Origin of the sequence: Robbsia andropogonis (assembly GCF_000970345.1) — a bacterium.
Classification (GTDB): Bacteria; Pseudomonadota; Gammaproteobacteria; order Burkholderiales; family Burkholderiaceae; genus Robbsia; species Robbsia andropogonis.
The window spans coordinates 1-57,671 of sequence record NZ_LAQU01000016.1; the positions used below are offsets into that span (position 1 = coordinate 1).

51 protein-coding genes and 1 riboswitch (1 of these 52 running past the window's edge) are annotated in these 57,671 nt (G+C 56.4%); of the genes, 30 read left to right on the top strand and 21 right to left on the bottom strand.

Annotated elements, in window-relative coordinates; all coding sequences use genetic code 11:
* On the top strand, window positions 1-718 hold a 718-nt coding region (locus WM40_RS15305; protein WP_046153296.1), incomplete at its 5' end, for a nucleoside hydrolase.
* 26 nt (window positions 719-744) lie between these two features.
* On the opposite strand, the gene aptA is transcribed toward WM40_RS15305, so the two are convergent.
* Window positions 745-2,103 (bottom strand): omega-aminotransferase AptA, encoded by a 1,359-nt coding sequence (gene aptA, locus WM40_RS15310; protein ID WP_046153297.1) that lies wholly within the window; start codon window positions 2,101-2,103, stop codon window positions 745-747.
* Between the two features lie 161 nt (window positions 2,104-2,264).
* Window positions 2,265-2,345, top strand: a riboswitch (cyclic di-GMP riboswitch).
* Between the two features lie 91 nt (window positions 2,346-2,436).
* Between aptA and WM40_RS15315 the strand changes: the two genes are divergently transcribed.
* Window positions 2,437-3,294, top strand: coding sequence for a spherulation-specific family 4 protein (locus WM40_RS15315; protein ID WP_236693542.1), 858 nt, complete (start codon window positions 2,437-2,439; stop codon window positions 3,292-3,294).
* A 219-nt stretch (window positions 3,295-3,513) separates the two neighbouring features.
* Here the strand turns inward: WM40_RS15315 and WM40_RS15320 are convergent, their stop codons facing one another.
* The 3 genes from WM40_RS15320 to WM40_RS15330 form a co-directional block, all read right to left on the bottom strand.
* Window positions 3,514-3,942 carry an organic hydroperoxide resistance protein gene (locus tag WM40_RS15320; protein WP_024905363.1) on the bottom strand — a complete coding sequence of 143 codons (429 nt, stop codon included), beginning with the start codon at window positions 3,940-3,942 and terminating at the stop codon, window positions 3,514-3,516.
* A 184-nt stretch (window positions 3,943-4,126) separates the two neighbouring features.
* Window positions 4,127-4,621, bottom strand: coding sequence for a MarR family winged helix-turn-helix transcriptional regulator (locus tag WM40_RS15325; protein ID WP_046153298.1), 495 nt, complete (start codon window positions 4,619-4,621; stop codon window positions 4,127-4,129).
* A 96-nt stretch (window positions 4,622-4,717) separates the two neighbouring features.
* Window positions 4,718-4,948, bottom strand: coding sequence for a hypothetical protein (locus tag WM40_RS15330; protein ID WP_024905365.1), 231 nt, complete (start codon window positions 4,946-4,948; stop codon window positions 4,718-4,720).
* 210 nt (window positions 4,949-5,158) lie between these two features.
* Between WM40_RS15330 and WM40_RS15335 the strand changes: the two genes are divergently transcribed.
* A complete protein-coding gene (locus WM40_RS15335; protein ID WP_046153299.1) occupies window positions 5,159-5,989 on the top strand; it encodes a phage tail protein in 831 nt (276 codons plus the stop codon).
* Between the two features lie 138 nt (window positions 5,990-6,127).
* Here WM40_RS15335 and hydA read toward each other — a convergent pair whose 3' ends face one another.
* From hydA to WM40_RS15365, 6 genes are all read right to left on the bottom strand, one after another.
* On the bottom strand, window positions 6,128-7,591 hold the full coding sequence (gene hydA, locus WM40_RS15340) for a dihydropyrimidinase (RefSeq protein ID WP_046153300.1): 1,464 nt from the start codon (window positions 7,589-7,591) through the stop codon (window positions 6,128-6,130).
* A gap of 238 nt (window positions 7,592-7,829) precedes the next feature.
* A complete protein-coding gene (locus WM40_RS15345) occupies window positions 7,830-8,498 on the bottom strand; it encodes an amino acid ABC transporter permease (RefSeq protein ID WP_024905368.1) in 669 nt (222 codons plus the stop codon).
* A gap of 4 nt (window positions 8,499-8,502) precedes the next feature.
* Entirely contained in the window at window positions 8,503-9,186 is a 684-nt protein-coding gene (locus WM40_RS15350) for an amino acid ABC transporter permease (RefSeq protein WP_236693543.1), read from the bottom strand.
* The gene (locus tag WM40_RS15355; RefSeq protein WP_024905370.1) at window positions 9,186-10,031 is read right to left on the bottom strand and encodes an amino acid ABC transporter ATP-binding protein; all 846 of its coding nucleotides are present in this window, start codon (window positions 10,029-10,031) and stop codon (window positions 9,186-9,188) included. Before WM40_RS15355 ends, WM40_RS15350 begins: the two co-directional genes overlap by 1 nt.
* Window positions 10,032-10,054: 23 nt before the next feature.
* Window positions 10,055-10,903, bottom strand: a complete 849-nt coding sequence (locus WM40_RS15360; protein WP_046153301.1) for a transporter substrate-binding domain-containing protein — start codon at window positions 10,901-10,903, stop codon at window positions 10,055-10,057.
* Between the two features lie 216 nt (window positions 10,904-11,119).
* On the bottom strand, window positions 11,120-12,067 hold the full coding sequence (locus tag WM40_RS15365; protein ID WP_024905372.1) for an N-carbamoyl-D-amino-acid hydrolase: 948 nt from the start codon (window positions 12,065-12,067) through the stop codon (window positions 11,120-11,122).
* Window positions 12,068-12,619: 552 nt separating this feature from the next.
* On the opposite strand from WM40_RS15365, the gene WM40_RS30670 reads away from it, so the two are divergent.
* The 10 genes from WM40_RS30670 (at window position 12,620) to WM40_RS15415 (ending at window position 22,736) form a co-directional block, all read left to right on the top strand.
* A complete protein-coding gene (locus WM40_RS30670; protein ID WP_046153302.1) occupies window positions 12,620-13,489 on the top strand; it encodes a hypothetical protein in 870 nt (289 codons plus the stop codon).
* Window positions 13,474-13,782 (top strand): hypothetical protein, encoded by a 309-nt coding sequence (locus tag WM40_RS30675; RefSeq protein WP_046153303.1) that lies wholly within the window; start codon window positions 13,474-13,476, stop codon window positions 13,780-13,782. The genes WM40_RS30670 and WM40_RS30675 overlap by 16 nt, the downstream gene beginning before the upstream one ends.
* Window positions 13,779-14,288 carry a phage tail protein gene (locus WM40_RS15380; protein ID WP_081765160.1) on the top strand — a complete coding sequence of 170 codons (510 nt, stop codon included), beginning with the start codon at window positions 13,779-13,781 and terminating at the stop codon, window positions 14,286-14,288. Before WM40_RS30675 ends, WM40_RS15380 begins: the two co-directional genes overlap by 4 nt.
* Window positions 14,285-14,479 (top strand): DUF5908 family protein, encoded by a 195-nt coding sequence (locus WM40_RS15385; protein WP_024905375.1) that lies wholly within the window; start codon window positions 14,285-14,287, stop codon window positions 14,477-14,479. Before WM40_RS15380 ends, WM40_RS15385 begins: the two co-directional genes overlap by 4 nt.
* The gene (locus tag WM40_RS15390; protein WP_157685813.1) at window positions 14,476-15,195 is read left to right on the top strand and encodes a CIS tube protein; all 720 of its coding nucleotides are present in this window, start codon (window positions 14,476-14,478) and stop codon (window positions 15,193-15,195) included. Before WM40_RS15385 ends, WM40_RS15390 begins: the two co-directional genes overlap by 4 nt.
* Window positions 15,196-15,197: 2 nt before the next feature.
* A complete protein-coding gene (locus WM40_RS15395) occupies window positions 15,198-16,871 on the top strand; it encodes a phage baseplate assembly protein V (protein WP_046153304.1) in 1,674 nt (557 codons plus the stop codon).
* Between the two features lie 67 nt (window positions 16,872-16,938).
* Complete coding sequence (locus tag WM40_RS15400; RefSeq protein WP_024905378.1) at window positions 16,939-17,337, top strand: GPW/gp25 family protein; 399 nt, start codon at window positions 16,939-16,941, stop codon at window positions 17,335-17,337.
* A 77-nt stretch (window positions 17,338-17,414) separates the two neighbouring features.
* On the top strand, window positions 17,415-18,371 hold the full coding sequence (locus tag WM40_RS15405; protein WP_157685814.1) for a hypothetical protein: 957 nt from the start codon (window positions 17,415-17,417) through the stop codon (window positions 18,369-18,371).
* A 9-nt stretch (window positions 18,372-18,380) separates the two neighbouring features.
* Entirely contained in the window at window positions 18,381-21,059 is a 2,679-nt protein-coding gene (locus WM40_RS15410; protein WP_046153306.1) for a hypothetical protein, read from the top strand.
* Between the two features lie 54 nt (window positions 21,060-21,113).
* The gene (locus WM40_RS15415; protein WP_157685815.1) at window positions 21,114-22,736 is read left to right on the top strand and encodes a contractile injection system tape measure protein; all 1,623 of its coding nucleotides are present in this window, start codon (window positions 21,114-21,116) and stop codon (window positions 22,734-22,736) included.
* 121 nt (window positions 22,737-22,857) lie between these two features.
* Here the strand turns inward: WM40_RS15415 and WM40_RS15420 are convergent, their stop codons facing one another.
* A complete protein-coding gene (locus WM40_RS15420) occupies window positions 22,858-23,886 on the bottom strand; it encodes an Ldh family oxidoreductase (RefSeq protein ID WP_046153336.1) in 1,029 nt (342 codons plus the stop codon).
* A 521-nt stretch (window positions 23,887-24,407) separates the two neighbouring features.
* Here WM40_RS15420 and WM40_RS15430 point away from each other — a divergent pair.
* A complete protein-coding gene (locus WM40_RS15430; protein ID WP_236693545.1) occupies window positions 24,408-24,959 on the top strand; it encodes a DUF2878 domain-containing protein in 552 nt (183 codons plus the stop codon).
* A gap of 12 nt (window positions 24,960-24,971) precedes the next feature.
* Here WM40_RS15430 and WM40_RS15435 read toward each other — a convergent pair whose 3' ends face one another.
* The 3 genes from WM40_RS15435 to WM40_RS15445 form a co-directional block, all read right to left on the bottom strand.
* Window positions 24,972-26,027, bottom strand: coding sequence for a LacI family DNA-binding transcriptional regulator (locus tag WM40_RS15435; RefSeq protein ID WP_046153308.1), 1,056 nt, complete (start codon window positions 26,025-26,027; stop codon window positions 24,972-24,974).
* 42 nt (window positions 26,028-26,069) lie between these two features.
* A complete protein-coding gene (locus WM40_RS15440; protein WP_024905025.1) occupies window positions 26,070-27,179 on the bottom strand; it encodes an S-(hydroxymethyl)glutathione dehydrogenase/class III alcohol dehydrogenase in 1,110 nt (369 codons plus the stop codon).
* A gap of 280 nt (window positions 27,180-27,459) precedes the next feature.
* On the bottom strand, window positions 27,460-28,026 hold the full coding sequence (locus WM40_RS15445) for a TIGR00645 family protein (protein ID WP_036012185.1): 567 nt from the start codon (window positions 28,024-28,026) through the stop codon (window positions 27,460-27,462).
* A 201-nt stretch (window positions 28,027-28,227) separates the two neighbouring features.
* Here WM40_RS15445 and WM40_RS15450 point away from each other — a divergent pair, with 201 nt between their 5' ends.
* Window positions 28,228-29,337 carry a CHAD domain-containing protein gene (locus WM40_RS15450; RefSeq protein WP_046153309.1) on the top strand — a complete coding sequence of 370 codons (1,110 nt, stop codon included), beginning with the start codon at window positions 28,228-28,230 and terminating at the stop codon, window positions 29,335-29,337.
* A gap of 13 nt (window positions 29,338-29,350) precedes the next feature.
* Here WM40_RS15450 and WM40_RS15455 read toward each other — a convergent pair whose 3' ends face one another.
* The 3 genes from WM40_RS15455 to WM40_RS15465 form a co-directional block, all read right to left on the bottom strand.
* Window positions 29,351-29,974 carry a GNAT family N-acetyltransferase gene (locus WM40_RS15455; protein ID WP_024905028.1) on the bottom strand — a complete coding sequence of 208 codons (624 nt, stop codon included), beginning with the start codon at window positions 29,972-29,974 and terminating at the stop codon, window positions 29,351-29,353.
* A 50-nt stretch (window positions 29,975-30,024) separates the two neighbouring features.
* Window positions 30,025-31,455, bottom strand: coding sequence for a helix-turn-helix transcriptional regulator (locus WM40_RS15460; RefSeq protein ID WP_024905029.1), 1,431 nt, complete (start codon window positions 31,453-31,455; stop codon window positions 30,025-30,027).
* Window positions 31,456-31,739: 284 nt separating this feature from the next.
* Complete coding sequence (locus WM40_RS15465) at window positions 31,740-32,771, bottom strand: hypothetical protein (RefSeq protein ID WP_157685154.1); 1,032 nt, start codon at window positions 32,769-32,771, stop codon at window positions 31,740-31,742.
* A gap of 352 nt (window positions 32,772-33,123) precedes the next feature.
* Here WM40_RS15465 and WM40_RS15470 point away from each other — a divergent pair, with 352 nt between their 5' ends.
* From WM40_RS15470 to WM40_RS15490, 5 genes are all read left to right on the top strand, one after another.
* Window positions 33,124-33,648 (top strand): lytic transglycosylase domain-containing protein, encoded by a 525-nt coding sequence (locus WM40_RS15470; RefSeq protein WP_096335620.1) that lies wholly within the window; start codon window positions 33,124-33,126, stop codon window positions 33,646-33,648.
* A gap of 151 nt (window positions 33,649-33,799) precedes the next feature.
* Window positions 33,800-34,468 (top strand): adenylyl-sulfate kinase, encoded by a 669-nt coding sequence (locus tag WM40_RS15475; RefSeq protein WP_052738353.1) that lies wholly within the window; start codon window positions 33,800-33,802, stop codon window positions 34,466-34,468.
* 47 nt (window positions 34,469-34,515) lie between these two features.
* Window positions 34,516-35,697, top strand: a complete 1,182-nt coding sequence (locus tag WM40_RS15480) for an aromatic ring-hydroxylating dioxygenase subunit alpha (RefSeq protein WP_024905033.1) — start codon at window positions 34,516-34,518, stop codon at window positions 35,695-35,697.
* A complete protein-coding gene (locus WM40_RS15485) occupies window positions 35,694-37,796 on the top strand; it encodes a thiamine pyrophosphate-binding protein (RefSeq protein WP_046153310.1) in 2,103 nt (700 codons plus the stop codon). Before WM40_RS15480 ends, WM40_RS15485 begins: the two co-directional genes overlap by 4 nt.
* A gap of 35 nt (window positions 37,797-37,831) precedes the next feature.
* Window positions 37,832-39,421 (top strand): polysaccharide pyruvyl transferase family protein, encoded by a 1,590-nt coding sequence (locus WM40_RS15490; protein WP_157685816.1) that lies wholly within the window; start codon window positions 37,832-37,834, stop codon window positions 39,419-39,421.
* Between the two features lie 271 nt (window positions 39,422-39,692).
* Here WM40_RS15490 and WM40_RS15495 read toward each other — a convergent pair whose 3' ends face one another.
* Window positions 39,693-40,793 (bottom strand): type IV pilus twitching motility protein PilT, encoded by a 1,101-nt coding sequence (locus tag WM40_RS15495; protein ID WP_024905036.1) that lies wholly within the window; start codon window positions 40,791-40,793, stop codon window positions 39,693-39,695.
* Between the two features lie 994 nt (window positions 40,794-41,787).
* On the opposite strand from WM40_RS15495, the gene WM40_RS32525 reads away from it, so the two are divergent.
* From WM40_RS32525 to sctC, 9 genes are all read left to right on the top strand, one after another.
* Window positions 41,788-42,042: a toxin co-regulated pilus biosynthesis Q family protein gene (locus WM40_RS32525; RefSeq protein WP_390174024.1), complete on the top strand. Its 255-nt coding sequence runs from the start codon at window positions 41,788-41,790 to the stop codon at window positions 42,040-42,042.
* A gap of 74 nt (window positions 42,043-42,116) precedes the next feature.
* The gene (gene pilN, locus WM40_RS15505; RefSeq protein ID WP_046153340.1) at window positions 42,117-43,841 is read left to right on the top strand and encodes a PilN family type IVB pilus formation outer membrane protein; all 1,725 of its coding nucleotides are present in this window, start codon (window positions 42,117-42,119) and stop codon (window positions 43,839-43,841) included.
* Window positions 43,842-43,844: 3 nt separating this feature from the next.
* Window positions 43,845-45,158, top strand: coding sequence for a type 4b pilus protein PilO2 (gene pilO2 / locus WM40_RS15510; RefSeq protein ID WP_024905039.1), 1,314 nt, complete (start codon window positions 43,845-43,847; stop codon window positions 45,156-45,158).
* Window positions 45,148-45,978: a type IV pilus biogenesis protein PilP gene (gene pilP, locus WM40_RS15515; protein WP_081765117.1), complete on the top strand. Its 831-nt coding sequence runs from the start codon at window positions 45,148-45,150 to the stop codon at window positions 45,976-45,978. The genes pilO2 and pilP overlap by 11 nt, the downstream gene beginning before the upstream one ends.
* Window positions 45,979-46,094: 116 nt before the next feature.
* A complete protein-coding gene (locus WM40_RS15520) occupies window positions 46,095-47,825 on the top strand; it encodes a GspE/PulE family protein (protein ID WP_236693546.1) in 1,731 nt (576 codons plus the stop codon).
* Window positions 47,815-48,891 carry a type II secretion system F family protein gene (locus WM40_RS15525; protein WP_046153312.1) on the top strand — a complete coding sequence of 359 codons (1,077 nt, stop codon included), beginning with the start codon at window positions 47,815-47,817 and terminating at the stop codon, window positions 48,889-48,891. Before WM40_RS15520 ends, WM40_RS15525 begins: the two co-directional genes overlap by 11 nt.
* Window positions 48,892-48,957: 66 nt before the next feature.
* Entirely contained in the window at window positions 48,958-49,536 is a 579-nt protein-coding gene (locus tag WM40_RS15530; protein ID WP_024905043.1) for a type 4 pilus major pilin, read from the top strand.
* 21 nt (window positions 49,537-49,557) lie between these two features.
* The gene (gene pilM, locus WM40_RS15535) at window positions 49,558-51,657 is read left to right on the top strand and encodes a type IV pilus biogenesis protein PilM (protein ID WP_024905044.1); all 2,100 of its coding nucleotides are present in this window, start codon (window positions 49,558-49,560) and stop codon (window positions 51,655-51,657) included.
* A gap of 206 nt (window positions 51,658-51,863) precedes the next feature.
* On the top strand, window positions 51,864-53,657 hold the full coding sequence (gene sctC / locus WM40_RS15540; RefSeq protein WP_046153344.1) for a type III secretion system outer membrane ring subunit SctC: 1,794 nt from the start codon (window positions 51,864-51,866) through the stop codon (window positions 53,655-53,657).
* A gap of 162 nt (window positions 53,658-53,819) precedes the next feature.
* On the opposite strand, the gene WM40_RS15545 is transcribed toward sctC, so the two are convergent.
* The 3 genes from WM40_RS15545 to WM40_RS27975 form a co-directional block, all read right to left on the bottom strand.
* Entirely contained in the window at window positions 53,820-54,146 is a 327-nt protein-coding gene (locus tag WM40_RS15545) for a hypothetical protein (protein ID WP_024905047.1), read from the bottom strand.
* Window positions 54,147-54,750: 604 nt separating this feature from the next.
* Window positions 54,751-55,062 carry an H-NS histone family protein gene (locus tag WM40_RS15550; protein WP_024905048.1) on the bottom strand — a complete coding sequence of 104 codons (312 nt, stop codon included), beginning with the start codon at window positions 55,060-55,062 and terminating at the stop codon, window positions 54,751-54,753.
* A gap of 609 nt (window positions 55,063-55,671) precedes the next feature.
* On the bottom strand, window positions 55,672-56,727 hold the full coding sequence (locus tag WM40_RS27975; protein WP_024905049.1) for an LLM class flavin-dependent oxidoreductase: 1,056 nt from the start codon (window positions 56,725-56,727) through the stop codon (window positions 55,672-55,674).
* Window positions 56,728-57,351: 624 nt separating this feature from the next.
* On the opposite strand from WM40_RS27975, the gene WM40_RS15565 reads away from it, so the two are divergent.
* Window positions 57,352-57,671, top strand: partial view of a sensor histidine kinase gene (locus tag WM40_RS15565; protein WP_052738355.1) — the beginning only. 1,018 nt of this gene lie beyond the right edge of the window; the window shows 320 of its 1,338 coding nt (coding positions 1-320); it begins with the start codon at window positions 57,352-57,354; its stop codon lies beyond the right edge, outside the window.

Sequence of the window (57,671 nt, forward strand, 5' to 3'; positions counted from 1 at the left end):
TGCGCTAGATGTGCATGGCCGCACGGGGTTGGGCGACGAAGACTGGCCAGATCCGCAACGGACGGTGGCATCCGACGACGCGGCCGGCTTTATTATCGAGACTGTCCGTCGCTTCCCCGGAGAAGTCGTGCTCTTGGCGGTGGGTCCGCTGACCAATCTTGCGCAGGCGTTACATCGGGCACCCGATCTCGCGGTATTGGTAAAAGCGGTCGTTGCCATGGGCGGTGCATTTGGCACCGGAGGCGTGACGGGCAACATCACGCCAGCGGCAGAAGCGAACTTCTACCAGGACGCGATCGCTGCAGATCGGGTATGCGCGGCCCGATGGCCATTGACCGTCGTGGGGCTGGACGTTACCGCGAAGTCGGTGCTGTCGTCGCAAACCCTACAGGAGATGCGTGATCATGGAGGCCCGTATGGGGCCTTTATCTGGCGCGTATCCCGCGCCTATGAGCGCTTTTATCAAGGCAAGGGGATCCCCGGCATCTGCCTGCACGATCCAGCTGCCCTGGCCTATATCGTGCAGCCATCGCTTTTCACGGGCCGCATGGGGCCGGTGCGCGTCATCACCGATGGCGAGGCAATGGGCCACAGCATTCAGAAACCGGCCGGCCAGGGTTTCGGTCCAAGCGTCTGGGATGACCGTCCCGACCAGCAGGTTCTGATCGATGTCGATGTTGCGGCATTTGTCGCCTTGTTCCGGCGCCTGTGCGGTTGATGGCGATGGAACAAGTAGAGGACAATCTAGGCAACGTCGCGCAGGATCCTGGCGATGGTTGAAAACACCTGGTCGATCTGTGCTTCGCTGATGATCAGCGGAGGCGAGATTGCCAGGATGTCACCGGTACAGCGGATCAGCAGGCCGTGCTCCAAGCATTTGACAAATACCTCATAGCCGCGTGCACCCGGCGCGCCTTCACGAGGTGTGAGATCAATGCCGGCCACCAGACCGAGGTTGCGAATGTCGCGCACGTGCGGTGCATCGCGCAGTGCATGGGCGGCGGCTTCGAAAGGCGCTTCGAGTGTGGCGGCGCGTTGGAACAAGCCATCTCTCGCATACAGGTCGAGCGTGGCAACCGCGGCGGCGGCGGCCAGCGGGTGGCCGGAATACGTGTAGCCGTGGAAAAGTTCGATCGCGTTCTCTGCCGCGCCCTGGACGATGGCATCGTGTATAGAACGGCCAACGGCAACGGCGCCCATCGGCACGGCGGCATTGTTGATGGCCTTTGCCATTGTCAACAGGTCCGGCGTCACGCCAAAGCGATCGCTGGCGGTGGCGGCACCCAGGCGTCCGAACGCGGTGATGACTTCATCGAAGATCAGGAGGATGCCGTGCTTGGTGCATAGTGCGCGCAACCGCTCCAGATAGCCCCGCGGCGGAATCAGGACACCGGTTGACCCCGCCATTGGCTCGACGATCACCGCCGCGATCGTCGAGGCGTCATGCAACGCGACGAGTCGTTCGAGATCGTCGGCAAGGTGCATACCCTCCACCGGCTGGCCTTTTGTAAAGGCGGCAGCCGGATCGTACGTATGCGGTAGATGGTCGACATGTGGTAGCAGGCTGTTCGCGAACATCTTGCGGTTACCGGCAATGCCACCCACGGACAGGCCGCCGAAGTTGACGCCGTGATAGCCGCGCTCCCGCCCGATAAGGCGGGTACGTTGTGGCTCGCCGCGCGCACGATGATAGGCCAGCGCGATCTTCAACGCCGTATCCATGGATTCGGACCCGGAATTGGTGAAAAAAATCCGGTCCATCCCATCCGGCATGAACGCGGCCAGCTTCGTGGCGGCTTCGAAGGCAATCGGATGGCCCATCTGGAAGGGCGGTGCGTAATCCATTTCCGCCGCTTGGCGCGTGATCGCGTCGACGATCTCCTGGCGTCCGTGGCCGGCGTTGACGCACCACAAACCCGCCGTTGCATCTAATACCTGTCGATCATCGATTGTCGTGTAGTACATGCCTTTTGCCGCCTTGAACAGGCGCGGCGCTGCCTTGAACTGGCGGTTGGCGGTGAATGGCATCCACAAATGCGACATGTCGGGCGCGACGGACGACACGGAAGAGGATGGCAACGATGATTCAGCGGTGGTGCGCATGGTGTGTTCCTTTTTGCATATCGATCATCGTAATAAACCAATTTGCGTAAGGCCCGATACGGTGTGCTTTCTTTGGGCACGCCGTACTGTGTTAATTCTCAGGACTGTACTGCATATATTTCGTGTTAACCACCTAAAGATTTCTTTCATAGCTGACGATAACCTGTCATTGGCAAACCCGGAGCGATCCGGCGACGCAAAGCTATAGGGACTCCACGTGCTGGAGTTAGCCAGTTGCCTGCCGCCCTAACCGGCAGGCCAATCGATGTCGCGCAGCCCACTCCATGCGGAAGACCGCGAGGGCGCGTGCATCAGGAGGCAGAGAGGGACATCGTGCGTCATTCCGTTCGTATCACGGCCGGCACCGGCCGGTTTTTCAAGATGACCCGTGCTGCTTGGAGAGGCGTGCTGGCTGCCTTGACCATGATTGTCGTGGCGGGACAAAACCCGGTCCATGCGGCAAGCACGACGACGGCCACGTCGTCACAAACCATGTCACTGACGGTGCCTGCCTATTTCGATCCGGTGGGCAAGGGCCTCGGTCTTTGGAACGATCTGGCGACGACAGCGTCGAAGGTTTCCACCACCGTTATCTTGAATCCGAATAGCGGTCCGGGCAAAACGATCGACATCAGCTATACGGTCGCGATTGCCAAAGTGCATGCCGCGGGCGGCAAGGTAATCGGGTATGTCTCGACGCAATATGGCAAGCGATCGTTGTCGAATGTCGCTACCGACATCAACACATATCTATCGTTCTATAAGGTGGATGGCATCTTCGTGGATGAGATGACGTCGGATGGTACGACGGCCCACATCCAGTATTACCAATCGGTCTACAACTACATCAAGGGAATGTCGCCATCACTGTCGGTGATGGCTAATCCGGGTACCGATATGGCGGAACAATACGTCACGTTGCCGACGGCGGACCAGTTCGTCACGTTCGAGGACACCGCGAAGAAGTATGCGAAATATACGCAGCCAAAGTGGCAGGCCAACTATCCGGCCAGCCGCTTCGTACATATGGTGATCAGTGCCGCAGCGGCGGATATGCCTGCCATTGTCTCGTCTGCCGCGACGCATCACGCTGGCAGTGTATTTGTTACTTCCGCCGGCATGCCCAATCCGTACAAGAATCTAGGTACGTATTGGAGCGACCTGGTGGTAAAAGTGTCTGGAATGAAATAGCGCGGCGGCATGATCGAGTGCACGGGTGCCTCGATCAGATGGCGGTGGGTATGCTACGCCAGTTACTTTCGGAGCCTGCCACGCGTTTCAGGCGGCATCAGGAAGACGAGCAATGGGCACGTGTTCCCTTCCGCTAGCCGTGAACCGGAGCGCCTGATTGCGCCTGGCGGGTTCGCGCCGTTGCGGCCGGATGACGGCGGCAACGCACGCGCAGACCTTTTAAGCGAGCGTCAACGTAACGTCGATGTTGCCGCGCGTTGCGTTCGAGTACGGGCATACTTGGTGCGCCTTCTCGACGATGTCTTGCAGCGTTTCGCGTGCCAGGCCCGGTGCGCTGATCTTCAACTCGACCGTGATGCCGAATCCGCCTGGGATCTGGCCAATGCCCACGCTGCCGTCAATCGACGTGTCCGCTGGCAGGGCAACCTTATCCTGGCCGGCGACGAATTTCATAGCGCCAATGAAACATGCCGAATAGCCGGCAGCGAACAATTGTTCCGGGTTCGCGCCTTCGCCACCGGCACCGCCAAGCTCACGCGGTGTGGTGAGTTTGACGTCGACGAACTTGTCGGACGTTGTCGCGCGGCCGTCACGGCCACCGGTTGCTGTGGCGTGACCGGTATAAAGGACTTTTTCGGGAGAGGCCATGGTGTTGCTCCTTTGCTGTTGAAAACGACGATCGTGAACCACCATCTTATTTAGTGAGAGGCAGAATCACGTCCTGGAAGACGAGAGGATAGTTCAAGCGTATTGCACGCAAATTAAATCGATTACTATTAAAACGTACACTATATGAATCTAAGACAACACTGGCAAGCCGCTGCTTAGCAGCCTACTTCTCAGCTGTTGCGCGTCCCAATTCCGATCGGAGCGCTTCCAACTGTTGTTTCAACCCTGCGAGTTCGTCGATCGAGCAGGCCGTTGCACAGAGGACATGCTCAGGAACTTGCTCCGCCTGAACGCGCAATGCCGTGCCTTCAGACGTTAAACCAATCAACACCTGACGCTCGTCATGCAACGCTCGAGTACGGGTCAGCAGACCGGCGTTTTCAAGACGTTTCAACAATGGTGTCAAGGTTGCAGAATCCAGGGATAGCCGATCGCCGATAAACGATACGGTGACGCCGTCGCGTTCCCATAACACCAGCATGACCAAATACTGCAGATACGTCAGATTCAGACGCTTCAGCAATCCTCGATACAACTTGTTCATCGCCAAATTGGTTGAATAGAGCGAAAAGCACAGTTGGTTTTCCAGGGCGAGGACGTTCACCCGTTGCTTATCGGTGGAGGTCTTCACTCCGGCGGTGACGTGGTCTGCGTTCATGAAACCAATTATACATAGCGTGCGATCTAATCGCAAGCGATTTTTAGTGGCCGCTTTACGTGGCGTCTCGTCAAACAATTGGTTATTTGGATAAGCTTACCGGCAATGAAAGTAATCGCTGAAGTTCGCATGGTCTGTTCTTTTTTCATGTCGACCATCGTAATAAACCGATTTGCGTAAAACCCGATACAGCTCTGGCAGCAAGGTTATCAGGTATATCTCGACGCAATACGACAAGCGATCGTTGTCGAACGTCGTTACGCGGCCGTTGCGACCGCCGGTCGCTGTTGCGTAACCGGTATAAAGCACTTGTTCGGGAGGGGCCATTGGGTTTGCTCCTTGTTGGCACGCCGGTCTTTAACGCTAAACGACTTGCTATTAGGTAGCGAACGATTTAAGCCTCCAATTTACATCGAATGGTTGGCCAATTGGCTGACCTTACACAAGGTTTCGTGAGTTGCTACATTGCGTGTAGCGCTGCCGCGCTTTCAAAGCGTACGCTTGGCGATTTATAAAACGACGTAAAAGGGTATCAAAATGACTAGGATGTTGGACCAACAGTTGGACGCCGCCCGTGCAGCATTTCAGGCGGGAAATATTCCAACTGAGCAGGATTTCCACAAATTGATTGAGGCAATTGACGGGTTGAGCCGTCCCTTTGCCACTGGCATGATCGTTATGTTTTCCGGATCAAAATCCGATATTCCGATGGGGTGGCAGTTGTGCGATGGCAGTATCATAGGGACAACTAAAAAATGTACCCCTGACCTGACAAATCGGTTCGTTGTTGGTTGGAGCGGTGATGGCAGGCGGCCCAGTGGTGCTGCGCGCTTCGACACTACCGTAGGGGCATTGCGCCTTCCCCAACAAACCGTCAATGTAAAGGCAAAATTTCAGACAAGCGCCGTTGCGTTGACGAAGGAGCAAATGCCCGAGCACCAACACATCGATGGCATTCGTTGGGGTCAAACGCATTACAAATATACCAGACGGGGGGGCGAGAATATCGATTCAACAGATTCAATAGAATACTACACGATGTTTGGGTTTGAAAAGAGGACGGTAGGTAAGCCCGAGCCAAGAAGCATATGGACGCAGGGGTCGGATATCGTGGGCTCCTCATGGTGGCGTGATTACCGATACGGAGTGCTTGAGCCGCAATCACATCTGCCTGATGACTTCCAGGGTTTCGGATCCAAAAAGAACATTCTCGCTACGCAGGTGTGTCATGTTAAAACAGAGCCGGTCGGGAACGGGGCCGAACATCATCACGAATATAACGGTGCACTCGATCTAGAACTAGCGGAGCCATTGAATGTGCCAATGCCTTTTTACGCGCTTTGCTTCATTATGAAAATCGATGAATGAGAAACGGAGCAAGGGCAGTGACCAATCACCACTTCCTGTGACGTCCGGATTCGTCAAAGGATCTTGCTATGGTCCGGTTTTAAGCCAGCCTGTCGCGTCATCTGTTGCGGCAAGGGCTGCTCGCATCCGCACGATCAGTCATTTGTGTTGTGAAAACAGTTTTCGCAAAAACGATGCGCGCTCACTTGGTTCCTTTGCATTTACCACGGGCTCGGGCGTGCCGCGCGCTATCTTCCACCCGCGACCGGCCTCGGCATGCAGCATGCCGTTATCGATGATTACGTCGCCGCGGCTGATGACGGTCTCTGGCCAGCCTGTGATGTGATGCCCTTCGTAAGGTGTATAGCCGACGTTGTCATGCAGCATGTCCGCTGTCACAGTGACGTGTTTGTCCGCATCCCAAATTGCGATGTCGGCATCGGCACCCGGCGCGATGGTGCCTTTGCGCGGGTAGAGGCCATACATCTTTGCGTGGTTGGTCGAAGTCAACGCCACAAATTGGTTCAATGTGATGCGGCCCTTCTTCACGCCTTCGGAGAACAAAATGGGCATCCGTGTTTCAAGACCTGGCAGGCCATTCGAAATCTGCTTGAACGTGGTGTCGTCGCCATGCGGCAGCTTGCCTGTTACGTCATAGCGGTATGGCGCGTGATCGGACGAAAACAGTGCGATATTGCCCGATGCGAGACTTTCCCACATTGCCTGTTGAGAAGCCGGATCACGTGGCGGCGGGCTGCAGCAGAACTTCGCGCCTTCGGTGCCAGGTAAATCGATATCGTCCGCGGTCAGAACCAAATATTGCGGACAGGTCTCGCCATGCACGGAAGCGCCCATCGTTTTCGCACCATGAATGACTCGCGCGCCCCCCGCGCTGGACACGTGCACGATCAGCACCGGGACTTCCAGTACGCGTGACAATTGCGCCGCCCGATTCGTTGCTTCATCCTCGGCAAAGACATCATGGGCAACCGCATGATATTTCGGTGCGGTATATCCGGCATCGATCAGCTTTCGAGCAATCCAGGAGATCACATCGTCGTTCTCGGCATGCACCATGGGCAGCGCGCCTTCGCGTGCCGCCACCGCGAAAACATCGAGTAATTGCTTGTCGTTCAACTTCATCTTCTCATAAGTCATGAAGACCTTGAAAGACGTGATGCCTTCGCGGACCAAGACGGGAAAATGCTCGTTCAACGCTTCGGGCGTCGGGTCCGTCATGATCAGGTGATAGCTGTAGTCGATGACCGCTTGCGGCGCAGCCCGTTTTTCGTAGTCGCGCGCGATCTGCATCAGCGATTGCCCGCGATGCTGAGCGGCAAACGGGATGATTGTGGTGTTGCCGCCGTACGCTGCGGACACGGTCGCGGAATACCAAGTGTCGGCGCACATAATGCCCATGCTTGATAACTGTTCCACGTGGGCGTGGCTGTCGATTCCACCTGGCATCACCAGCTTGCCTGCCGCCTGAATGTCACGCGTTCCAGCGGGTAGCGCCGACGCGACAGCGACGATACGGCCGTCCTTGATACCGACGTCGCCCACAAAGTCTTCAGAGGCCGTGACAATGCGGCCACCGCGGATGGTCAAATCGAAATCGTTCATGCGTTTTCCCGTTCTCGTGCGATTCGCTGATACCCCGGCAGCCATGGCGCACGCTACCGAAGAAAAGCCCGCGATTTACGAAAAATAATGAATAGCTTATAAGCCATACCAGAGTCGGATGGCTTTCAAAAAATATCGACGGTGTGGCGTCGATACATGTTTGGCAAGCGCCGCAAACTTTTTACAGCGGCTGCTAATGCGTCAGGTAAGGTGCGGAGCGAAAGGCACTGTGCGTCATTCACCTCATATGCTTTTGCTCAAAGCGACGGAGCAGCCTGACCAGCGGCCAAAGCATCGCAAGGTAAACCAGGGCAGCCAACATGATCGGCGAGGGGTTATACAGCAGTGATTGCGCATCACGCGCCACGCGTAGCAATTCCGGCAGGGCAACAACACTGGCGATCGTGGTCAGCTTCACCACTTCGATCGTGTTGCTGATCAATTCGGGCATGACTGTTCGGACGGCTTGCGGTATCACAATTAGCACCGTCGTTTGCGCCGCAGTCATGCCAGTTGATCGCGCGGCCTCCAGTTGGCCTTTGGGAATACTTTCGAAACCGGCACGCAACACCTCGCCGTAATAACTGGAATTGTTCAGCATGAAGCCGATGGCGACGGCCAGCAATTTCGGCATATTCCATCCCAGGAACGGCGCGCCAAAATAGATGAAGATCAGTAATACCAGCGGAGGTACGGCACGGAACAAGTCAATATAGGCGGCCAATAACAAACGGGCAATTCGTGAGCGCAGATGATGGGACAGTATGGCAACAACCATTCCGGCGGCGAAACCGCAGGGAATGACCAGCAGTGAAAGGCCAATGGTCATTGTCAATCCACGCAGCAGAAAAGGCGCTACCTGAACGTAAATGTCCCAGTTGAAGAAGTTGTCGAGTATGGCTTGCATGATGTCAAACCTGCCAGGTAAAGCGTTTTTCCAACCATCGTCCAAACAGCACGAGCGGAATGAAGATGATGAGGTAACCAAGCGCACCCATTGTCAAAGGCGTGGCGCTGCCCAGGTTACTACTGGCGGATTGCGCGTTATTCAAGATTTCATTCAGCGCGACGACGGACCCAAGGGCCGTGTTTTTCGTGGTCGAGATCGCGCGGTTCGTCAACGGAGCCATCACTAGCCGGATGGCCTGTGGCAGGATCACCAACTGCATCGTCTTGATCCAACTCATGCCGGTCGATCGTGCTGCTTCGGCTTGCCCTTTTGGCACCGAGATAATACCGGCCCAAAATAACTCCTCGGCAAAGGCCGCAAGTACCAAGGCGAGTGCGAACCACGTGGACTGAAAGGCGGAGAAGGACAGCCCGATCGACGGAAATGCATAGAACAGCATCATGATCACGATCAGCGGTGGAAGTGCGCGCAGAATATCGGCATAACCGATGATCAGAACATCAAGCCAACGCAACCGTAGCGAACGGATCAATGCCAGCACGAGGCCGCCCGACAAGCCGGTCACGATGACCGCGATACCCAATTCCAATGTCACGATCATGCCCTTGAAAATATCGGGCAAGACCGTCTTCGCGATGGCGCCATTGAAAAACGCATGCTGCATAGCGGCGAGATCCATAGCCATCAGTTCGCCATGGATGTAGTGGGTAACATCGTGGTTGTCGACGGCGCGGCGACGTGTGTCAATAACGAGTCAGGTGGCGCATGGGCGGGATGGACATCATGCGATTGATTCAGAAAAGAAGACAGGAAGGCGCGGGTACGGTCGTGCTGGGGCCGTGTAAAAATGTGTTCTGGTGTCCCTTCCTCGACGATCACGCCGCCATCCATGAAGATAACCCGGTCGGCTGCTTCACGGGCAAATGCCATTTCGTGGGTGACTACGACCATTGTCATGCCGCTCTTGCTCAACTCGCGCATGACGTTCAGCACGCTACCGACGAGCTCCGGATCGAGTGCGCTGGTGGGTTCATCAAACAATACCAACGCCGGCTCAAGCGCAATTGCACGGGCAATGCCCACGCGCTGTTGCTGACCGCCCGACAACTCGCCCGGCTTCGCAGTCGCCTTGTGCGCCATTCCCACACGTTCGAGTGCGGCCATGCCACGCTTTTGGGCGTCTGTTCTCGACAATTTCTGAACGTGACGCAACGCCAGCGTCACGTTATGCAAAACGTTCAGATGCGGATACAGATTGAAGTGCTGGAACACCATGCACACCTTCTGTCGCATCTTGTTCAAGTCGACGCCGGGGCGGTTGATATCGGTGCCGTCAACGACTATCTGGCCGTCTGTAGCGGCTTCAAGCCGGTTGCAGCATCGCAGCATGCTGCTCTTGCCGGAACCGGATGGGCCGATCACGGCAACCACTTCACCTGGTCGTACTCGAAGGTTGACCCCCTTGAGCACCGCGTGATCGCCGTACGACTTATGCAGGTTGACGAGTTCGAGGATAGGGGTGTTCTTCATGACGCGTATCTCTATTAGACCGATCAGTTGCAGACGACCTTGACCGGCGTGGCATCGTAGCCCGGCATGTCGGGTACACCTTGACCCGGCACGACCTTCACGGCAGCTGAATCGGGCCCTGGCGTCTCGCCAAACCACTTTTGCGCCAGCTTGGCGACCGTGCCGTTCTGCTTCAAGCATTTCAACGCCATTGAAATGCGATCCCGACCGGCTTTGTCGTCTGGGCGGAAAGCGAGCGACCAGACCAGGCCCGTGCCGACGGTGAAGGTCGTCTTGAGTAGCGAGTTTTGCTTTGCCGCCCAGGCCGATACGGTATTGCCCGACATGTTGGCGTCCGCGCGACCCGCTAACAGCGCCTGGATGGCGTCGGCGTTGCTGCCGTACACGTCGTATTTGAAGCCATATTTCCCTGCGTTTTGACTTGCCCATACGTCATAAGCCGATCCCTTGTTCACGGCGATCGTCATGCCCTTCAGGTCTTCGAGCTTCGTAATCGGCTTAGCGGCTTTCTTTTGTACAAACGTGTAGTCCGTATTCAAGTAGCCTTCGCTGAACAACAACGATTTGGCCTTTTCCGGGGTGACGGTCACGGGCGCAAGGATGAAATCGTACTTTTTCGACAACAGGCCCGGAATCAATGCGGAGAACTCCGTTCCGTCGATGTCGATCTTCTCGTGCAATTGGGCCGCAAGCGCATTGCCCAAATCGATATTGAAGCCTTGCAGACCGCCGCTCAACGTCCGCATCGCGTGTGGTGCATAGTTCGCATCCACACCCGTCTTCAATGTGCCTGCCGCGTTGGCACCTAGCGCCGACAGCGACAATAGGACAGCCATGCCCGTGGTTACGAGATTCTTACGGAAAAACGTCATTGAACTACACCCCGTCGTTATAGGAGAACAAGCAGTTTCGAGCCGGCTTTATGTATGAAGCAGGAGGCTGCGCACGCTTCCCCGGCACTACCGGGTCGACGTCGAATCGAGGGGTGACGCTCATGTAACCCGGCATGCCCAGAGGATGGTGTCATCATATCCGCACCAAATTAATGCACTGTTATGCTTTTTTATGCCCCAGGTATAACGTCGGCGTTATAGTTTGGGAGGCAACGTAACGCCTGTTTGATCGACGATGCGACGGTAGTGATGTGGCTGGCGGTGCATCTCGAAATTAAACATCTTGGTCTTGCCCTGAAGACAGGCGTTTAGATCGATATCGGCGATCAACACTTCGTCGTCGTGGCTTTCGGCCTGGGCCACCACCACACCGTTCGGGTCGACGATACAAGACCCGCCGATCAGGCCGAATCCGTCTTCCACGCCCGCCTTGGCAACGCTAATGGCCCACGTGGCGTTCATATAGGCGTTTGCTTGCGTCGCTATTGTTGAATGGAACGTCCGCAGCGGTTCATCCTCGGCGGTCCCGCCGTTCGGATCATATGCCGCCGAGTTATAGCCCATGACCATCAGCTCAACGCCCTGAAGTCCATATTCCCGCCAGGCTTCCGGCCAGCGACGATCATTACAGATGAGCATCCCCATGACCGGCGCGTGCCAGTCCTCCGCACCGTAAAAAGCCTGAAAGCCCAGGTCGCCATATTTGAAATAGCGCTTTTCCAATTGTTGTACCGGTTCGTCGATGCGGGGCTCGACGGTTCCGGGTAGGTGGACCTTGCGATAATGTCCGAGTATGGTGCCGTCCGGCCCAACGGTGATCGCGCTGTTATAGTGATGACCCTCCGCGGTCAGTTCCGCGTATCCAACATAAAAGCCTACCTTTAGTGCTTTCGCGCGCTCGAAAAGGCCGGCAACCTGCGAGTTGGGCATGGCATTTTCAAAATAGCGGTCTACTTCGTCCGGGTCCAGCAGCCACCGCGGGAAAAAGGTCGTGAAGGCCAGTTCAGGGAATACGACCAGCTTTGCGCCTTGCGCGGCGGCCCGTTCAAGCAGGGTGACCATTCGGTCGAGCGTGTGTTGCCGGCTGTCCTGTAATTGGGTCGCGCCCATCTGGGCAGCGGCAACGCGTAAGAGTCTGGGCATCGTTTATCGTCCATCATGTCGCGATAGAATCGTGACGGCTAAATTGTTCGCTTGGTGCCTGCCAATCATCCGCTGGCACTGTGGCGTTCGCGGCGATCTTGCCGCGCGATTCGCTTGAAGTCTTTTGCGCGGCACCATGCTTGCTCTGATGGGTGTGCGTCGGCGAACGCGCTACGTGCATCCTAGGCGAAAAAAAAGACCTCGGGGTATGCGACTTTACAAACAGGGTATACGGTTACGCTATACCCACCCCACGCAATTCAGCGAAAGCGGTGACCTATGCAGTGTCGTCGGGCAAACACGCCGGGATGCGCTTGCGCTGACATCCTGTTGGCCGGATGGTCGATCTATTCGACATGCTGCGCTTCTTGCTACATTTGCAGGAAAGGTAGCACGCTAAACGACGTTTGATCTGGCGCCGCTTTTTTCGGGCCGGTGGCGTGACGAACACACGCTATCGCCGGACTTTACCTGGCCGTTCCGCAATATTGACCTGGTAAATGGCTACGAAAAGGAACATATATAAGTAGTACTACAGAGTAAAAATGGCAAATGACGAAATCAATCGTAGAAATCGACACGGACATCCTATCGTCGATCGACGAGCAAGAACGTACGGCCATGCCCGTATTTGTGGGAAGCCGTCTTGGAGGCGTAGATGACATCGTCGTCAAAGGAAAATCGTTCGCGGAAATAGCTAAGAACGTACTTGATCAGCGAGGCGATTGGGAAGAGATTCTAAAGGATACAGTCAGATCGTTCTTTGCCAATGGCGGCGAACTTTGTTATGTACTTTTACATGCCGATCTAAAATTTACCCGCGAGATTAGCCATGTTGTTGCCTTAGTCGAACGCTGTGTACCAGATGGCACGCTGCTTTCCATGCCTGAAGTACCAGGATACGAACAACGGTGGGAAGAAATTCTAAAAGCGGCCGCAAATACAAATCGGCTATTTTGTCTTATCGACATGCCCAACCATCCGGGGGACGAATATCAGGCTGCATCCGCATTCCACCGTGCATTACCTGACGAAGTGAAGTCAGTGGGAGCGGCATATTGGCCCCGTTTGCAGGAACAGGTGATCGAGCGAAATACCATCAGAAAGGTGGAAGTTGCGCCATCCGGCGCCGTTGCCGCCGCTATACAACGCACCGATGCCACAGCGGGGGTCTGGGGAGTGCCGGCCGGCGTAAAGCTGCCGTCTGTCCTTGGCCTAGCCATTACACCGGAAAAGAAAAAGAGCCCGACTTCGAAGTCAATACCATACGCATTTTTCCTGGTCGTGGTGCGCTCCTCTGGGGTGCACGAACTCTTGCAACGGATCCGAAAAATCCTGGAGCGTATGTGCAAACCAAGCGGACGATGCAATTTATCCAGCATGGATTGCAGGCGCAACTGCGAGAGATGGTTTTCGAGGTAAATGACGCGTTGTTGTGGCGTACCTGTGAGGCGCGCGTGACAGTGTGGCTGACGGAGCTATGGCGAACGGGCGGCTTGGCCGGTGCGACGGCCAAGGACGCATTCCAAGTGCACGTGGGAGAGGGCGTAACGATGACACTTGAGGATATTGCGCAAGGGAAGCTGATCATCCACGTAACGTACTCGCTACATCCGGTTCTCAGTGACGTGCAATTAACGTTGACCATGCTGCAAGGTGAATCGCGGGTTAGTGTCAGCCAAATAGGCAGTGCGCAGCAAGGAGGCAAGGCATGAGGTCGGAGACGCTATTTGAGCCGGCGGTTGGATATCGCTTTGTTGTGGGATGTTTTTTTCGACCCGAAGGAACGGGGGTCTCCGGCGCATTAGGTACCGCAATGCGGCTGGTGCCCAGTCCACTGGACTTCCGATTTCAGCGCATCTCCGGTTTGCAGCGGCAGGTAGAGACAAGCAGCTTTCGGCAGGGTGGCGACAATGTGGCCACGATTTCCCTGCCCGAGCGGGTTACCCATGGCAACTTGGTATTGGAGCGGGGCGTGATGACGCTCTCCCCACTGACGCTTGCGTTCGCCGATGCGATGAGTCGCTTTAAGACCCATCCATGCGATGTGACCGTGTCGCTGTTAAATCATTTGTCGCTACCTATCAGTACTTGGACGTTCGTCAATGCCATTCCCGTTGCCTGGCGCACTGGCGACTTGGATGCGACGAACTCATCGGTCTTGGTGAACTCGCTTGAACTTGCCTATCGGGAAATGCACTTCCTTGGGGTAAAAGCATGAATGAAATTCACGAACTGATCATCGAGGCTCGCATAGACGGTGGTGTATCCAGGGATCATGAGGCCCGGAGCCGCCGCGCCAACGAAAGAGCCAGGCAGGTTGAGAGAGCGCATTTGGTCGACGAGATCGTGCGTCAAGTGATGCAACAGCTACGCGCCGATCTGGCGATTGAAAATGGGAGGTCGTGGTGAATGTGATCGATAAGATTCGCGGAGGCTTGAGTAAGCTAACAATCATTGCCTATAAAGACGTCGCACTTACGACGGAAGTTGGGCGCATGGAAGCAATGTACAACCCGGAAGCGCTCTCGCTCGACTACGCGGCGCGATATGAGGAGGAACCGGCGTTAAACGATCCGATTCAGACAACCGCCTTCGTTGATGCAAATGCCGGGCGGCTCGATATCCAGTTGATATTCGACGGCTCGCTGCCTACCCATCGGGAGCCAGTGGAGGCACAACTGAGTCGCTTACGGTCCTTATGTTGCGTCGTAGATGCGACAAGCGGACAGACCCGATTTCTGAAAATTCAGTGGGGTAGTTTCAACTGGCACGGACATGGCTATTTTGCATGCCGGATGGAACGGCTGTCCGTGCGGTATACGCTTTTTGATCGGGATGGTTCGCCTTTACGCGCGACGGCGAGCCTCAATGTCATCGAGGACGTGGAGCCGGGAATTCAGCGAGCCAAGCTGGGCGTGCGCAATCCGCAGCCGTCAGTGGTTCAAGTTATCGCGGGAACGGGGTTATCGCTAATGGCCGCGGCGCAGTCGGCAACGGTAGGGGCCGTAATGGTGGACAAGCCGCCGGTGGATTATCTGGAACTGGCCAAGGCCAACGACCTCGACCATCTAGATGCCATTCGGCCTGGTCAGGCGCTTGCCTGGCCTGCTGGGAAAGGAGCTTGATCATGACGGCATCGCCATTCTGGGAACAACCGTTAGTCATTGAAGTAGATGGTAAAACGCTGCAGTACATGAAGGTCTCACAGGTCGATATTACGCAGCGTGTCAATAACATTCCGAACCTCGAGTTGCGTCTGGTGAGGCAATCCTCGTTGCAAATCGGCCGTTGGGACGAAGTAAATCGCGACGCGGACAAATGTGTGCCTGGCAGAAAGGTAACGCTGCGTATAGCGCTGCCTGGCTCACTTAAAAACGTCGTGCTTTTTGATGGAATCGTGGTCAGCCAACGGATCACCTGGGCTGGACCTAATCCGGAACTTACACTACGTGCGGTACATCCCTTGCACAAGCTGATGGGCCAGCCGCGTAGTCGCGCGTATCAGAAAACGACCGACCAAACGGTCATTCAGACCTTGATAGGCGAACATGCAACGGCGGGCCGTATTGACGTCAAGGGAGGCGAACACGAGCAGTTACTGCAATGGCAGTCGAGTGATTGGCATTGGTTGCGCCGCCGTATGCGAGCGTGCGGGGTATGGCTTTTGCCTCACATGGACCGGGTTGATTGTGTGACACCCAGTCTGTCGAACGGCGACATATTCAAGATTAGCGGCGAGGCCTCCGAGAACGGGCACCCGACCAGGATTGTTGAAGCAGAATGGTATGTTGATAACAGCGGCCTTGCGGCGACAATCGAGGCCAGTTGTTGGAACGTGGCGGAACAAAGAATTTCGGAGCCGAGACGTGCCAAGCCGACAAAATTGGCCACGGGTGGTCTCGATCCTGGGCGTGTGAAAGCTTCGATTGAGGAGACATGGCGGTCCTTCTATCCGTTGCCACTGATGTCGGACGATATGCAGCACCTTGCGGACGGGCGTCTTTTGGCGCAAGAGGCTGCTGCGGCACAAGTGCGATTCGTGCTATACGCGAACCAGGATACAGTGCGCTACCGTCTAGGCGATACCTTGGAAATTAGCAGCCTGGGAGAACGGCAGAATGGCCAAGGCATCATCACTGGCATACGCCACCAGTGGTCACGCGGTAGCTTTCTGACAACCGTGTTCATTGGTCTGGATGATATTGCGCAAAGTGATGCCGCCGCATTACCGCGTGCCGACGCGTTGACGGTCGGAATAGTTGCAGAGTACGAATCGGATGCAACGCATTGTGATCGAATACGTGTCGTATTGCCGGAACTCGGAGAAACGCCCATTTGGGCACGTTTCGCCAAACCTTATGCAAGCGCCGGGCGGGGCTTTCATTTGTATCCGGAGTCGAAAGACGAAGTGCTCGTTTCTTTTATCGACGACGATCCACGCTTTCCTGTCATTTTAGGCGCAACCCATAATCCGGTGAATGCTGCGCCAACGTCGAGCGATCAGGGTGATCATCCTCGCTTCTGGAAAGGCTGGATTTCCGAAAGTGCGGAGGCTGAAAAACCGAACGGCATTAATTTTTCGAATAACTGCGTTCGCATTGAGACTCAAAAAGGTGCACTATTTGTGGGCTTTGATGAAATGGACAAGAAAGATAATCATCGCGCAATAGTTCAAATAGGAAAATCAGGTATCGAGGGAAAATCTAAAAATATTACATTACGTTCTACAAATAATATGACCATTGCAGCAGAAAAAGAAATGGAAATTCTCGGGACTATGATTAATCTTAAGAAATCTTGAGATCGACATTGCCGATGCTCGACATGAGCAATCGATATCGCATAGCGCCCTCATCAGGGGAGAGAGTATGAGTGAAATAAGAGACGTAAGGTTTGTTGGAAAGCGTGGATGGGTCTTTCCTGTAAGTTTTGACAGTGATGGGCCCAAGATGGCGGATACGGATCTCACGGACATCGAGCAGAACCTGCGTCATCTGATGGAGACGTTGCCCGGTGAACGTATCATGAGGCCACAATTTGGTTGTGATTGGCTATCTGTCTTGTTTAAGAATCTGAACGATGATCTTCGCGCTGAAATCAAGACAATCGTCACGGACGCAATATTACGCAACGAACCGCGTGTAATCGTTCAGGATGTGATCGTTACCCAGCATGCGGACAGGATTGATGCGCTGCGCGTTGGTATCAGTTATCGGGTGGCCGGTCGGGATGTCGTTAAACAAATATCGTTCACCGCGCAAGCTTAACGGCAAGCCTGCATCATCCACGCGCTTTCGATAGCGGTGATGTGATGGAGCAAAATGAATGAGGAAAAGGGGGAATCGTGACAGATATCGAGGCTGGTAATGATATGGACAAAGATGAGAACGTAGCAGGGTTAATACGCTTCCTGCTTAAGTGGAGTTGTCGACTGGCACGGATTCCATTTGGCAACAATACGCCGGCACAGCTGAACTGGAACAGCGTGGCTTTTAACAATAATGATCGACTGACGCTGGACGCAGCTGAGACGCTGGCTTTACGAATGTTAAATCCATCTGAGAAGCTACGTCCCTATGAGGTGTTTTTGCTTGCGTTCTGGAAAGTTATGCAAACGCCCGAACGCCTGTATCTGAAATTGCTAGACGAGCATCGTAACCGATTCTTTTATGACATCTTTGGGATTCGTGCGAATCATTCGATCCGTAACGAGGTCATTGAAGATGTTTCGAGAGAAAATGCATTTAATAAAAATGGTGAGGATGACAAAGTATTTATATTGAGAACTCGTCATCGTTTTCTGAATGTGGACGATTTAGGTAAGGGAATCGCGCGGCGATTTCCTCAGTTTAGAGTGCGTATAGAAGCGCGTGTCGACGATCCAAAGATGAATTCCGCTGCTATGAAGCTCGCGATTCTCCGAAAAGAGCCTGACGGTGAAAATCGATATACATTGTCAGAATTGGAGCAGGAGCATGTGCGACGTTTTTTAAATGAAACTACATCGGTCTACGCCAAGATCCGACCGGAATTTAACCATGCGCATGCTCCGGTTGAGGTGACCTTGGAGTGGCGCGAAGGTATTGATCCGGTAAAGGCCGCCTCGACGGTCGATAGCGCATTTCGCGAATGGACATGGACGCTATGGCGATTTGAGGAATGGAACGAGGGTGTACTGAGAAACGAAGTGATTGCTTTCATATCTTCGCAAAATATCGCGAAAAGTTTCAAAATCAATTTTACCGACGGGCAGGCACACTTCGGATTATTGACGCTTAACTTACTACCAACGATAAAATAGGGAGGCGTCATGTTGAAGAAAAACGAAAATCTGTCATTGATTCATTTTGATACTTTGTGGGAAACGATGTCGACCGTTCTGGCGGAACGTGCGGATGCTGAGTGGCAGCACCATGGCGATAGCGACCCGGGGGTCGCGATGCTTCAGGCATTGGCTTTTGGTGGCTCGGATGTTGCCTATCGCCACCTTCACACGCTTGAAGATCTTTTCACCTCAGAGGCCGCGCCGCCAGGCGACGAAACTGCGAAAGACATTACGCGCGAAGAGGCGCTAACGACCACGCCAGTCAGTGCAGATGACTATCGACGTTTGATACTCGACATGGTTGAGGAATACGATGGTGATGATAATTCTTTATATCATCCGTGCAAAAACGTCGTCGTCGCGCCCGACGCCGATGGCGATAGACTGTGTGTCTGGCTGCTGCCGGAAATGATTATTAGTGAGAGGCTGACAAGCCGATACGAAAATCAGCAAAAAAAACGCCTAATCTACAAGGTTGAGACGTTACTGAGTGCTAACCGAAGCCACGGTGAGCGCCTGCCACGGGTCAACCTCATTGAACCGAGAAATGTCACGGTGAAGCTTGAAGTCGATTTAATTGATTGCAATGTCAATATCGCAAAGGTTTTCGCGCGGCTATATGATCTCCTAGATGATTGGATCTCACCACGGGCGAAACGGTGTTTCGATACAAATAAAAGAGATGCATGGCTGGCATGTCACGGCGGGCCTAAGACAGAGTATGGCTTTATTGAAATTCTGCCGCAGATCGACCTTATCCAGGACGGACAGGATTTCAATCAGAATCTTGAGATTTTGATAGAAAAGATTAAGTCCATTGAAGGGGTAAGAGGAATTTACGACATAGCTTTACAGTCGGATCGATCAAATAAAAATTTAGTAGACAAAAACACAAGCTTTGTTTTATGTAAAGATAATTTCGGTGGCACTATTCGTGCCAATCCCGTGAACAGTGAAAATTATGTTGAATGGTGTGGCATCAAGATTCGTTTGCAAAGCGATGCGCCGAAGATACAGGCTGTCGACATTCACAAAGAGATTCTGTTGCTAAGAGCACCGCAACGTTTTACCAATTCAGTAAAAGATACACGAAGCAAGGCGATCACAAAATACCGAAATGTCAAGGAATGGGCTGATGAGACTTGGAAACGCTTACCGCCTTCGCTTGCCTTAAATGGAAGACCCGTTGCAGCGCAGGATACGGATTTACTACGACAGTTTCTGTCCGCTTTCGACGGGCACCTTAAGCATCTTTGCGATCGGCTCGACAAATTGAAGCTTCGATTGCGCTTTGTAAGCGATAACGGCCTGGGGGTGTCTGGAAACAGCCAGCTTGGAACCGTATCAATACGTTCAGGGGAAAGCGCTGTGCTGAAGGACGAGGAACTTCGCGATGACGTTTTCGATGTGGGCTATATCCAGGCGCATCTGTTGCAGTACTTCGGTTTTGGTCCAACCGAGTTGTCCAAAACACGCTATGGGTTTTATCGATCCGGAGCTGTTACGCAAACAAATCGTTTTATTGATAGCATCGCGGATATTGCTCGAAAACGGCTGGCCGCAGAAGGTCCGATCACGGCGCTCCAAAAAGAAATTGCCTATTCGTTAGGTCTTTACTCTTCAGCGTTCTTTGCAGATGATCACAGTCATTGGCCTTTTTATATGCTCGACATTTCGCATTTGATACCGAAGGCCATAAGTCTGCAAGATGGAGTCCGAATTATCGAGAATGGCAAACAAATATTCGGCAAAATAAGCGGTAAGGTTTTGGAAGAGAACATTCACGAAATGGCCATCGGAGCTATTGTCGACGTTCATAAGGGCACGTTCTCTTCGACACTGTCCGCATACCCGGGCATCATTACCGGTGTGGACCACGGTCAATCGATGGTCACCGTAAAGCTATTTGGAGAACCCACTACGTGGGATGATGTTTCCACACAAAGGACTGTCCCGCAAAATCAGTTCATACTGAGACCACATCATGGTGATTCAGCCTATTTTCCACTTCGAGATTTAGCTAAACCAGAAGGTGGAGAAAAAATGCACTGGAAAGCGCACGTGGCATTCGGAGGTGTTTATCCATGGTTACACGAAAATTTGAAGGTCAAGGTTCATGTCTTGGATTCAGACTGCACCGAGTCGCAAGGTGGCTCTGCTACAGGAGCAGTGACGCTGCTCAATGCGAATGCTGACTCCGTAGTTGATTTCACGCTTCCGGAAAGTTTTAAGGAAACGTCAAAGCATCGCTTATTCGTAAGTGTGCCTGGTCTCTATGATCAGAGAGCTGCCGCAGGGCAGAGATTAGCTTTTGTTTTTCCACTGTATCGAGACGTCGAGAATGCCAACTTCAAGGCTTGGCAAGCGAAAGTCAATTTTCAATTAAAACGGCTTGTACCTTCACATCTGGAGTTCGAGGTGTATTGGTTAAAAGAGGAGACTTACTCTGCATTCGCTAGAAAATTTCACGACTGGCAGAATCGGTTCGACGAGCAAAGAGGCATGCCTGGGCCAGGCGCTATTCCCATTCTCGAAAGCTTAGGTCTTGCAAGAGTCGCGTTGCCATTGAAGGGCATCGGGACACTGCATATCAAGAAAGAAGGCGAGAGGGCAGATAACGCGCGGGAGGCACTTGAAAAGTGGATATTTCATGTAAATGATTAGGAATCCGTTTGATATGTCGGATGACGTTGACAATAGAGGGGCCGGAACGCAGCGATGATAAGGCTGAAAATTATTTTGCGGATGAGTTCGGGCGCGGAGCATGAGGTCTTGGCGGAATGTGGTGCGATCGTAAAAGCACGTCTGAAGCGTCCAGTGGAGAAGCTGTTTCAAACACTTGTTCAGACACACGAAGCAGGTTCCTCTATAAATGTCACCATGAATCTTGGTGCGATGGAACGTTCAGGTTGGCAGACTGAATTGCCTTCGCGGGCACTTTCTGCGCTGCAACAGCGGACATTTATCGTTCGCGTAGCACTAAACAGGGAGGACCGTCAAAGTAAACTTAACGGGGGCGCCGATGACGGGCAAGGCGCGTTGGTTAAGAGCGATCCTGATGTGGTCGCCTCGTTGAATTGGCGCAAGGAAAACATCGATCGCACGGAGTACGAAGCTGGCGCGCCTGTTGAGGATGAACTTGGCGCGTTTGCCACTTTCCTGCGATGCGGATATTTTCGAGGAGCCATCTCATGGGGCACCAGTTCTCCGATAGATTGGTTGTCTAACCAGATCGAGAAACGCAGAAATAATTTCGTGCCAGCATTGACTCACGTGCTGGAAGAAAAAGTGGCGTTTTCTCGGCTATCTCGTATCGTTGGTCAAGACATGGCGTCGAGCGTGACGCGCATATGTCAAGCCACGTCTGATGCTGATTGGGTTTTAGCGTATCTGGCAGGGAGATCTCTCGACGGGATACCACCGTGGGGTTCGAATACGCCGCATGCGTGGTTTGAAACGGCATTGCGAAATGTCACGAAGCACGCGCTCGATATTGCGCGGGTTGTCCAGGTTGATCCAACTAAGCAAGCACGGTTAGCCAATCTAATCGGCCAACCCCTGGTCGAGCAGTTGCTGCATATGAGCATTGACGTGCGAGATGGTCTTCCTCCAAGAATAGGTGACATGCATTCGATGCCGCAGGGTGCGTCCAGCATGGTGCAAGAGAAAGCCGTTGGCAAAGACGATATCAAAAGGCCACCTAGTCGTTTTCCCGCGGACGAGGTTCTCCCGCACATTCGCGCCACAACCGCCTTACCTGTTGCTAGGCCAAGGCGCGGCTTGATAGGACGCAGTGCCCACCGGCAACGGCTCCCCGATCTGGAGGCGATCGTGGTAACTAACGCTGGTCTGATTTGTCTCTGGCCGTTGATCCCGACCTTGCTTGCTCTGGTTGAATTCGTTCCCAGTCGTCGCGACGAGGGGGCAGCGCTATCGGACAATCAAGTGAACACGGCTGTACGTGCCGTGATGGTATTGGACTATCTTGTCTGGGGCGATCCGGCGTGGCAGGAGTGGCGCATGCCGATGAACAAAGTACTATGCGGCTTGCCGCAAGATATCTTAATCGACGGCGATATGTTGGAGCCTTGGCGCCTGGAAAAAATCGACACTTGGTTTTCCACCCTCCCGAGACGTCTTCCTGGCTTGGGTGGATGCGGCGTAAGTGATTTACGGCAGCTCTTCTTACAGCGCTCTGGCCGTTTGGTTCCGGAGGGTGAACACTGGCGGATCGAGGTTGAAACCGATGCGAGCGATGTGTTGCTCGATAACCTGCCATGGCCAATGCAGCCGGTCGTTCTTCCCTGGCTCGATGAGCCGATTCATGTTACCTGGCGTTAGTCGCTGCTTTTGCAGCAGATCCTGCCACATATGGAAATGATTGTGATTGGATTGAACATGATCGTCGCCGCCGTGACCGCGAAGCATTGGCGTCACTCGATGCTTCGCGCCGGGTAACCGGTCAGCCTTGCGCCCCGTCGGGTCGGGACGGAATCAGCTTAAGCACCGCGTCGTAGCGTTCTCGTGAGATCTGAACGACACCCTCCGCCATCGCGCGTTCCCGCGCGGCAAAGCGGCGCTGCGAAGGCAGTCGGGCGCCTTGACCGGTAATACGATCGAACATCGCTTCCGCATAGGCGTTTCCGACCTCTCCTGACCCGCCACTGAACATGAGTGGATCGAACGCCACGATTAGTTCGCCATGGCACGGCACCGCGCCCACGCCACCGTCACGCTTCGCCGATTCAATCGACGTCAATTCACCCATCAACGGTCCCGCCAGTAATTCGATCATCGTCGCCAATGCCGACCCTTTGTGACCACCAAAGGTCCGCATCGCGCCTTCCAGTGCCGCAGCCGGATCGTCAGTGGCCTGGCCTTGGGCGTCGATCGCCCAATCCAGCGGAATCTTGGTGCCGGCCTGGCGGTGCAGCTCGATCTCTCCCCGTGCGATAGCCGATGTCGCGAAGTCGAACACGTAAGGAAGGGGGCCGGGTCGGGGCCAGGCAAAGGCAATCGGATTCGTGCCGAAGACCGGTCGATTTCCGCCCGCCGGGGCTACCCAATCATGCGCGGGCGTCATTGCCAAGCCGGCAAGCCCCGCCACTGCCAGTGCTTCCACCTCGGGCCATAATGCAGAAACGTGGTAGCAATCGTGAATTGCCATTGCGGCAATGCCGGTCCGACGCGCCTTTTCGATCAACAATGGCAAGCCGCGCTCGAAAGCCAGCGTCGAGAAGCCAAAATCGGCGTCCACGCGAACCAGCGCCGGGGTCGCGTCCTCGACTACTGGCATTGCATGACCCCGCACGGCACCGTGGCGCAGCGTGTGGACGCAGGCAAACAAGCGGTATAAGCCATGAGACTGGCAGTCGTCGCGTTGCCCCGCGGTCAAAGTGCGCGCCATTGCCGCGGCTTGATCCTCACTCATGCCATTTAGCGTCAATACCTTCTCTGCCAGCGCCAACACGGCTTCCAACGTGAGAGCGATCGTGTCAGGATGCGGTTGTCCGCCTCCACTGGCGTCGGTGTCGGCGTTCGCAGCATGGGGAAAACGGGGGTTGCGCTTTAGGATATTCAACGACGTCGGCTCGATGATGGAGAAACAGAAATACGTGGCAATCCTCCTATCGCGATCGGGCGATGAGGTCTGGGAGGAATGGCTGATTCTAATGCACGCTGCTTGCCTTGCTTCAAAACCCGGTATGTGCTGCAAAACAGTGCATACTGCTTCGGCATTCGTGGACCTGAACGCGATGGCATGGGTCGCGCCCGCGCGCGAGGCAGTCGCATGATAACGTTCGTGTGGTGGCGGGTCGGGCGCGTTTCCTGATCGTCCGTGTACGGTGGTCTGTATTATTTGGAAAGAAAACGCCGGAATCCGGTTCGTCGATCGGCAGGCTCTAGTGGAGAAGTATCACGCCATGTCTGCCGCCTCGGCGATGCGTGACCATTGCCGTGCGCAGCATGGGGTTGCCGCGGTGTATCGCCAGTGGCGGGAGTAAAATAAAGTTGACTGAGTTCGTGGCGCGTCTGCGCCAACCTTGGATCGCACGAACACTGTATTTGGTTGCGTGTCACGTTGGCTGGTTCGTGAGCGTATTGAGCGCAGCACGCCACCTCGCTTGGATCGGCGCCGTTTTTTCATTGTGCATGTTCGTCTACCACCTGATAGTGGCGGAACGTCCTCGGGACGAGGCGATCCTCGCCTGTATTGTCCTGTTGGGGGCCGCATGCTGGGAGTCAGCGATTGTGCGCACGCACGTGATCGTGTATGCCACCGGCACGCTCTGGCCCGGCACCGCCCCGTACTGGATTCTGGCTTTGTGGCTGCAGCTCGCGATCCAGGTCAACGTTCTGCTGGCGTGGTTCAAGCGGCATCTGTGGCTGGCGGCGCTGCTGGGCGCCGTGGCGGGGCCACTATCGTTTCGTGCAGGCGTGGCCATGGGGGCGGCACGATTTCCCGATGCCGCCTTCGCCACCGGTGTACTTGCCATAGGCTGGGCATGCTTGTTTCCCGCATTGATGGTTTTGGGGCGGCGGTGGAATGGCATGACGGCTTGAAAGGCCGGCAAGTCAGATCGTTTCGCGATCGATCAAGGCAAAGCCGACGTCGGCGCAAACCGGAGGACGAGGTGAGGCCGATAGTTCATCCATGGGCCGATCCCCTTGTAGTCGATCGAGTAACGCACGCGCGGCCATCACACCAATGCGGCGACCATCCACATTGATCGTGGATAGTCGGGGTTCTGTTTCCGCTGCAAATTCGAGATCACCGAAGCCGCAGATTGCCAATGCGGTCGGTACCGCGACACCTAGCGCTTTCGCTTCACGGAGCACGCCGAGCGCAACGAGGTCGGAACCACAGAAAATGGCATCGATCGCCGGATCTTGCGCGCGCAGACGGCGGTACGCTTCTTTGCCTACGGCCACGGAGCTGGGTGGATCGACAATGATTTCGCCGATTTCCGGGATACCGGCGTCGGCGAGCGTATCGCGAAAGCCGCTGCGCCGTGCCAAAGCCCGTTCGTCGTTCGCGGAGACCAGGGCAGGACGGGTGACACCGCGCTGCAGAAAGCGGCGTGCAACGGTTTGTCCTACCTGATAATGGGAAAAGCCGATGAGCATGTCGATCGGCCCTTCGGTGATGTCCCAGGTTTCTACGATCGGCAGGTCCAACACCGATAGCCGCTGGCGTAGCGATTCCGTATGTGCCACACCTGTCAGGAGAACTCCTTCGGGACGCCGGCTCATCACCGCGTCGAGCAATTGCTCTTCGTTCTTGTCGTCGTATCCGCTCAGTGCCAGCAACACCTGATACCCCGCCGCGCTCATCGTCTCGCTAAACGCCTGGATGGTCTCGGAAAACAGGGAATGGACAATCGTCGGGACAATTGCCGCAATCAGTCGAGATCTCGCGGAGGAGAGCCCGCCGGCAAGACGATTGGGCACATAGCCCAGCTTTTGCACTGCCTCCCGCACCCGTTCGAGCGTTTCCGGCGCTACGGTGTGCGGTTGATTGAAGACGCGCGACACGGTAATCGGCGAGACGCCCGCGCAGCGCGCGACGTCGGTGATGCGTGGCGCCTTCGCCGCGCCACGGATGCGCTGTTTTATCTCGGACTCGGCCATGACGACGATCCTTTTTCCCGATGCCGTTACGGCGGCCTCGAATCAATAGTGGATCACCGCGCGGATCGACTTACCGTCATGCATCAAATCGAATGCCTCGTTGATTTGGTCAAGCGGCAACGTGTGAGTAATGAAAGGGTCGAGCTGTATTTCACCCGCCATTGCCTGTTCGACCATGCCGGGTAACTGTGTGCGTCCCTTGACGCCGCCAAATGCTGATCCCCGCCAGACGCGGCCTGTTACCAGCTGGAACGGGCGTGTCCGGATCTCCTGGCCTGCGCCGGCCACCCCGATGATCACGCTTTCTCCCCAGCCTTTATGACAGCATTCCAGTGCGGAACGCATGACATCAACATTGCCGATACATTCGAAACTGAAGTCGACACCGCCATCGGTCATCTCGACGATCACGTCCTGGATCGACTTCTGATGATCCTTCGGATTAATGCAGTCGGTGGCGCCAAATAAGCGTGCCAGATCGAACTTGTCCGGATTCAGGTCGATGGCCAGGATGCGGCCGGCCTTTGCCTGCTTCGCACCCTGGATCACGGCCAGACCGATACCGCCAAGCCCGAAGACCGCCACGGTATCGCCTTCCTTGACCTTCGCCGTGTTATGCACGGCACCAATGCCGGTCGTCACGCCGCAGCCCAGCAGACAGACCTTTTCCAGCGGCGCTTGCGGGTTCACCTTGGCTAGCGAGATTTCGGCGACAACGGTGTATTCGCTGAACGTCGAGCACCCCATATAGTGATAGATCGGTTCGCCATTGTACGAAAAACGCGTCGTGCCATCAGGCATCAACCCTTTGCCTTGCGTCACGCGGATGGCCTGGCACAGATTTGTCTTGCCGGAACGGCAGAATTTGCATTCACGGCATTCGGCGGTGTAGAGCGGGATCACATGATCGCCAGGTTGAACGCTCGTCACGCCTTCGCCAACTTCCACGACAATGCCGCCACCTTCATGGCCGAGCACCGCGGGGAACAAGCCTTCCGGATCATCGCCTGACAGTGTGAACGCATCTGTATGGCATACGCCAGTGTGCGTGATCTTGACCAGTACCTCGCCTTTGCGTGGCGGAGCGACGTCGATTTCGACAATCTTCAGCGGTTCGCCCGGGCCAAATGCAACGGCTGCGCGTGATTTCATGGAAAGGTCCTCGTCAGGGAAAATAGCAGTGTAATCGACGTTGGCGCGTGATGCCTGTCTTCACCCCGGTCTCCGCCGATCACCATCGCGCGATGCTGGGGTCGGCCACAGCGCGCAAGCGCACGCTGTCATGGCACGAATTCGACATCGCAGGGGATCCGTCCGTGTTACGTGCAGATTAGTCAATGCCGCGGTCCTGAACGACATACGGTTTATTGACAAGGCAGCAAGTAGTGTGGGGCCTCCCTGCGAGGCGTGGCTATTTTTGCTGGGCGAGAGTCTAGAGTGCGTCGTCTTGCTCGATCTTTTGATCACGAACACGCGTCATCAACACGTCCATACCGGCCAGCAGCACCGCGGATACGACAAATGCCATATGAATACCGATGCCCCATGCCAAAGTCCGTGTGCTGACGTGCTCGATGCTCATGAAGTTTTTTAGCAACTCGATAGCCGAGATGGCGACGATGGACGCCATCAACTTCAACTTCAAGTCGCTGAAACCCACGTGCGCAACCCAATCCGGCGTATCTTTGTGCCCTTCGAGGTCGAGTTTCGAGACAAAGTTCTGATAGCCGCCGAACATGATCATCAGCATCAGATTGCCCATCAGAGACAGGTCGATCAACGAAAGAAGCCCAAGAATCGTATCATCAACGGTCATCGAGATCATATGGCTGACCATATGCCAGCATTCTTGCGCGAATTTGAATAAAAGCAAAAGCATGCTGAGCGCCAGTCCAACATAGATCGGCGCCAAGATCCAGCGTGATGCGAACAAGCCGCGCTCAATGGCATACTCGAGCGGGTGATTCGGTTGTCCTGTCGTTTTTTGCTTCGTGTTCATGATCTGGTGGGAAGGAAAAAACACCTAAAGGCATTTCCCGGGAAAGCCCTGGGTCTTATGACTTTCACTGGGAAAGTGGCATCGTTTGCGGTTTTGTCATCGCATCTCATTATGCATGAAAGCGGTTAGTAATGCGCTTTAGCCATCGGGCAGGCATCGGTTTTGCATCACTGTCGGCATGGCATGTATAGGAGAAGCGTAATGCGAGCAGATGGAAAACACGACCTCGAGCCGAATTTCTGTCCGCAAACAGAAGAGGAAGCCGCGGCAATCAACCGCATGCCTGCCACGAGTATGGCCGCCTCGCGTGACAGGCGCGGCGACGGTAAGCCCGATTCGGGCGACCCTGTAAAAAGCGCCCGTGATGCGGGTGCTTGCGCGGCTGTTCAGGACTACGCCCAATTGGCAAGACCTCTTTGGGAGACCGTGCGTGCGCGCACGCACGAATTCAAGGAAAACAGGGGTGGGGCGGCCCCTGAGACGATCCACGCAATGCGGGTGGCATTGCGTCGACTGAAAGCGCTGCAGTGGGCCTATCGTCCCCGGCTGGATGCCGGTGTGTTGACAGCAGAGCGAGAGGTGACACGTCGCCTGATGCGTACGGCGGCAGGCGTGCGCGATTGGGACATCACACTGGCGCTGGCGGATGAATGGGTGCCGCGCTTGACGAAAGCGCGCGCGACGCTGAGCGTTGTTCGCGAAGACGCTGTAAATTCCGGCATCGTAGGATTGGCAAGGCATGCGCGCGATATCGACGCTTCGGTTGTGTTACAAATACCGATGTGTGCTGAATTAGTCAATGCAACCACCTCGTCCCCGGTCGATCTGGTATTTCTCGCGGGGCGTTTGTCGAAGGCGCGCAAGCAACTTCGTACTTGTGAAAAAAAGGCGGTGCGCGATGGTCATTACGACGCGCTGCACGCAGTGCGCAAAGCGGGAAAGCGCGTGCGCGACTTGTATAGCCTGATCACTTCGTACACGGAGGCGCAATTTATCGTGGCCAGGCACGCGGTGCATGCCGATGCAATGCATAGGTCATCCGCGGATATGATGGATGTGCCAGCTGTCAAAAAATCCAAAAAGCGCAATCGATGGGCGGCAAAGCTGCTGACAAAGCGGCAGATCAAACGCCTGCAGCGTGTGCAGTCCCGGTTTGGGGCGCTGAATGACGCGGTGGCGTCGGCAACATTGCTGCGCACGATCTGCAAGCGATCAAGCCGCTTCGCGCGCACGCCTGGGATCGAGCGGCTTATTCACACCTTGGATGACGTTGCCCAAAAATATGAGCGCAAGGCCACCTCGCTGCTATGAGCCGGATTTGTCGCTATTCCCGGACGACGAGATCGTGTCGAGCAAGCCGGGGGTATCGGGCCGCGGTTCCTGGCATGGATTCGGCGGGGGACCGGGTGATGGCGAATAACAATGCGTCGCCTGCCGCGATATTCTGATTGGGTCTGGGCTCCCAGTGCGATAGTCGGCCTTCCAGGGTAAATCCCAGCCGTGTCATCGTGCTGGCCGCCTTGCCTTCCGGCGCGCAGTACGCGTGAAGTCTCCAAAGGTTTGGCTGCGACATCAGCCAGTCGATCAACTTCAATAACGCCAGCAATCCCGCTCGGCGCTTGCGATATCCCTCCTGGAAGCTTGTGATCACGCCAAGCTCCGCACGCGGTAGCGCAGGGCGGACCTCGATAGCGGCGACGATCCGTGCACTTTCGCTATCTTCGAGCGCCCACGTGAAGCAGTGTCCAGATGTCCAGCCGCGTTGCGTGTCCTCTATGAAGGTTTCCGATTCGGCAGTGCTCCTGTGCGTGCGAAATGCTAGCCAGGCTGTTACGTCAGGGTCGCCGAGCAGGCAATCGAATAGCATCGGCGCGTCGGACCGGGTGAAAGGCCGAAGCCGGAGTCTGCCAAAATCAATAATGCGGGGCGGACGAAAGATAGTACTCATTCGTTATCCTACTTATAATGTATAGGAATCTATAAAATAATTTTGCAAGATCAGCGCGAAAGCGTTTCCGAAGGCGCTTCTCGATACATTTTCCGATACCCGTTCAACAAGGTGGAGCGATGCTGAACCCCCCATCGGCTGGCGATCTGCAGGACGCTGGCCGCCTGGTCGTCGTTTGCCATTAATTCGCCGCGGATATGTTCCATTCGTTTGCCGCGGATCAGCTCACTCGGTGACAGGCCGAGATGTGTCTTGAAGGCTGCTTGGAGGGCGCGTTCCGATACCCCAATATGATTAGCAACCTCGCGGACGGATAAATCCGCACATTCCAGGTGATCAACCAGATAGCGATAGGCGCGGCGGTATTTCCCAGGTAGCCGTGCACTCAGATCATCTGGCGCGGGTATCACTCGCTCTTCTGGTGCGGTTGGCATTGCCTCGCTGTCCGCGCGAACATGTTTGATCGATAGCAAGGCATATCGACCATAGGTCTGCGCATGTTCCAGCATGCGACCGTGCTGTTGATGTACTTTTGAATGACAATACAGGTACTCGAGATACCAACGCGCATTCTGGTTCGCATGCATGGATACATCGCGGAACATGCGGAGCATGTTTTCCGCCACATCGGCTGATTTGCTAGCCAGCGCAGCCAGGGCCACTTCCAAACGTAGGCCGCGGTGGTAACCATGCAGTCCGGCGCTTTGGCTCCAACGCAGATAAGTGTCGATCTGCGCGAGGCCGGCATGGCTGCCACGCGATAAGACCAGCAGGTTATTCAGAAAGTCCGCGCGTTTCGAGAGCACTTCAATGGCGGGAGTATTGTCATCCGACAGGATCGCAAGCCCATCGACGAGTGCGTTTGGGACGAACTCCAGAATGACAGAGCGCCAGTAAATGTGGTCCGACAGCGGCTCGGAGGCGCGCAGGCGATATTGCGCAAGCAATTCGTGTCGGAGCGTGTCCGCCAGGCGACGCCACCGCGGATCGTCGGCATCACGCGCAAGTTCCCCTAGCGTTTCCAGGCGCAGGCGCACGGTATCCAGCCGGCCAAGATTGAACAGAACGAGAATCGTTCCTACTGTGCATTCGCACTTTTGTATCGGTGTAGCGAGTTCGTCTTCCATCACACGACGGAAACACATCAGGGCCGTTCCCATGTGATTTTGAAACAGCGCCTGCCACCCGGCGTTACGTGATAGCGCGGCGCGCATCGTGCCGCGATCGCCCAGCATCGATTTTTGCGCGCGGCGATAAGTTTCCTCCGCATCCTCGTAGCGCCCCAGAACGAGTTGCACATCCGCGTAGGCCTGCATGTCGGCATAGGTCGGCTGGAAACCTGCGCGGTCGTAGTCGGCTCTCGCCGCGGCAATCGTGGCGGCTTCGCTATATTGTCCTGCCAGCATCTTCGCGCAATACGTAGCGGACGGATGCGAGGTCGAAAGCGTGGATGCGACGGCAAAGTACAGAGACGTTGACATGATGCACTCCTGCTTGAGGGAGGAAAGTAAAAACGGTGAGCGGATCGTGAAGGGAGACGCGCTCTGTTGGAATGTATGGTGTCATCCCGCGCGTCGAATTCCGCCACTCTTTGACGTTCTGTTACTTTCGTCCCTAGCGAAGCCTGTCTTCTATTCCTCGAAGAGGGGCCGCGTCCGTTGTATCCCTCACCGCAAGCTGTTCCTGGAAACTTGGCAAACATGGGATGAATTGCAACGTAACCCCGACCAGAGGGCGACGTAATATAGTCTGAAAGCGCGGGAGGTCAGTTCTTGCGCGACAGTTGTTCCGTTTTTTGCGCAATGTTTTCCGCGATGTTCAGCATTGCGCTCAACATCGAAATGGCAATGTTCGCAACGCTGCTCACCATCCCGATCATCGGTTGCGCATAGTTCATCATTGACGATCCCTGGCCATAGGCGCCGAAATTACCATTCGGCCCCATGGGTCCGAATGGACCGGTAGGGCCATTGACAGGCTGCATCCCGAAAATTCGGCGGACTCGATCCCCCATGGTCATCGGCGGTGCTTGCATCCCATATTGCTGTCCGACGGTGCCTGGTGGAGGTTGGAAAGCGTGCGGACCCTGCGGACCAACGCCGGCATGAGGGCCCTGCATGGGTTGTGGTTGTGCGTGCGGGTCAGGTGTCGCTGGCGTCAGGGGCGGCTGCGTCTGTTGGGGTTCGTGCGTCTGCTGAGGCACTGCCAGGGACGTTTGAGCCTGCGGCAGGCTCGCTTCCGATGAGGCCCTATGCGGCGACGGCGCCTGTGGTGTCGATGCATTGGTGCTACTCGAAGCGCCTTGCGAGGGCGAGGATGGTCGCATGCTCGCGGCTTGATTTCGCGTGCCGGCACTGCCCGGTGTCCCGGCGAACACGTCGGCAATGTCTTCCCCGGCGAAATTTGCCGTCGGCGTCGTTTTGCCTTGATGATTGGCAGGCAGCCTGTTTTTCCGCGTTCGCATCGGTCGCATCTGTTGATGTCCGCCGTTGCCTGCAGCCTCGCTATCCGCAGTGTATCCCGTGTCTTCGTTGTACACGTGTGATCGCATCGTCTCTGCTTTATTGGCAGGCAACGCGTTTCGCAAAATAGGTCCGCGCCCACCGGTGACGGTGGGCTTGCGTTGTGTCGCTCCCTCCAGGCGTTGTGGTGTCAATCCGGTTAGCCTGCTATCGCCACTCTGCCCGGGAGTCGATATGGGACGGCGCTTTGGCGCGGGTGTGTGTGGACCGGTGTCATAGTCAGAGGCGACCTGACCGGTGCCATGAATATGCGAGATTCCTGTGTCGCTAGGCATCACCATTCTCCGAAATACAGCGTTGCGCCGGGCGGTTCAACGTGCCAACCCGGGGGGGTGCGTCTGCTCCATGGCGTGCCTGGCACGCCTCCCGACGATGGGCGGTCTCAAGTAGTGGGGTTATACCGCGCCATCGGTACCCGGGCGCACCCGAGGCGAAGCCATTGCCTGTCGCGCGAAGCCCCGCGTCGCATGACGCAAACCGACTGCTTGCCTGCCGAAGCGGATTCCCGTAGCGCGAAGCGTCTGCGCGCCCGCGTTTTTTTCCGCATGGACGGGGCCAACATGCTTCGTTTACTTTTCGCAGCAACGCCGTGTGGGCGGCACCTGGAAAGGATGAAACGATACGTCGATGGAACAGATCACGCTACAGAAGAAAAGGCAGCGCATGCGTTGGCGGCGTGCGTTATTGCTGATTGGTTTATCGATGCCGGTTGCCGCATGGGCCGATTGCTTCGATGCGGCAGCGGCTTACCAGGGCGTCAACCCGATGGTGCTGCGCGCGATTGCCTGGGTTGAGTCGCGCGGGAATCCGAATGCCGAGCATCACAATGAGAATGGTACGGTCGATATCGGCGAGTTGCAGATCAACTCGATACATCTACCGGAACTGCGGACATATGGCGTGAGCATGCGAGCGCTGCGTAACGAATGCGTCAATATTTATGTGGCTGCATGGCATCTCAAAAAGCAGATTGTACGGTACGGAAATAACTGGAACGCCGTGGGTGCTTACCATTCAGCCACTCCGCATTTGCGCGACGAGTATGCGGCGCTGGTTCGTGGCGCACTGCGCCATCTGGATGCCATACCGCATCCCCCATGGCGTAGGCGAAATGTATCGACTTACTACGCATCAAACGGTTCGAATGAATAAAGGCTACAAGTCCAAATGCGATGTCTTTCCCGGTTCGGCTTCCCGATAAATGCTTCGCGGCGTTGTCATTCTGAAAAAGCAGGTGCTTTTACAGTTTGCCGAACGATTGGTATCGACGAATTGAATTGACAGCAGCGTAGTGGAGCAAGTCATGGATGGCATGCAAGACGTGCGGACGCACAGTGAAGAGGCAAGTGGCATATCAGGAAGGATGTTGTCCGCGCGGCGTGCGCGCTGGATGGGACAGCGGCCGGTGACCGTTTGGTTTACGGGGCTGAGTGGTGCGGGAAAAGGCACGTTGGCCCTGGCGTTGCAGCAGCATTTGATGACGTTGGGTCATCCTTGCTGCTTGCTCGAAGACGAAAATGTGGCGCGTGGCTTATGCAAGGATGTTGCAGGAATCCTTGACGACTTGACGCGTCCAGGGGATGGCATGGACGCGGTCGCTGAAGCGGTACGGCGTTGTGCCGAAGCGGCTCGATTGATCAATGATAACGGCATGGTGGTACTCGCTGCTGTCACCGCGCCATTGCGTGCGCAACGCGCGGTGGCGCGCACGATTATCGGTGCATCGCGTTTTATCGAGGTACATGTCAGCACGCCGTTGTCTATATGCACTGCCCGGGACCCGCGTGGCCGTTATGCGCAAGTACAAGCGGGCACCTCGCGCGGATTGCCTGGCGTGGATACTCCCTTCCAGGAACCTCTGTCGCCAGCGCACGTTATGGATACCAGTGCCCGCGGCACGGCGCAATGCATACAGATCTTGTATGAAGGCCTCGCACCGCGATTGACACGCAAAGCGGCGCATATCCGCTGAATGAACTTGCAGATTGCTTTTGTTTATCCCACTCAGGAGTATTGTCGATGACTGCCAGGGAACGGGTGCCGGGGGCATCCCTCGACGCGCTCATGCCACGCCCGTTGGAAGCCCCATCGTTATTTTCGGCAACGCAAAGTGCCGAAAGCGTACGGTATCGAAACCCCGCGCAACAACCAGATGCGGTTACGCGTTCGTCATTCGTACGTAATGCGTGGTATGTCGCGGGCTGGTCCGATGAAATACGCGCCGACAGGCCGTTGGCGCGGAGGTTGCTGGGTGAGTCCGTCGTATTGTTTCGCGATGCGTCGGGTGATGCCACCGCGTTGGCGAATCGTTGTCCGCATCGATTTGCGCCGTTATCTGGTGGTAATGTCGGCGCCGATGGAACACTGGGCTGTCCGTATCATGGATTGCGCTTCGATAGCACAGGACGTTGCGTGCACAATCCACACGGCGACGGACGCATACCGGATGCCGCGCGGGTGCGACGGTTTCCGGTCAAGGAGCGTGACAGTGCTGTCTGGATCTGGATGGGTGAACCCTCGCTGTGCAATGCGGCATGGGAGACAACTGCCCGGTTTCCATTCTTGTCACGGGATGAAAACGAGATAAGCACCGGCTATCTTCGTAGCGAAGCGCATTACCAATTGAGCGCGGATAATTTGCTGGATTTAAGTCATTTCCAATTCTTGCATCCAGACACGCTCGGTAGTCCCGCCATGGCGGCGGATCCCGGGCGCTTTGAGCAGCGAGGCGATACGGTGTGGTCGCTGCGAGGTACGTGCAACGAGATCCTTCCACCGTTTGTTGCTCAGGCGTTCGGCGTGCCGCCCGGCATGCCCGTGGATCGCCGTCTTGCTGTTCGCTGGGATCCACCAGGATTGATGGAAATTACGATAACTGTATCGCCCACCGGACAAGATCTTGGGCGGATTTCGCATTCCGCGCATTTGTTAACGCCGGAAACGGAAGAAAGCACGCATTATTTCTTCGCCTTTGGTGTGCCGAAGGCAGTCGGGCCGGAGGCGAAGCAATTAGTTCGCTTCGCTGTGGACGGCTTGATGACGCCATTCGCACGCGAGGACTTGCCAATGCTGGCGGCGCAGCAAGCCTCGCTGGGAAACCGCGATTTCTGGGATGCACTACCGGTGCTATTGCCCATCGATGGTGGCGCGATTCGCGCAAGACGCGTAATGGCGCGTAGGCGTGAACAGGAGCAGCCATGAATGCTCGTCGGCCTGAATTGCCCGTCGCGCTGAGCGCGCATGCCGCGAATGCCCGCTGGGCAACAGTGTTGATTGATGTACTGCACGCTTATGGTGTTCGACGTGCCATCCTCAGCCCCGGTGGCCGCAGTGCCGCGCTGATGCTTGCCATGCGTGCCAGCGGCCGGTTTTCTGATTTGATGGTCTGCAATGACGAACGGAGCGGCGCATTTGCCGCGGTGGGTATGTTGAAGGTGTCTCCGGAACCAGTGGTCATGGTCACGACATCCGGATCGGCTATTGCGAATACAGTGCCGGCGCTGACGGAGGCATTGGAATGTGGTTTGCCGTTGGTGCTGGTCAGTTGCGATCGACCGCGTGCGATGCGCGGCGCGGGGTTTGGGCAGATGACCGATCATATCGGTGCCTGCGCCGCGTTCGTTCGCCATAGTGTCGACTTGCCTGATCCATGTGACGATGATGCATGGGGAAAAGGGGATGATGCCATGCATCAAGCGCCAGATGATGATGTCCTCTCCTTGTCAGGCCTGCATGCTGCCATCGCGCTTGCGTTATCGGCGGCGACGGGCCGGGATGGCCGAAACCATCCCGGCCCGGTTCATATCAATATGCCACTTGCAGGACGGTACGATCCCACCGAGATCATGCTGGCGGAAGTGGTGCGGCCGACGGGTCAAACGGCTCCGTCGACGGGATCGCCGCGATCCGCTCTCGCGGCGGAGTCTGCCTTGGAACGGCGCAGGGGTGACAGGTCGTCGCCGACGGAGCGCGCCAAGTCGGCCTATGTCGACGTACACGGTGAGGCGCCGATATTACCGCTTCACATCGAGGCTTTGTGCCATGCGGTACACCAGGCGATTGCGGCGGGGAATCGGCGAGAGCCAAACGAAGAGGGCGTGCGAGGTTTGGTTGTCGCCGGTCCCGATATCGGCTTGCCGTATCAAGCTGTGTTGCATTTCGCGGCTACGCTAGGCTGGCCAGTTCTGGCGGACACCGGCAGCGGCCTGCGTGGTGGGGAGCATGTGGTGAATGGACACGATGCACTGGCGTTGTCGGCATTGGTCCCCACGGTGGCACCGGATATGATCATTCGTCTAGGCCTGGCACCCGTCATGCCGATCGTCCAGGACTATCTGCTGGCGACGCACTGCCCGACGATCAAGATCACGCCAGTACCGGTCGCCCGTGATTTTCTTCATCCGGATATGACCGAGTGGGTGCTTCCTCGTGACCAGGCGGATGCGCTTCTTGCGATTTTCGCTGACAGGGTGGCCACGGTGCTTGGCCCGCCCCGGAGTGCATGGCGCACGCAGTGGCTTCGCGCCGCCCAGCATGCCGGCGTACTGCGCAAACGTACGTTACGGCCTTTTCCGTGGGGGGAATTGAGCGCGATGCAGGTGATTTTTTCGGCCCCTGTGACGCGGCATTTCGATTTCATCCATATTGGCAATTCGATGCCGATCCGTCATGCCGACCTGATGTTTGGAGGCGCCTTGGAGCATGCCATGCCGATCTATACGAACCGTGGCGTGTGCGGCATCGATGGGACGATCGGCACGTTCCTCGGCGAGGTGGTCGCGCATGGTCGATGCGCTGCGGATCAGGTATCGGATGGTCAGGTACGCGATGCCGATCATGCAGCGGGGGCTGGCTTGCTGGTCCTCGGTGACCAGTCCTTCCTGCACGACCTGCCCGCGTTGAGCAATGCGCAACGCATCACGACGCCAGCCTGTATCTGCGTCATGAATAACGCGGGTGGCGCGATCTTCGACTTTCTGCCGTTGGCGCGATTACCTGATTACCAACAAGTCATCCGCAATCCAACTTCGGTGAATATCTGTGCGGTCGCATCCGGTTTCGGGCTTGCGCACCGTACGGTCCGATCGCTCACCGCGCTCTCGTCAGCCTTGACCGACGCAAGCCGCCATGGCGGGGTGACTATCATCGACGTCTGCGTGCCTGCCCATTCGGCGGTGCTGGGGATGCGCCAGTTGGGGAGTGCATTGGAAGCGGCGAACCACGGGTTGCTTAAACAGCAGACAACCGAACCACATATGAATCCGACCCAGTCTATTGCCCAGGCAGTCGTGCCATTGTGAAGAACCGTCAAACGCACAGGGAAGAGGACGCGGAAATGAAACAAAGGACCGAGCGACGGGTTGAATTGATGCCGGGACGTGCGAGTATGGCCGCAGACCGCATAGCCGGTGCGGCGAACATGCGGTTAGCGCGGCCATCCACGCGGCTTCTGCGGTTCCTTTCGGCAAGTGCGCCCGATGCCGTGTTTCTCGCCGACATGGCGGAATTGATTACCGAGGCACGGCGTACCGTGTCCGCTCGAAGTCAGCCGCATCCAGATTACACAGTGCGGTCCGCTCGGCCGTTGCGTGTGCTCTTGCTTGGCTATACCGGTGCCGGCAATACTGGCGCGGACCTGCGCACGATCGGGGTGATTCGACAGCTTCGGACGTTGTTCGGCGATGGCAATATCGACATTACCGTGTTTGCCTGTGGCGATATGTTCGACCATCCGGTGCTGCAATCGGTACACCGTCTCGCCACGGGCGCGCAATATGTTCCCGATGCGCTGGAGCAGGTCATGCCCGGTTTCGATGTCGTGTTGAATGTCGAGGGATCGACTTATACCTCCAAGTTTTCCGATGCATTGGCGGGTATCTTGATCGGCGGTGTTGCGCTGGCCGCGGCACATGGCAAGCATGCGTTTGCCTATGGCATCGACGCCGGTACGATGTCGGTCTCGCTGCAGGCTTTCTCCGTATCTCAGCATCGAGGTGTGCATATCACGGCGCGAAGTAGCAAAGCGCTGCGCCGACTAAAGGATCTTGGTATCCCTGCGGAGGAAGGGGCCGATGCCGCATGGGGATACCTTGCCCTGTCCAATGACGGCGCACCGTCGCGCGTCACGCCCGTTATGCACGGCCTCGCCCCAGGTGAGTATGTTGCACTATGCCCCAATAACCCGTATTGCTGGCCCGTGGTGTCCGACGTAAAACGCGCGATGCGCTTGGACCATGCCGGTGCGCAATCGAATGAGCGCCACGGTCCTTTTACCTTTCATACATGGGATGAGGCACGTGCAAGGTCCTTCTCGCGCTACAAACAGGCCTTTGCCGAAGTCATGGCATGGCTGGTGCAGCATGGTGTGACGCCCGTGCTGGTGGCAATGGAGAAATTGGATGCGTCCGCATGTCACCAAATCGCTGCCTATTTGCCGTTCCCGGTGCGGGTTGTGGTGCGTGGTGAGCACGATCTGCAGACCGTCGCGAGAACGGTTGCGGAGGCGAAGGCGGTGATTACCACCCGATATCATGCAGCGTTGCTCGGCTTATCGCATGCGGTGCCGACGGTCGGTATCTCCATGGACGAACGTATCGACCAGCTATTTGACGACGCGGATCTGTCGAGATGGGTCTGCCATACGGGCGATGTCGACTTGGCGAAGCGCGTCGAGTACTTACTAACGCCTTGGATCGTCGACGGTGCCGATACGTTGGAGCGCGTGACGCCGTCAAAGAGCCGCGTGAATCACCGCGCTTCGGCTTCTCCGACACGTCAGATTCCCCTCAATGATGGAAAGTCACTGAAGGATGCCTATCGGGAACTTTCCTGTGTTCAGCGCAAAAGATTTGACGAGATGGGGCGGCGCTTGGTGGATACGGTGCTTACCGATCTCGATGTAAGGTTTTCTGAAAGCAAAAAGTAATATTACGAAAGAATCGCCCTTTAAGCAAAGATATCGGCAACTTACCCTACATTCTTGCCTATAGATATCGAAAGTGATCGCGTGTGCCATTGAAAGAAAAGATCCTTTTGCATCACGAATTGAAAGTATTTATAAAAATAATGAAAGCATTTAGTAAATCGTAACAGATCGTCAAAATTCGCCGTTTTGGATTTATTTGCAGTGAGAATTCGACTAGATGAATTTTCCGTTCGATTGCTTCAACCTGGAAGAGATGACATGCAACGCGGTATCAGCGTGTTGCGCTGGATTGCAGCATCTCGTGCAACTCAAGACGTTGATAGCTCGCACGTAAGGCATCGCGCGCGCTTATCTGGTTTTTTTGCACGAGCTGCATCAGGTGTTCGTTAAGGGAGCGAGACATGTTGTCTTCCTTTCGTCTCAGGAAGTCCGCCAAAAAATGTATTTTGGCCGGATCGGCCAGGAAAGCACTGACTTGATGGTTGTGATTGAAGAGCAGTTCGCTGGCAAGCATCAGTTGATCACCGTCCTCGCTGGGCAAGAGACTTTGGCAGATGACGCCGATGAGGGCATGTGAAAGTGCTGCCGCATGCCGTTCACGTTGTTCTCCGGGAAAGTATGAAAGGAAGCGTGTCAATGTGTTCAACGCACTGCTGGTATGCATTGTGGCGAAGACGAGGTGACCGGACTCCCCTGCGCGCAACACCGCTTCGGCGGTGTCCTGGTCACGTATTTCGCCGACCATGATGACGTCCGGGCGTTGCCGCAGCACTTCACGCATGCCGCTGGCGAAGCTGGGTGTGTCCGTGGGTACCTCGCGCTGGGACACTATGGACTGGCGGCTTTCGAGGCCATATTCGATGGGCTGTTCGATCGTGACGATATGGGAACTGCGAGTCTGATTGATGTGATCCAGCAGCGAAGCGATTGTGGTGGTCTTGCCGGAACCGGTAGGGCCGGTTACCAGAATCACGCCTTTTGTACTTTCGAGCATGGTTTTGATGTAAGCGGGCAATCCGAGTTTGTCCAGCGGTAGTGGTGTGAGTGGAAGGCGACGTATCGAAATAACGGTCTTGCGGCCGGCGGACGTCCGGAAGACATGGCAACGAAGACGGCATCGTGTGAGTACAAATGGCCTATCGAGTGCACCCGCGGCCAGATGGGTCTCCCATTCTTCGTCAATGGCATCGAGCAACGGCGTCATTTCGTCGTAGATCACGGGGCCGCCTTCCGCTTCCATCCAGCCACGCGGCGTCTTGAGCATAATCGGACGATCTTGTTCGATATGAATGTCTGTAAAGGCGCGGCGCTGATCGACGAGATCGAGCAATTCGTGGACAAGATCGCGCAGTTCGCTAGGTGACGTATTCATCTTGCAAGAAGGATCGAGGTGAATGGGAATGCGCCGTGCTGCTTGCATCGGCACCAATGATACGTTGGTCGCATCGATGCCGATCATGCTGTCATCGTCTTTTGAGAAAGTCCAGTGGATGTCGATCAGTGCAAATATACAAGCGTGGTGACGATGCGCGGATCGAGCGCGGATGCACGTCGGTGAACAAGAAGGAATGAAGATGCGAAGCCTGAAACTGACCGGGGAGCCGAGACGATGCAAAAGCGCCCGTTCATGCGGCAACATAAGGCATCCACGGAACTTGCCGCACTGGATGATCCTCATTTTATTGATCGTCACGAGCTTGCACGAGACGGCATCGGCACAGTCGAATGTTGATTTGCGCACGCCTGATACCTTGATGGATGCCGCGTATGACGTGGCGACGAATGCATACGATACGGCGATGCCGGCATGGCGGGGGGCATCAGACCGCGAGCGCGGCAAGATGACGAATGATCAAGCGAATGCGGCGGCTTTTCATGCGGAGCAGGTCAGCGTCGATGGTGAATTACGGGACGACTTTCGCGTGACCCGTAGCGGCTCCGATGTACCGTTGCGTGATGCATTGAAGATGATCGTTCCAGCCAACTACACGGTGTACCTTGCCGACCCGGGACCCTGGTCGCGCACGCCGGTGTCCTGGCAAAAAGACCGTCCGTTGGTGCAAGCGTTGCGTGATGTACTGTTCGCACACCCTGAATTAAGCGCGCAGATCGATGGTGACTTTCATCTTGTCACCATTACTTATCGTGCACCTGCCGCATGGAACGGGCAGGATTGGCGTGCGCATGAACCGACGCCCAGCCCGGAATCATTGCCATTGCCTGCGGGCGGATCGTCAGGGGCAGCGGTGGGATTACCCCGCGTGGCACCGCCATTGCCTCCTGGTGGAATGTCGCAAGGATCATCGACGAGTGGCAGCTCTCAGAGTGGTGTGGCGGGCCATGCCGCGCTTGTGTCCGCGCCACCTATGGTGTGGCGCCTGTCTCGAAACGACGGCACGGTAAAGACAGTGCTGACCCGCTGGGCGGCACGTGCCGGCTGGCAGTTGATCTGGGAAGCACCTGTCGATTTTCCGATCGACGCCGACGCCACCATCGACGGGTCTTTCGAAGACGCATTGCAATCTGTTGTAGCGGCACTTTCGTCTTCCACGGCGCCGATTCAAGCGATCTTGTATGAGGGAAACAAAGTGTTGCGCATCGTATCAAAGGGAGCGGGTTGATGACGGCAAGGATGGCAGGACTAGCGTTGGCGCATCGGCGCTTTCGTCCAGGCTCACCGCGCTATGCGCTGTCCATGGCTCGCATGGCATGCGTCTCGTTCGTTTTGTCGGGTGCGTTGGTGGGGTGCACCGGCTTACAACAACGTTTGAGCAACGACGTGGACGCTGATCATGCGCAATCGGAAGGGATGCTTGAGGCCGCACGACATGGTGACGTCCATCCTGGTACATCGCCGGACGGCGTGGTTGTCCGCCAGGGGTTGTGGCTTTCGGGTAAGCCGATCAAGTTGCAGCGGACCGAGTCCCTGCCGCCGATCTTCTCGGAACCGGTTACGTTCGATCGCGACGTCGCCTCCGTGCAGCAATTCGCGCAACGCATCTCGCAATTGACGCACTTGCCGACCCGTGTCGCGCCAAGCGCGCTACAAGGGAGCGATGGCGGCGCGCGGGCAAATGCCGGCGTGCCTGTACAGGGGGCAAAGCTTCCGCCGCTGCCACCCGGCATGGGTGGCGATACCGGTGCGCTATCGAGCAGCGCACCGGGCAACGACGCTTACGGCTATGGCGGTACAGTGCATATCGCTTACCGGCATGGCGATCTCCAAGGTTTGCTCGATGCGGCGGCCACGCGCTTCGGTTTGTCTTGGAAATATGCTGATGGTGCGGTGGTTTTTTACCTCACTGACACGCGTACGTTTCAGGTGGATGCGATACCCGGCGATGCCTCGATCAATGCAAATGTCATGAGCGGTGCGAGCAGTGATTCGGGAGGTGGCAACGGCGCTGGCGGCAATAGTGGATCGGGCGGCTATGGCAGTGGCGGCGCAATGACGTCGGGAAGCGGCGGCAATGGCAATGGTCAGTCGAGCGTCACATCGAACAACACCGCAAATACCGTCGTGAATTCGACGTTGTCGGTCTATTCCAGTCTGCGAGCATCGATTCAAGCCATGTTGTCGCGCCGCGGCACGGTGGTGACGTCGCCGGCAACCGGCACGATTACGGTAACGGACACCCCGGACGTGCTGGCCCGTGTGGGTTCGTTCATGGACGAGGCGAATCAGTCGCTGTCGAAACAGGTGCTGATCAACGTCACCGTGTTGTCCGTTACCTTGTCATCGGAGGATAACTACGGGATCAATTGGAATGCGGTATACCAGGCCCTTGGCAGCGCTTTCAGCCTCAGTGGCGGTTTCGCGTCAACGGTATCGAATCCCGTGTCGCTGTCGGCAAACGTGATTTCACCGCGCAGCCGTGCATCGGGTACCGCTTCAATGATTTCTGCGTTGTCGCAGCAGGGAAAGGTGCGGCGCAAGACATCCGCATCCATCACCACATTGAATAACCAGCCAGTGCCTGTTCAGGTCGCTACGCAGCAGGGCTATCTCGCATCGGTTTCCACAACCGCCACATTGAATGTGGGCACGCAGACGTCATTGACGCCCGGGACCGTGACGACCGGGTTCAACATGACATTGTTGCCGCATGTACTCGATGATGGCACCGTGTTGATGCAGTTCTATACCAATATTTCTTCTCTGTCGTCATTGACCACCGTATCGAGTGGTAACGAGCAGATTCAAACGCCCGAGGTGGCTACGCGTAACTTCTTGCAACGTGTCTCGATGAAATCCGGCGAGACCCTGGTGCTGAGCGGTTACGAAGGAACTGATGACAATCTGACGCGTCAGGGGGTGGGACGGCCGGAGAACTATGCGCTGGGTGGCGGCTACGATGCGTCGCGCAGCCGCGAAGTGATCGTGATTTTGATCACGCCGGTGACGATGAACGGCGCTTGATCTATGGCTATTCAGATTGTCCAGATTCAGCGGCAACGATTTGTCTGCGGATTGTTCTGGCAGTCGCTGTCGCGACGGCACGAGCTGCGTAAGGAGGCGGTCGAACTCGCGCAGAAGTTGAGCTTCGACCTGATGGTGTTACGCCTGGATCGTGGCGTTGCCGCAGTAGGATTCGCCAACGGTGGCGCAGGCATTCAGTCAGGATTGCCCTCGCTCGGCGTAATTGTCTCAAAAACCATCGCGCAAGAGGGGGCGTTTTACGAAGGGCGCCAGCAACCGGCCGCCAGTTGGCTAGGGGCGTTCAAGTTGCCGGATGGTCGCTGGGCCTATTTTGCCGTGCGCGATGGTACGTTTCTACCTAATGGCGAGATGGTCGGTACGGCGGAAGACGTCTTTGACCGACTGACCTCCGATTACGGATTAGGGGGGTGGAACGTGGTGATTGGCGACGGAGAGATCGAGTCGCTGGGTTTTCACAACTTCTATCCCCGCACGATCGATGACGTGTTGGGACGACGCCGTGGTCGGGTATCGGTGCCATCGAATGCGCGGCTGCGATTGGTCAAGCGACGCCTGTCGCCGTTGATGCTTGCGTTAATCGTTGGCGCATTGGCCTGTGTCGTGGTGGGCGTGCTTCTATGGATGCAGCATGTAAAACGCGAGCGCGAACTGGCGCAGGCGCGCGCCTTTGCCGCGGCTCGGATGCGTATTGCACAGGGACAGGCCGATCCGGGGCAACCCTGGCTGAGCCAGCCCCGCCCGGCGCGCTTCGCGCAGGCGTGCTTTGCTGCCTACGGGAATGTGGCGCCAGGCGGATGGGCATTGGATCGCTTTGATTGCCAGGGAACGGCCTACACCTATGTCTGGTCGCGTGGCGAAGCCAATATCGCGTTGCTGTTGCAGACTGTGCCTCAGGCGCAATTGGATTTGACGGGCGAAAAGGCCACGTTTAGCGGCGCGCTGCCGTTTGCGCGATCAATCGAGGGCGCCAGTGCGGGAGTGGCGCTGGACACCGAGTTGCTTGAAGCAAAGCAGGTCACGGCACGTCTGTTGAGCCGCTTCCAGACCCTGGGTCTGCAATTGGCGTTGACGCCTGAGGTGGTACGTCAGAGTCCGCCTGTTTTGCCTGCTGTCGCCGCGCGCGGACCGGGGATGACGGCCCCGCCGCCTTGGCATCGCTGGACCTGGCACGTGGCGTTGGACGGGATGTCGCCTACTACTTTTGCCACCTTGCTCGTGGAGCCCGGTGTACGAATCGAAAAACTGACGTATCGAGCGGCGATGTGGACCGCGGACGGAGTGCTGTATGCGAAGTGAGCGATCGAGATGGGGCGTCGTGGGCCGCGCTGCGGCAAGGCGATCGACTGTACGTACGTGGGCCTGGATGCTGCTGGCATCGATGCCATTGTGGTGGGGTGTTGCGGATGCGGTAGCGGCAAGTCCGACGCCGGTAGCGAGCGCGGCGCCGCTCGCCGCGTCGGGGCCAAGGCGCCTGGCGCCGCACGATGCCGGTGTCGTGGATAACGCAACGGTGGCTGATGCGGGGCATGCCGTCGGCACGCTGCCTTCTGGTGGACAGGAGGCGCTGTCGTCCGGGGATGCCGTGCAACTGCAGCAGATGAACGCGGCATGGACGCCTGATGCGGCGCGCCGCATGACCGCGCTTGAGGAGCAGACCATGTTGCTGAATGCTGAATTGAAAAAGCTTGATGTGCAACAGAAAATCGCGCAGCGCCGTGCCGAGATCGCCAAGATCGACGCGGCCTCGCAGGCGGGGCTCGCATCGGATATGGGCGGTAGCGATGCCGCGGCGAATGGTACCCGTGACAGCGCGATAATCGCTGGTTTGTCGGTCGTGGCGATCGAAGGATTGGGTCGCCGCTACACCGCCACCATGCAGTCTGCCAATGGGCGGCAGTTCGATGTCACGCCAGGCGACATGTTGCCTGGACGTTTGCGCGTTGCGAACATTTCGCCATCGACGGTCACTATCCGACGTGCGGATGGGCGTTTGATCTCGCTCGTGATGTCGTCGTCACCGGACACAATGGTGGGTCTGAACGGCGTGCCCCCTTCCGATGCCGGTGCCGTGCGCGATATGCGCGGTAACCTGGTACCCGGCTTGCCGACACACTGATGGATGTTTTGATTTGATCGCTGCCTGCATGCCGATTCGTCTTTCGTGGCGGCGCTTTTTTGCAGGCGGTTGCCCGTCTCAACTTTGCTTTTCCTACTGATGCCAGGGTGATGCCGATGTCGTATCCGTCGAACCCAAAGGAAGAATCCGGCAGCAAGTTTCAATCCGCCGATGTTGCCTTGCCGGGCGCGGCTCATCCATTGTCCGGTGAGGGCGCCTGGGCGGCAAGCAACGAAGAACGCAAGCTATTGTGCCTGCTCGACGATGGTCGCCTATTGGTGGCTGAAGGGCACGAAATGAGTCATTACGTGCTGTCGTATCGTGCGCGGCTGGATCGCTTGCAACACGTGTATCGTTGCGAGGCCGTCGGCCTTGACGAGATCCGGCGCGCGTACGAGGGGTTGCGTCGCGATGGAACCGGAGAACGCATCGATCATACCGCCATGCAGATGGCGGCGAAAGAACTGATCGGCCAGGCTTGCAGGGAACGTGCCTCGGACATTCATATCCGCGTCAAGCAATTCAGTACGGAAGTGCTGTTCCGCATTCATAACGAACTGGTGCGGGTCAGTGAGCAGACCCGTGAATACGGTAACCGGTTGTTGGCCACGCTTTACTCCGCGATGGCAACAGTATCAGATAACACCTATAAGCCCAGTGAACGTCAGGATGCCAGCATCAGCGACCGCGATAAGCTGCCTGACGCGTTGTTCGGCGTACGGATCGCGACGGCCCCCACCAGTATCGGCAACCTGATGGTGCTGCGCCTGCTCTACAACGATGCGGGCGACACCATGGATCTGCGGCATCTTGGTTTTTCAGGGGCGCAGGCCGAATTGATTGAAGATGTCAAACATATGCCGCACGGCATGAACATCATCAGTGGCCCGACCGGCTCCGGAAAATCCACGACTTTGCAGCGGGTGTTGTTGAGTCAGATCGCGGAGTACAAGGGCAGCACCCATGTGATCACGGTGGAGGACCCGGTGGAGTATCCCATCGCCGGTGCGGTGCAGACGCCGGTGACGAATGCGATCACGGAAGAAGCGCGAACGCTCGCCTTCTCCGCTGCAATTTCGAATGCAATGCGGCTCGACCCGGACACGATCATGATCGGCGAGGTGCGCGATGGCGCATCGGCGCGCAGTGCGCTGCGTGCATCGATGACAGGGCATCAGGTATGGACTACCGTGCATGCGAACGGGGCACTGGCGATCATCGATCGTCTTGTCGATCTGGGGCTACCACTGGCGATGATCACCGATGAATCGGTTGTGACGGGTTTGATCAGTCAGCGCCTGGTCAAGTTGCTGTGCCCGCATTGCCGTATCAATCTGTCGCGTGCCGCCGCGTCCGTGGACGATGCGTTGGTGGCGCGTGTGCGCCGTGTCGCGGGAACCTCATTCGATGCAGTGCATCTGCAAGGACCTGGTTGTGATCACTGCAGTGGTCGCGGCACGGTTGGCCGCACCGTGGTGGCCGAGGTCATTCGTACCGATGCGCGATTTTTTGCACTGCTGCGCGGCGGTGACAAAACCGCCGCGCAAGATTACTGGCTTTCGACGTTAGGCGGACAGACCTTGGCTGAGCATGCCGTATGCAAGGTCGCCGAGGGCCTGGTGGACCCGCGGATGGCGGAGCGTATTGTCGGTCCGCTGGCGGCGCGCCGGCTGCCGGTACGCATGCGGGCACTCGCTGTTGCGAACGGCGTCGACGCGGCAGACGGGGCAGACGATTCAGATAGGCATGCATCGCCGTCGCATGGTGGTGACATTGTCGCGCTGAGCTCGTTGCGCGGCGCGCGGTCCGAGGAGCAGTCCGAGTTCGGGGCCGAGCATGGCTATTGACATCCACCGCCTTTGGGCTCGGTTTCAGACCACCGCGGAAGTGCGATTGCGCTTGTATCGCAAGATTGAAAAGATGCTTGTAAACGGTTTGCCGCTTCTCAAGGTACTAGAGGAATTGGAGATGCGTGCGTCGGATCGCGGCCGCAAGCCTAATGAGCCGGAAGCGATCTTGCTGGGTGAGTGGCGGCGGACGGTGCAGAACGGGGGGGCCCTGCATGAAGGCATGGCGGATTGGGTGCCGCAGCAGGAGCAGATGATCATCATGGCGGGGGAGCAGTCGGGTCGCGTGGAAGTGGCGTTGCGAGCGGTGACGTCGGTGGTGGCATCTGGCAGAAAGATTCGCAACGCGATTCTGGCCGGGCTGGCCTATCCGCTTGCATTGCTGGCGATGACGGTAGCCTATCTCTATTTGTTTGGGCTGTATGTCATCCCGCAATTTGGGATGATTGCGCCGCCCGATCAATGGCACGGGAGCGCGCGGTGGTTGTACCTGATGTCCCACTTCGTACGAATCTGGTTGATATGGTGTTTGCTTCTTGCCAGCTTTCTCGCGGCTGGGCTTGTGTATGCGTTGCCGCGTTGGCGCGGCCGGTTTCGGAACCTATTGGATAACATTCCACCGTTTTCGATATACCGAATGATGGTGGGAACGAGTTTCCTGACCGCATTCGCCTCACTGCAGACCGCCGGTTTCACCGTGGAGAAGTCTTTGCTGCGCTTGACGGAGCACGCCAAGCCCTGGCTCGCGCAACGGATCGACGACATGCTGTTCGGCGTCAAGTCCGGCCTCAACGTCGGCGAGGCGATGAAAAATACCGGTTACCACTTTCCGTCGCGCGAAATCGTGGACGACCTCTGTATCTATGCCGAATACAACGGTTTTGCCGATGCATTGAAGACGATTGCCGATGAGTGGATGGAGGCAGGCGTCGAGCGCGTTGGCGTTCAAATGCGCGTCTTCAACGGCGCGGCCATTTTGATCCTCGCGATCCTCCTTGGTGTGCTGGTCACCGGTTTTTTCGGGATACAGCATGAGATTGCGGCAATGACGCGCACGATGCGTTAGCGCCGTCCGCCACGGCGTTTATGACACGCCCACGCAGTGGGTCTTTCAAGCATATAGAGGTTGATGATGAGCGAACATATCCAGAAAACCTTGTTGAACCGAGTAATGCAGCACCGGGCGAGTTATCGTGTACGCCAGCGCGGCGCGTCGCTGCTGGAAGCGGTCGCGTATCTCGGGGTGGCGGCCATTGTCGTGATCGGAGCGATTGCATTGTTGCGCAGCTCATTCAGCAGCGCGAGCGCCAATGGTCTGAGCGAGCAGGTGAATGCGATTCAGTCAGGTGTCAAGAAACTCTACATGGGTCAGGGAGCCGGTTACAGCGGCATCAGTATCGGTGTCCTCGCCAGCGCGGGGGGATTGCCTTCGACGTTGACCACCACCACGTCCGGTACCGATTCATCGGCCACGACGGTCTCCAATGCGTGGGGTGGCACGGTGGAATTGACCGCTGCATCTTCAAACAATGGCTTCAATATCATTTACACACAGGTTCCGCAGGATGTCTGCATCAACGCGTTGACATCAGGCGGGAGTTGGTCGTCCATCACGGTCAATTCCGAGACGATAAGTACATTTCCGGTATCGCCGTCGGTCGCTGCATCCGACTGCACGACCGAGAATTCGATTACGTGGGTTTCCATCTGACCGCACACGTCCGTCCATCCTATGCTCGCACTCTGGATTCTGGTTGCCTTGCTGACGATAGGCGGCGCTTATGCACTGGTGGATCAGCGTGACATGGCAGTGCCGCCGCAAATGAACGAGCAAACGCTTGCGGGCAGCATGGCGGCCTATCGCGCCGCAGTGGTTGCGTTCGCACGCACTCAGACTGCTTTTTCAGGATCGGCGACCGACGCACAATTGCAAGCCGTCACGCCTGGCGCGACGGCGGATGACCGATGGCAGAACTATATTGCGCCAAACAATGGCGACGCCAATGGTAGTGTTGTCGTGATCTACACGACGAAGACCGATGCCGCCCCCGCCATTGCCGGAATCGAACGCTTGTCATCCGGTTCCGCGTTGGCGGGTGTTGCCGCATCGGGTCATATTGTCTCGCCTGGCAATCCCGCTATTGCGTTGCCCACCGCGATTGCCGCCGTGGTCCCCGACGGCACACCTGTATGGATGGCGCAAGCTTACGGTGTGACTGCACTGTCGAGCGTGCGCACGCGCACGCCTACATCTGGTTTCGCGCTGGTGGAATTGCTGGCGGCACTGGCTATTCTCGGGCTTTTGCTGGCAGGGGTGGCGTCGATGATCAATACATCGCTGCAAGACGCAAAAGGCCAGCAGACGGCGTCTTATCAGGCCGCCCTGGCGACTGCCGCGGCGAAGGTCGTTGCAAACAACGCATCGGCATTGCTGGACAGTGCCACCGCGACGACACCGGTCGTCATCGGCCTGACCACGGCGACAAATCCCAGCTACGCGCTGTCGACCTATCTTCCCGACGGCATCGGTACACGTAATGCCTACGGGCAAACGCCTTGCCTACTGGTCTATGCGAACGCGGCGCATACGATGCTGCAGGGATTGCTCGTGACCGAAGGGGGGGTGTCGATATCGGACGATGCGCTCGGTTATATCGCCGGCAACGCCGGGCAGGGAGGGGGCTCTATTCCTGCGACGAACAACGCGTCGGGGGCCGCGTTGGGTGCGTTCGGAACATGGAGCGTCGCGACACCGAACCCGTCCGGCAAGTCCTGTTCTGGAACGGTGACCGGCGTGGGACATTTGGTCAACGAGGTGACCACGAACGCTACGAATGCGCAGGACGCCGACTTTCTGTATCGCGTTGCCGTGCCAGGCGATCCTACGGCTAATGCGATGCAAGTGCCGTTGATCCTGGCAAAGGAAACGCTGGGCGCGGCGTGCACGGCCGCGACCGGTGCGATTGCAGCGGACGATCAGAATCACGTATTGTCCTGCGTTGCCGGAACATGGCAACCGGTCCCGTTGCTGCATTGGCGTGATCCTGTCGTCAATGCTACGGACCTCTCCGCGATGACGAATCCACAGACCGGTGACGTGGCAATGACAACGGCCACCGGTCGTGCCTACACGTTCAACGGTGCATCCTGGCAAGCACTTGCGGTTGATGAAAACGGTGTTCTGGCGTTGGGCAATCAGGAAACGGTCGGTGCCGCGTGCGCCGCCACGCAAGCCAGTACCACGCCCGTATCCACCGATGCCAAGGGCCGCGTCCTATCTTGCCAAAATGGCACGTGGCAGACGCAAAGCGAGGTGTTGCCGGCGTTGAACGTCGTGGGGTGCGAGACAATCATGTCGAGTCCAGGCGCGACGGATTACACTTGCACCACGGTGCCGAATGCCTGGACGATAAACACGACCAATAACACTTATACGACCATACATACGGAAACCGTCACGCTGAACAAGGCCGGCATGATATCGGCAAGTTCATGGGCGCACATGAATGACGGTGTCTGTGAAGGCAATGGCGTGATGGGTACTGGACATAATGCGCAAGAAAGTCAGTCGCTCGACGTGTTCGACAGTTCGGGTAACACACTGTCGCATACCGAGTCGATGGGGCCGACCTTAAAGGACGACTCCGGCGGTATCAACAACACGCTGAATACCGCGCAAAATGCCGGCACCTACACGGTTCAGGTCACGACGAACTGGGCGACGTATGCGGGCATCACGACCCCCTGGACGAGCAGCTATTGCGATACGGCGGGCAATCCCATTTCCAATTCTCCGCTCGTCGCAGGCTGGAGCGTGAATACGTATTACTGAAGCAGGCGTATATCGGCGCATTTGACTGCACCCCTGGTGACTGCGGGTGCGCGTGCATGGCTTCGTATGAAGCCTGCGTCTGGCGAACCGCGGTTGCGATATCGGAAGCAACCCCACCTCAGTCTTTCGCTTGCGTTGACCGGATTTCGCCGGACCGCAATGATGCATCTCGGAACTCTTCTCCTTGGCTCAACGACCATTCCGTGATGCATACCATGAAATCACTTGTCACCTTGTTGCTCTGTGCCGTAGCACTGTTCGCCATGAGCGTTGCGCCTGTCGATGCCGCGCAAGTGCAATGGCGGTCGGCGCAGATCGATTACACTGCCGATGCGAAGGACGTCAAAGACGTATTGCATGACTTTGCGGCCAGTCAGGGCATTCCGGCAAATATTTCGCAAAGCGTCTCCGGCAATGTGACCGGCAAATTCCAGATGTCCCCGCAACGCTTTCTCGATACCCTTGCATCGACATTTGGCTTCGTCTGGTACTACGACGGGCAGGTGCTCGACGTCGTGACACCTGATGCGATGAAGAGCCAACTGATTCGTCTCGACCATGCGAGCGCCGAGGACTTGCGCGAAACACTTCGCGAGATGCACGTCAGTGATCCGCGCTTCAGCATCACCTATGACAGCGCGCAGGGCGCTGCCATTGTCAGCGGCCCTCCGAATTACGTGAAGCTGGTATCCGACATCGCCGAGCGCCTGGATTCCAATACCGAGCATCGCGCCGGCACGGTGGTCAAGGTTTTTCCGTTGTATCACGCCTGGGCGATGGACCGCACCACGGACGCCGATGGTACGACGATCAATCTGCCAGGTGTGGCAACGGTGCTGAACAGCATGTATCACCCGAATGAGAACAACGCGGGTGCGTCTTCGGCGAATAAAGCGGCAACGAGTATGACGAACGTCAAGAAAGTATCGCCGATGAATAATATCAATGGCTATCCCGGCGGTCAGGGGAGCAATAGTGTCGCGCCGCCTATTCCGTCCAGCGTGCAGGGCCAGATGGCTGGATTCGGCAATTCGCAACCGGGCCTTCTGGCAGGGCTGAGCGGGCAGGCATCACCGCAATTACAAAGTCCTTCGAGCAGCGGCGACAATCAGCAAGGCGGGGGGCGGCAGAAGGACCAGTCGTTGCCGGTGATCGTTGCCGACCAACGGACCAATTCGGTGCTTATACGCGATACGCCGGACCGCATGGACCAGTATCCGGCATTGATAGAAAGGCTGGATATAAAGCCCCAGTTGGTCGAAATCCAGGCACAGATCTTTGAGGTGGATGATTCGGTCATCGATCAATTGGGCATCAATTGGACGGCGCATAATGGCCATGTCGACCTCCAGACTGGTAATGGCCTGACCGCACAGAACACCTACAATGGCACGTTGTCGCAGAATTTCGGGACGACGACGCTGGCGGGAGGCGCCACCGCGGCGGCGGCGCCTGCGGGCGCGGCATTGACAACCGTGATTGGCGGCGCGGGCCGCTACCTGATGGCAAACGTGGCCGCATTGGCGGAGACGAACAAAGCGAAAATCGATGCGAGCCCGAAGGTGGCCACGCTGAACGACATCGAAGCCGACATGGCAAACCAGACGCAATTCTTTGTGAGGGTGTCGGGCTACACATCGGCGGACCTTTACAGCGTCTCTACGGGGGTCTCGCTACGAGTGCTGCCGATGGTGGTCGATGAGGATGGCAAGCGACAGATCAAGCTCGATGTGTCGATACAGGATGGGCAACTGAGCGGGCAGACTGTCGACAACATACCCGTGATCACAAGCAGCAATATCAATACATCCGCGTTTATCAATGAAGGCGAGGCGCTGTTGGTCGCCGGCTATAAGGTGGACAAGATGACACGTGATCGTACGGGGGTGCCGGGCTTGTCGAAGATTCCTGTGATTGGTGGCCTGTTCCGCTATCACGACAACGAAGACAGCCATATGGAGCGGCTCTTCCTGCTGACGCCGAAGGTCATCGATCTGTAACGCATTGCTGCCAGAAATCGCTACGCGGGAAAGCCGTTTCGTGATTGACCAGGTTCGCCGTGCCTGCTACCCCAAGCCACCGCATACAGCGTCCGCTGGCGTGCAGTAACGCAAGCCAGTGGGCCGTGGCGCTACAAGGTGTTCCGACTTCCCGAAAAGTCATCATGGCAACGTGCTGTTGATACAGTTCTTATAGGCGAGATCGTGCACTTGTTGTGCCGTGCCGGCGTACTGCCGTTTGGTGTAGTACATCCCGATGGCTTCTCCACCAAACAAATCGACGACTGACTTTGCGAGGCGGTCCTTTGTTGCTTTCTCACGTGCGTAGGCGACCGTTTCCGCCTGCGGCTTGCCCGCATCGCGCATTGCTGACAGCGTAACAAGAAAGTCGGCGAAATACAGGCAATCTCCAGGCTTGTTTTTCGCGTAGATCGGTGTCGAAAACGTGATTGCCGCCGCGGCGAGCAACATGATGGACAGTTTGAACATCGTATCGGCTTGCGCTAACGAAAGAGGTAGCCTGCGCTGCTTCCTCTCCGCGAAAGCGGTGTCCGGCAGCAATGTGTTGGTCGGCGAGGCGCCCGGAACAAAGACGGGTGAGGGGGTAGCATCAATGTGTAAGCTAAGGTGCGGCATTATGGCGAGCATCGAGTGGCGTGAGGCCATATTTTATACCGTGTCTCGCGTCTGCCTTTCGCAAATAAGTAATCTGCAGTATTACCAGGTTCGTTAGCACAAGCGTAATCTCGCCCGGTATCGATGTGATGCGACGGAAATGGGACTGGTGCTGTATTGTTAAAATAGTTATAAATTTGAAAACAGATTGCAGTTTATGATGAAAATCCGTATTCAAATAGTTGACGATTTTCGCGATCCCCGACTGCTGATGCCGGTGATATTTTGACAAGGTGAGTCTACGACAATTGGGCAGGCACGTCTGATTCGCGTGGTAAAATTGCCGCACACGTACCCTGTCTATTCTAGAGTCATATTCTCGTAATACGAAATACGACACACCCACAGATATTCAGATTTTCCCGATAATCCCATCTATTGGGAAATCGGGCCGGGGATCCATTGCGACAATCAGCAATCAGATTGCGAATGCTTCGCGGTCCTTGCCTACAATCCACTTCGGTGGTTTGCCACGGCCGGACCACGTCGTGCCGCTTTCCGGATCGCGGTAACGCGGTGCCACGGGTTGGCGATTTGCACTGCGCGCGGGGCGACCAACTTTCGGTCCTAGACCCACTTCATTGGCTTTGAGGTCGTATAACGCGATCAGCTTGCGGCATTCCGTCACTGCGTCGTGGCGTGCAACCGTGCGTTGCGTCTCGATTTCCTTATCCAGCGCTGCTCGTTGTTCCAAAAGCGCGGCCAGATCTAATTTCTTATCAGCTTTCATTTTTTAAGTTTGGCTTGAGAGTTACAAATATGCGAGAAGCATCCCGATCCAGGCGACAAGCACCAATCGCGCGTTACCGCATATTATCCGGCCAGGTAGTAGAAGATTTTTCTCTTCCAACGTGGACGGTAATTTGGCAATAGCGTATCGATGACAGGGCAAGTTACTTGCGAAATAGATCCATCGCTTGTCACCCAAGGCGAAAGATGCGCCGATATTCGAATAAAGTAAAGCATTAAATAGAAACACAAGAATTACCGTAGTTTATACATTGTTATGACATTTGGGGCAAAGAGGTATGCAAGCGCTATTCACGAGCTTGCGACATCAAGAGGAATTTTAGATGATTGTTACAAAACTTGAACAGAATCTAACCTTATCTATCGATTTACTCCGATTGTCGCTTAATCAAACGCGCGTGACACCTTGGCGCGTTAGCGCCCGTATGCAGGTGCTATCAGCGCATCGGAGGTCCGAGCCTTCTGAAGGCTGGGACAAAACCGGAGTAATTCTTAATTTTTAGTGCGAGGTAAGAACGTTCCGCATTCCCGTCTGAATGAAGAAGTAATACCCACGCGGCACGCGGGTCCTTGTATCGCTCCTGTCAACTCAAATGAGATGCGTCGTGGGTACGGCGCGCGCGGCGTCTTGTTGCAGCACCGGCATGACATCGTGTGCAAATCGCCGCATCGATGCCAGGACACGCGGGTGCGAGAGATCGCCGAACCAGAAGCTGGCGCTGAAATAATCGCAGCCTAGCCCTTCCCTGATGCGCCGCAACTGATGGATACATTCATCGGTGTTGCCGATGATTAGATGATCGTCGCGTAATTGCGCATCGGACGGCTCACCCGGAATTGCTTCAACAGGCACATGACCATCGACGACGCCTCCCTGGCAGAAGCGCATGCGCCATGTCGCGCGTCCGTTCCAGCGCGCCTGTGCAATGGCGTCGGCGGCATCCGCTTCGTTTTCGGCGACATACACCGGTCTCTGAGTTCCGATACGTAGGCCCACCAGACGTGGTGCGAGGTCCGGATAGGCCAACCTTGGATTGGTCAGACGCGAGATAGGCTCCAGTACACCGGTAAACATATTCGCTCCATGCGCAACAGCCCTTTCGATACTCTGCCGTTTGCTGGAATTCACGACCATCCAGACCGGCATCGTTCGCTGCATCGGTTGTGGCACGAGATGGGTTGGCGGTGTCGTGAAATGATTGCCCGCAAATGAAAAGGATGGGCGGCGAAGCGCCGTAAGCAATAGTTCCTGGGCTTCCTCATCGCGCTGTACATTAGTCGTTCGGTTGATCTGGAAGCGCTCATATTGATAACGCTGGTACCCCATCCCGATACCCAGTTCGGCGCGTCCACGGCTCAGTACATCCAGGGTCGCGATTTCTTCCGCTATGGTCAAAGGATGGTGAAGCGGCACGGGAACGATCGCCGGACCCAGGCGGATACGATGCGTGCGCGCAGCGATATGGGCAAGAAGCAGTAATGGCCGCGACGAATGGGAGTAATTGGTGAAGTGATGCTCGGCAAGCCAAAAGTGACTGAAGCCCAATGCCTCCGCGCTGCACGCCATATCCATTGCACGGGCGTATGACTCGCCGGCAGGTCGGGGAGAGGCGGCAGGCATCGTCAGAAAAAGACCGAATTGCATGGTGAATTCCTATCGGGGAGCGATGATCGATGCCGTATTAACGGACATTGCATCTGCTCCTCACTTACGCGATCCGAAGCCGCGACGTCAAATCCGAATTGCAACATTACGAGAAGCTGTCAATCATGGCTGTGGTCGCGCCGAAGTCTTTCATGATCTTGAATCATCGACAAAATCAATGCCATGCATATTTAGCACGATCGTGCGAATCATGTTACAGAACCGTCTTTTTGTTTCATTGAAATATCATAAATAAGACTCATTATCGTTTCTGCAGAGTGATTGTTGCAGTCAGTAAAACACTCGTTTCGGCGTTGTATGGAGAAAATTACCGATACATGTGAAATGCGTGTCAATAAGCTGATGATCGTGTAATGTCCCTACAATTGAAATAGGCCACGTTCGTTGTATGATCCATTGCGTACGATCCGCACGCGGTAAGCTTTAGCGAGGTTTTGTGTCATGAAACAGCCTAGGAATTATTTGCTTTGTGCATGTGCGGCAAGGGTTAGTTAAGAGGTGGATCTGACTTGTTAAAGGGTAGATCGGCCAACCGGGAATCAACCGTTAAAACGTTGAGGGCTTGGTGAAAGGATCAGTGATTGCAATGCGCGAAGCCGAATCATGATCGGCAAGCCGCTGGCAAGCGGAATGCGCGATGACGTCCTGGCAGCGGTCTTGGAGAGCCAGCCCTGGGGCACGCTCGTACTGGACCGCGCGCGGTGCTGTGTCTACGCCAGCGCCGGTGCGCTGCGTTTGCTGCAACAAGATGCACCGTCCGGGCTGTCCATCGACACTTTGCTACCAACACTGGCCGAAGCGATTCGCCGTCAAATAAATGCCCGTGAAGTTGGCGCCGACAGTCACTTTTACGCCGCGAACTCCCCGCGTGACCGGGCTGGCGATGCAGTGCAAGCCGAGGCGTTGCAGGATCGGTCATACCG

Bases quoted from the DNA above. Each gene is read 5' to 3' on its own strand.
- aptA (WP_046153297.1), bottom strand. From the start codon at position 2,103: ATGCGCACCACCGCTGAATCATCGTTGCCATCCTCTTCCGTGTCGTCC.
- WM40_RS15320 (WP_024905363.1), bottom strand. From the start codon at position 3,942: ATGGCCTCTCCCGAAAAAGTCCTTTATACCGGTCACGCCACAGCAACC.
- WM40_RS15325 (WP_046153298.1), bottom strand. From the start codon at position 4,621: ATGAACGCAGACCACGTCACCGCCGGAGTGAAGACCTCCACCGATAAG.
- WM40_RS15330 (WP_024905365.1), bottom strand. From the start codon at position 4,948: ATGGCCCCTCCCGAACAAGTGCTTTATACCGGTTACGCAACAGCGACC.
- WM40_RS15335 (WP_046153299.1), top strand. From the start codon at position 5,159: ATGACTAGGATGTTGGACCAACAGTTGGACGCCGCCCGTGCAGCATTT.
- hydA (WP_046153300.1), bottom strand. From the start codon at position 7,591: ATGAACGATTTCGATTTGACCATCCGCGGTGGCCGCATTGTCACGGCC.
- WM40_RS15345 (WP_024905368.1), bottom strand. From the start codon at position 8,498: ATGCAAGCCATACTCGACAACTTCTTCAACTGGGACATTTACGTTCAG.
- WM40_RS15350 (WP_236693543.1), bottom strand. From the start codon at position 9,186: ATGGCTATGGATCTCGCCGCTATGCAGCATGCGTTTTTCAATGGCGCC.
- WM40_RS15355 (WP_024905370.1), bottom strand. From the start codon at position 10,031: ATGAAGAACACCCCTATCCTCGAACTCGTCAACCTGCATAAGTCGTAC.
- WM40_RS15360 (WP_046153301.1), bottom strand. From the start codon at position 10,903: ATGACGTTTTTCCGTAAGAATCTCGTAACCACGGGCATGGCTGTCCTA.
- WM40_RS15365 (WP_024905372.1), bottom strand. From the start codon at position 12,067: ATGCCCAGACTCTTACGCGTTGCCGCTGCCCAGATGGGCGCGACCCAA.
- WM40_RS30670 (WP_046153302.1), top strand. From the start codon at position 12,620: ATGACGAAATCAATCGTAGAAATCGACACGGACATCCTATCGTCGATC.
- WM40_RS30675 (WP_046153303.1), top strand. From the start codon at position 13,474: ATGGTTTTCGAGGTAAATGACGCGTTGTTGTGGCGTACCTGTGAGGCG.
- WM40_RS15380 (WP_081765160.1), top strand. From the start codon at position 13,779: ATGAGGTCGGAGACGCTATTTGAGCCGGCGGTTGGATATCGCTTTGTT.
- WM40_RS15385 (WP_024905375.1), top strand. From the start codon at position 14,285: ATGAATGAAATTCACGAACTGATCATCGAGGCTCGCATAGACGGTGGT.
- WM40_RS15395 (WP_046153304.1), top strand. From the start codon at position 15,198: ATGACGGCATCGCCATTCTGGGAACAACCGTTAGTCATTGAAGTAGAT.
- WM40_RS15400 (WP_024905378.1), top strand. From the start codon at position 16,939: ATGAGTGAAATAAGAGACGTAAGGTTTGTTGGAAAGCGTGGATGGGTC.
- WM40_RS15410 (WP_046153306.1), top strand. From the start codon at position 18,381: ATGTTGAAGAAAAACGAAAATCTGTCATTGATTCATTTTGATACTTTG.
- WM40_RS15415 (WP_157685815.1), top strand. From the start codon at position 21,114: ATGATAAGGCTGAAAATTATTTTGCGGATGAGTTCGGGCGCGGAGCAT.
- WM40_RS15435 (WP_046153308.1), bottom strand. From the start codon at position 26,027: ATGGCCGAGTCCGAGATAAAACAGCGCATCCGTGGCGCGGCGAAGGCG.
- WM40_RS15440 (WP_024905025.1), bottom strand. From the start codon at position 27,179: ATGAAATCACGCGCAGCCGTTGCATTTGGCCCGGGCGAACCGCTGAAG.
- WM40_RS15445 (WP_036012185.1), bottom strand. From the start codon at position 28,026: ATGAACACGAAGCAAAAAACGACAGGACAACCGAATCACCCGCTCGAG.
- WM40_RS15450 (WP_046153309.1), top strand. From the start codon at position 28,228: ATGCGAGCAGATGGAAAACACGACCTCGAGCCGAATTTCTGTCCGCAA.
- WM40_RS15455 (WP_024905028.1), bottom strand. From the start codon at position 29,974: ATGAGTACTATCTTTCGTCCGCCCCGCATTATTGATTTTGGCAGACTC.
- WM40_RS15460 (WP_024905029.1), bottom strand. From the start codon at position 31,455: ATGTCAACGTCTCTGTACTTTGCCGTCGCATCCACGCTTTCGACCTCG.
- WM40_RS15465 (WP_157685154.1), bottom strand. From the start codon at position 32,771: ATGCCTAGCGACACAGGAATCTCGCATATTCATGGCACCGGTCAGGTC.
- WM40_RS15470 (WP_096335620.1), top strand. From the start codon at position 33,124: ATGGAACAGATCACGCTACAGAAGAAAAGGCAGCGCATGCGTTGGCGG.
- WM40_RS15475 (WP_052738353.1), top strand. From the start codon at position 33,800: ATGGATGGCATGCAAGACGTGCGGACGCACAGTGAAGAGGCAAGTGGC.
- WM40_RS15480 (WP_024905033.1), top strand. From the start codon at position 34,516: ATGACTGCCAGGGAACGGGTGCCGGGGGCATCCCTCGACGCGCTCATG.
- WM40_RS15485 (WP_046153310.1), top strand. From the start codon at position 35,694: ATGAATGCTCGTCGGCCTGAATTGCCCGTCGCGCTGAGCGCGCATGCC.
- WM40_RS15490 (WP_157685816.1), top strand. From the start codon at position 37,832: ATGAAACAAAGGACCGAGCGACGGGTTGAATTGATGCCGGGACGTGCG.
- WM40_RS15495 (WP_024905036.1), bottom strand. From the start codon at position 40,793: ATGAATACGTCACCTAGCGAACTGCGCGATCTTGTCCACGAATTGCTC.
- WM40_RS32525 (WP_390174024.1), top strand. From the start codon at position 41,788: ATGGTGTGGCGCCTGTCTCGAAACGACGGCACGGTAAAGACAGTGCTG.
- pilN (WP_046153340.1), top strand. From the start codon at position 42,117: ATGGCTCGCATGGCATGCGTCTCGTTCGTTTTGTCGGGTGCGTTGGTG.
- pilO2 (WP_024905039.1), top strand. From the start codon at position 43,845: ATGGCTATTCAGATTGTCCAGATTCAGCGGCAACGATTTGTCTGCGGA.
- pilP (WP_081765117.1), top strand. From the start codon at position 45,148: ATGCGAAGTGAGCGATCGAGATGGGGCGTCGTGGGCCGCGCTGCGGCA.
- WM40_RS15520 (WP_236693546.1), top strand. From the start codon at position 46,095: ATGTCGTATCCGTCGAACCCAAAGGAAGAATCCGGCAGCAAGTTTCAA.
- WM40_RS15525 (WP_046153312.1), top strand. From the start codon at position 47,815: ATGGCTATTGACATCCACCGCCTTTGGGCTCGGTTTCAGACCACCGCG.
- WM40_RS15530 (WP_024905043.1), top strand. From the start codon at position 48,958: ATGAGCGAACATATCCAGAAAACCTTGTTGAACCGAGTAATGCAGCAC.
- pilM (WP_024905044.1), top strand. From the start codon at position 49,558: ATGCTCGCACTCTGGATTCTGGTTGCCTTGCTGACGATAGGCGGCGCT.
- sctC (WP_046153344.1), top strand. From the start codon at position 51,864: ATGCATACCATGAAATCACTTGTCACCTTGTTGCTCTGTGCCGTAGCA.
- WM40_RS15545 (WP_024905047.1), bottom strand. From the start codon at position 54,146: ATGTTCAAACTGTCCATCATGTTGCTCGCCGCGGCGGCAATCACGTTT.
- WM40_RS15550 (WP_024905048.1), bottom strand. From the start codon at position 55,062: ATGAAAGCTGATAAGAAATTAGATCTGGCCGCGCTTTTGGAACAACGA.
- WM40_RS27975 (WP_024905049.1), bottom strand. From the start codon at position 56,727: ATGCAATTCGGTCTTTTTCTGACGATGCCTGCCGCCTCTCCCCGACCT.